General features: G+C 28.9%; 37 protein-coding genes and 2 other annotated features. Of the genes, 28 read left to right on the top strand and 9 right to left on the bottom strand.

Annotated elements, in window-relative coordinates; all coding sequences use genetic code 11:
- Nucleotides 1-105 precede the first annotated feature (105 nt).
- Entirely contained in the window at nucleotides 106-2751 is a 2646-nt protein-coding gene (locus Q0W06_RS11730; protein WP_297635590.1) for a valine--tRNA ligase, read from the top strand.
- A 75-nt stretch (nucleotides 2752-2826) separates the two neighbouring features.
- Nucleotides 2827-3501, top strand: a complete 675-nt coding sequence (locus tag Q0W06_RS11725) for a GTP pyrophosphokinase family protein (protein ID WP_297635588.1) — start codon at nucleotides 2827-2829, stop codon at nucleotides 3499-3501.
- Between the two features lie 17 nt (nucleotides 3502-3518).
- Here Q0W06_RS11725 and Q0W06_RS11720 read toward each other — a convergent pair whose 3' ends face one another.
- A complete protein-coding gene (locus tag Q0W06_RS11720) occupies nucleotides 3519-4880 on the bottom strand; it encodes an MATE family efflux transporter (protein WP_297635586.1) in 1362 nt (453 codons plus the stop codon).
- A 203-nt stretch (nucleotides 4881-5083) separates the two neighbouring features.
- Nucleotides 5084-6298: an FprA family A-type flavoprotein gene (locus Q0W06_RS11715; protein ID WP_297635584.1), complete on the bottom strand. Its 1215-nt coding sequence runs from the start codon at nucleotides 6296-6298 to the stop codon at nucleotides 5084-5086.
- Between the two features lie 253 nt (nucleotides 6299-6551).
- Between Q0W06_RS11715 and Q0W06_RS11710 the strand changes: the two genes are divergently transcribed.
- Nucleotides 6552-7853: a folylpolyglutamate synthase/dihydrofolate synthase family protein gene (locus Q0W06_RS11710; protein WP_297635582.1), complete on the top strand. Its 1302-nt coding sequence runs from the start codon at nucleotides 6552-6554 to the stop codon at nucleotides 7851-7853.
- Between the two features lie 22 nt (nucleotides 7854-7875).
- Here the strand turns inward: Q0W06_RS11710 and Q0W06_RS11705 are convergent, their stop codons facing one another.
- Nucleotides 7876-8121, bottom strand: coding sequence for a TIGR03905 family TSCPD domain-containing protein (locus Q0W06_RS11705; RefSeq protein ID WP_297635579.1), 246 nt, complete (start codon nucleotides 8119-8121; stop codon nucleotides 7876-7878).
- Between the two features lie 148 nt (nucleotides 8122-8269).
- On the opposite strand from Q0W06_RS11705, the gene Q0W06_RS11700 reads away from it, so the two are divergent.
- Nucleotides 8270-9157: a hypothetical protein gene (locus Q0W06_RS11700; protein ID WP_297635577.1), complete on the top strand. Its 888-nt coding sequence runs from the start codon at nucleotides 8270-8272 to the stop codon at nucleotides 9155-9157.
- Here the strand turns inward: Q0W06_RS11700 and Q0W06_RS11695 are convergent.
- Nucleotides 9141-9677, bottom strand: a complete 537-nt coding sequence (locus Q0W06_RS11695; RefSeq protein WP_297635574.1) for a DUF4364 family protein — start codon at nucleotides 9675-9677, stop codon at nucleotides 9141-9143. The two genes, Q0W06_RS11700 and Q0W06_RS11695, sit on opposite strands and share 17 nt — an antisense overlap.
- Before the next feature lie 127 nt (nucleotides 9678-9804).
- Between Q0W06_RS11695 and Q0W06_RS11690 the strand changes: the two genes are divergently transcribed.
- Together Q0W06_RS11690 and Q0W06_RS11685 are read left to right on the top strand one after the other, a co-directional pair.
- Nucleotides 9805-10506, top strand: a complete 702-nt coding sequence (locus tag Q0W06_RS11690) for a polysaccharide deacetylase family protein (protein WP_297635571.1) — start codon at nucleotides 9805-9807, stop codon at nucleotides 10504-10506.
- A gap of 142 nt (nucleotides 10507-10648) precedes the next feature.
- Nucleotides 10649-11320, top strand: coding sequence for a single-stranded DNA-binding protein (locus Q0W06_RS11685; protein WP_297635568.1), 672 nt, complete (start codon nucleotides 10649-10651; stop codon nucleotides 11318-11320).
- A gap of 46 nt (nucleotides 11321-11366) precedes the next feature.
- Here the strand turns inward: Q0W06_RS11685 and dapD are convergent, their stop codons facing one another.
- Nucleotides 11367-12077, bottom strand: a complete 711-nt coding sequence (dapD, locus tag Q0W06_RS11680; RefSeq protein ID WP_297635565.1) for a 2,3,4,5-tetrahydropyridine-2,6-dicarboxylate N-acetyltransferase — start codon at nucleotides 12075-12077, stop codon at nucleotides 11367-11369.
- A gap of 147 nt (nucleotides 12078-12224) precedes the next feature.
- Here dapD and Q0W06_RS11675 point away from each other — a divergent pair, with 147 nt between their 5' ends.
- The 7 genes from Q0W06_RS11675 to Q0W06_RS11645 all read left to right on the top strand — a co-directional run bounded on the left by Q0W06_RS11675 (nucleotide 12225) and on the right by Q0W06_RS11645 (nucleotide 20088).
- On the top strand, nucleotides 12225-12761 hold the full coding sequence (locus tag Q0W06_RS11675; RefSeq protein WP_297635564.1) for a cob(I)yrinic acid a,c-diamide adenosyltransferase: 537 nt from the start codon (nucleotides 12225-12227) through the stop codon (nucleotides 12759-12761).
- A complete protein-coding gene (locus Q0W06_RS11670; RefSeq protein WP_297635561.1) occupies nucleotides 12761-13903 on the top strand; it encodes an aminotransferase class I/II-fold pyridoxal phosphate-dependent enzyme in 1143 nt (380 codons plus the stop codon). Before Q0W06_RS11675 ends, Q0W06_RS11670 begins: the two co-directional genes overlap by 1 nt.
- Nucleotides 13904-14465: 562 nt before the next feature.
- The gene (locus tag Q0W06_RS11665; RefSeq protein ID WP_297635558.1) at nucleotides 14466-15395 is read left to right on the top strand and encodes an ABC transporter permease; all 930 of its coding nucleotides are present in this window, start codon (nucleotides 14466-14468) and stop codon (nucleotides 15393-15395) included.
- A gap of 12 nt (nucleotides 15396-15407) precedes the next feature.
- On the top strand, nucleotides 15408-16349 hold the full coding sequence (locus tag Q0W06_RS11660; protein ID WP_297635555.1) for an ABC transporter permease: 942 nt from the start codon (nucleotides 15408-15410) through the stop codon (nucleotides 16347-16349).
- Between the two features lie 16 nt (nucleotides 16350-16365).
- The gene (locus Q0W06_RS11655; protein ID WP_297635552.1) at nucleotides 16366-17388 is read left to right on the top strand and encodes an ABC transporter ATP-binding protein; all 1023 of its coding nucleotides are present in this window, start codon (nucleotides 16366-16368) and stop codon (nucleotides 17386-17388) included.
- Between the two features lies 1 nt (nucleotide 17389).
- Nucleotides 17390-18367 carry a dipeptide ABC transporter ATP-binding protein gene (locus Q0W06_RS11650; RefSeq protein ID WP_297635549.1) on the top strand — a complete coding sequence of 326 codons (978 nt, stop codon included), beginning with the start codon at nucleotides 17390-17392 and terminating at the stop codon, nucleotides 18365-18367.
- 62 nt (nucleotides 18368-18429) lie between these two features.
- Nucleotides 18430-20088, top strand: a complete 1659-nt coding sequence (locus tag Q0W06_RS11645) for a peptide ABC transporter substrate-binding protein (protein WP_297635546.1) — start codon at nucleotides 18430-18432, stop codon at nucleotides 20086-20088.
- A 40-nt stretch (nucleotides 20089-20128) separates the two neighbouring features.
- Here Q0W06_RS11645 and dapB read toward each other — a convergent pair whose 3' ends face one another.
- From dapB to Q0W06_RS11630, 3 genes are read right to left on the bottom strand one after another with little or no spacing between them, the layout of a single operon-like run.
- Nucleotides 20129-20884, bottom strand: coding sequence for a 4-hydroxy-tetrahydrodipicolinate reductase (dapB, locus tag Q0W06_RS11640; RefSeq protein ID WP_297635543.1), 756 nt, complete (start codon nucleotides 20882-20884; stop codon nucleotides 20129-20131).
- A gap of 10 nt (nucleotides 20885-20894) precedes the next feature.
- The gene (dapA, locus tag Q0W06_RS11635) at nucleotides 20895-21773 is read right to left on the bottom strand and encodes a 4-hydroxy-tetrahydrodipicolinate synthase (RefSeq protein WP_297635540.1); all 879 of its coding nucleotides are present in this window, start codon (nucleotides 21771-21773) and stop codon (nucleotides 20895-20897) included.
- A 16-nt stretch (nucleotides 21774-21789) separates the two neighbouring features.
- The gene (locus Q0W06_RS11630) at nucleotides 21790-22776 is read right to left on the bottom strand and encodes an aspartate-semialdehyde dehydrogenase (protein WP_297635537.1); all 987 of its coding nucleotides are present in this window, start codon (nucleotides 22774-22776) and stop codon (nucleotides 21790-21792) included.
- Nucleotides 22777-22955: 179 nt separating this feature from the next.
- On the opposite strand from Q0W06_RS11630, the gene Q0W06_RS11625 reads away from it, so the two are divergent.
- From Q0W06_RS11625 to hslO, 3 genes are all read left to right on the top strand, one after another.
- Entirely contained in the window at nucleotides 22956-23222 is a 267-nt protein-coding gene (locus tag Q0W06_RS11625; protein ID WP_297635534.1) for a small, acid-soluble spore protein, alpha/beta type, read from the top strand.
- Nucleotides 23223-23297: 75 nt separating this feature from the next.
- A complete protein-coding gene (locus tag Q0W06_RS11620; protein ID WP_297635531.1) occupies nucleotides 23298-24041 on the top strand; it encodes a class I SAM-dependent methyltransferase in 744 nt (247 codons plus the stop codon).
- Nucleotides 24042-24045: 4 nt separating this feature from the next.
- Nucleotides 24046-24927, top strand: coding sequence for an Hsp33 family molecular chaperone HslO (hslO, locus tag Q0W06_RS11615; RefSeq protein ID WP_297635528.1), 882 nt, complete (start codon nucleotides 24046-24048; stop codon nucleotides 24925-24927).
- A 180-nt stretch (nucleotides 24928-25107) separates the two neighbouring features.
- Here hslO and Q0W06_RS11610 read toward each other — a convergent pair whose 3' ends face one another.
- Complete coding sequence (locus tag Q0W06_RS11610) at nucleotides 25108-25809, bottom strand: DUF6873 family GME fold protein (RefSeq protein WP_297635526.1); 702 nt, start codon at nucleotides 25807-25809, stop codon at nucleotides 25108-25110.
- A 160-nt stretch (nucleotides 25810-25969) separates the two neighbouring features.
- Between Q0W06_RS11610 and ytxC the strand changes: the two genes are divergently transcribed.
- The 12 genes from ytxC (at nucleotide 25970) to Q0W06_RS11550 (ending at nucleotide 41697) form a co-directional block, all read left to right on the top strand.
- Entirely contained in the window at nucleotides 25970-26818 is an 849-nt protein-coding gene (ytxC, locus tag Q0W06_RS11605; RefSeq protein WP_297635523.1) for a putative sporulation protein YtxC, read from the top strand.
- Nucleotides 26819-26866: 48 nt separating this feature from the next.
- Nucleotides 26867-26982: a sequence feature (ribosomal protein L20 leader region), on the top strand.
- A 29-nt stretch (nucleotides 26983-27011) separates the two neighbouring features.
- Entirely contained in the window at nucleotides 27012-27533 is a 522-nt protein-coding gene (gene infC, locus Q0W06_RS11600) for a translation initiation factor IF-3 (protein ID WP_297635520.1), read from the top strand.
- 22 nt (nucleotides 27534-27555) lie between these two features.
- Nucleotides 27556-27753, top strand: coding sequence for a 50S ribosomal protein L35 (gene rpmI / locus Q0W06_RS11595; protein WP_297635517.1), 198 nt, complete (start codon nucleotides 27556-27558; stop codon nucleotides 27751-27753).
- A 27-nt stretch (nucleotides 27754-27780) separates the two neighbouring features.
- The gene (gene rplT, locus Q0W06_RS11590; RefSeq protein ID WP_297635514.1) at nucleotides 27781-28137 is read left to right on the top strand and encodes a 50S ribosomal protein L20; all 357 of its coding nucleotides are present in this window, start codon (nucleotides 27781-27783) and stop codon (nucleotides 28135-28137) included.
- Between the two features lie 100 nt (nucleotides 28138-28237).
- A complete protein-coding gene (locus Q0W06_RS11585) occupies nucleotides 28238-29584 on the top strand; it encodes a TrkH family potassium uptake protein (protein ID WP_297635511.1) in 1347 nt (448 codons plus the stop codon).
- Between the two features lie 14 nt (nucleotides 29585-29598).
- A complete protein-coding gene (locus tag Q0W06_RS11580) occupies nucleotides 29599-30267 on the top strand; it encodes a TrkA family potassium uptake protein (protein WP_297635508.1) in 669 nt (222 codons plus the stop codon).
- Nucleotides 30268-30281: 14 nt separating this feature from the next.
- Complete coding sequence (locus tag Q0W06_RS11575; protein WP_297635505.1) at nucleotides 30282-31064, top strand: RNA methyltransferase; 783 nt, start codon at nucleotides 30282-30284, stop codon at nucleotides 31062-31064.
- A gap of 58 nt (nucleotides 31065-31122) precedes the next feature.
- Nucleotides 31123-31343, top strand: a binding site (T-box leader).
- 58 nt (nucleotides 31344-31401) lie between these two features.
- Nucleotides 31402-32421, top strand: a complete 1020-nt coding sequence (gene pheS, locus Q0W06_RS11570; protein ID WP_297635502.1) for a phenylalanine--tRNA ligase subunit alpha — start codon at nucleotides 31402-31404, stop codon at nucleotides 32419-32421.
- A 25-nt stretch (nucleotides 32422-32446) separates the two neighbouring features.
- Nucleotides 32447-34828, top strand: a complete 2382-nt coding sequence (gene pheT, locus Q0W06_RS11565; protein WP_297635498.1) for a phenylalanine--tRNA ligase subunit beta — start codon at nucleotides 32447-32449, stop codon at nucleotides 34826-34828.
- Nucleotides 34829-34959: 131 nt separating this feature from the next.
- The gene (zapA, locus tag Q0W06_RS11560) at nucleotides 34960-36897 is read left to right on the top strand and encodes a cell division protein ZapA (protein ID WP_297635495.1); all 1938 of its coding nucleotides are present in this window, start codon (nucleotides 34960-34962) and stop codon (nucleotides 36895-36897) included.
- 96 nt (nucleotides 36898-36993) lie between these two features.
- Nucleotides 36994-39339 (top strand): U32 family peptidase, encoded by a 2346-nt coding sequence (locus Q0W06_RS11555; protein ID WP_297635492.1) that lies wholly within the window; start codon nucleotides 36994-36996, stop codon nucleotides 39337-39339.
- Between the two features lie 3 nt (nucleotides 39340-39342).
- Complete coding sequence (locus Q0W06_RS11550; protein WP_297635489.1) at nucleotides 39343-41697, top strand: endonuclease MutS2; 2355 nt, start codon at nucleotides 39343-39345, stop codon at nucleotides 41695-41697.
- The last annotated feature ends 33 nt before the right edge of the window (nucleotides 41698-41730 follow it).

Below are 41730 nucleotides of genomic sequence, written 5' to 3'. Positions count from 1 at the left end.
TTTTTTATATATAAATTTATTTAAGGAAAAATAGAAAGTAATTTTGTCTAAAGTTATTTTCTTTTTATAAAGTATAATACAACAAGAAAAATAGGAGGGATTTTTATGTCAGAAAACAACAATATTCAAACGACTTATAGTCCTAAAGAGTTTGAAGAAAGAATTTATAAAAATTGGGAAGAGAAAAAGTATTTTACTCCAAAGGTAGATAAGAGTAAAGAGTCATATACAATAGTTATGCCACCACCAAACATAACAGGTAAATTACACTTAGGGCATGCACTTGATAACACTTTACAAGATATGCTTATAAGATTTAAAAGAATGCAAGGATTTGAAGCTTTATGGGTTCCAGGAGAAGACCATGCTTCAATTGCAACTGAAGTAAAGGTTGAAAATGAACTTTTAAAACAAGGCTTAAAGAAAAAAGAAATGGGAAGAGAAGCATTCTTAGAAAAAGTTTGGGAATGGACAGATGAGTATAGAGATAGAATAAGAACTCAACTTAAAAAGATGGGATGTTCAGCAGATTTTACAAGAGAAGCTTTCACAATGGATGAAAACTTAGATAAAGCTGTTAAACACGTATTTGTTAAGCTTTATAACGAAGGACTTATTTACCAAGGAAACAGAATAACTAACTGGTGTCCAAAATGTCAAACTGCTCTTTCAGATACAGAAATAGAGTATGAAGAAAAAGAAGGACATTTCTGGCATATAAATTATCCATTAGCTGATGGATCAGGACATTTAGAAATTGCTACAACTAGACCAGAAACATTACTTGGAGATACAGCAGTTGCAGTAAATCCTAATGATGAAAGATTTAAACACTTAATAGGAAAAACTTTAATTTTACCACTTGTAAATAGAGAAATTCCTATAATTGGTGATGAATATGTAGACTTAGAATTTGGTACTGGAGCTGTTAAAATAACTCCTGCACATGACCCTAACGATTTCCAAGTTGGACAAAGACATAACTTAGAAATGATAAGAGTTATGGATGATAAGGGAATTATAAATGAAAAAGGTCTTAAGTACCAAGGATTAGATAGATATGAAGCTAGAAAAGTTATGGTTAAAGATTTAGAGGAACTTGGACTATTAGTTAAAGTAAAACCTCATAGCCATAATGTTGGAACACATGATAGATGTGGAACTGTAGTAGAACCAATCATATCAAAACAATGGTATGTAAAAATGGAATCTTTAGCAGGTCCAGCTATAGATGTAGTAAAGAATAAAGAAACTAGAATTATACCAGAAAGATTTGAAAAAACATACTTTAACTGGATGGAAAACATCCAAGATTGGTGTATTTCAAGACAATTATGGTGGGGACACAGAATTCCAGTTTGGTACTGTAAAGATTGTAATGAAATAATGGCATCTGAAACAGAAGTACACGAATGTTCAAAATGTGGAAGCACTAATTTAGAAAGAGAAACAGACGTATTAGATACATGGTTCTCATCAGCACTTTGGCCTTTCTCAACACTTGGTTGGCCAGAAAAAACAGAAGACTTAGAATACTTCTATCCAACAAATACACTTGTAACTGGATATGACATTATTTTCTTCTGGGTTGCTAGAATGATATTTAGTGGATTACACAACATGGGTGAAACACCATTTAAAACAGTATTAATGCATGGAATTATAAGAGACTCAGAAGGTAAGAAAATGAGTAAATCTCTTGGTAATGGAGTAGATCCATTAGATGTAATTGATGAATATGGAGCAGATGCATTAAGATTTATGCTTATAACAGGAAATGCACCAGGAAATGATATTAGATATTATCCAGAAAAAGTTGAATCAGCAAGAAACTTTGCAAATAAGATTTGGAATGCTTCAAGATTTGTTATGATGAACCTTGATAGAGAACTTATGGATGAGTTTAAAGATTCAAAAGAATATACTTTAGCTGATAAGTGGATATTATCAAAACTTAATACATTAATTAAAGATGTAACTGAAAATATGGATAAATATGAACTTGGAATAGCATTACAAAAAGTTTATGACTTTATGTGGACTGAATTCTGTGATTGGTATATAGAACTTGTTAAACCTGTACTATACGGAGATGACAGAAAAGCTAAAGGAATAACATTTAATGTTTTATACACTGTTTTAGAAACAGGGTTAAAATTATTACACCCAGTAATGCCATTTATAACAGAAGAAATATTTACTCACTTAAATGTAGAAGAAGAAACTATAACAATGTCTGCATGGCCAGAGTTTACAGAAGAATTAAATGATAAGCACGCTGAAGAAAATATGGCATATATTATAGAAGCTATAAAATCACTTAGAAATGTAAGAGCAGAAATGAATGTTCCACCTTCAAGAAAAGCAAATGTAATTTGTTATATTGGAGAAGAAGCTAAAGAAGCATTTACAAATGGTAAATCTTATATTGAGAAATTAGCTTCAGCAAGTGAAGTAAGCTTTATAGCTGATAAAAAGGAAGTTCCAGAAAATGCTGTATCATTAGTAGTTAAAGGTGGAGAATTATTTATGCCACTTCTTGACTTAGTTGATAAAGAAAAGGAACTTGAAAGATTAAGTAAAGAACTTAAAAAGCTAGAAGGAGAAATTGAAAGAATAGATAAAAAACTTTCAAATGCTGGATTCGTAGCAAAAGCTCCAGAAGTAGTAGTTTTAGGGGAAAAAGAAAAAAGAGAAAAATATGTTCAAATGTTAGATGCAGTAAAAGTTAGAATTGATGCATTAAATTAAGTATAAATATAGGGCAATAGCATATAAATGCTAATGTCCTATGTTTTTGAAAAATGTAATGTAGAGGTGGATTAATTGAAAAACTTAAAAGTAGATTCAGGTAATGAATTAGAGTCTATAATGGAAAATGAAGAAGTACAAGCGTGGAGAAGTAGTCTTATGATTTACGACTTTGCAGTAAATGAAATTAGCACAAAGCTTAATATTTTAAATAATGAGTTTAAAAACTTACATGAATATAATCCAATAGAGCATATAAAAACAAGGGTTAAAAAACCAAGAAGTATTGTAAGTAAGCTTATATCTAGAGGCATTGAACCAACAGTTAAAAATGCTGAAGAATGCTTAACTGATATTGCAGGGGTAAGAATAATTTGTGCTTTTGAGGAAGACATTTATAAGATATTTAATATTCTTGTAAGACAAGATGATATTAGAGTTACAGAAATAAAAGATTATATAGAAAATCCAAAAGAAAATGGATATAGAAGTTTACATGTTTTAATAGAAATTCCTGTATTCTTATCAACAGGTACAAAGTATGTGGCAGTAGAGATTCAAATAAGAACTATTGCTATGGATTTTTGGGCTAGCCTAGAGCATAAAATATATTATAAATATAGAGATAAATCTTTGGGTAATATATCAGGAGATTTAAAAGAATGTGCAGAGATGATAAAGATATTAGATAAAAAGATGACAGATATAAAATCAAATATCAATAATTTAAATAATGGTGAAGAAAAGTAAAAAAAAGTAGCATAATTTTATGCTACTTTTTTTAATTCCTCTATTTTATCTAATTTTTTTAAAGTTTTAAATAAGAAGAAACTTGCAAAAATTGCAGATAAAAAGTTTGATAGAGGTAGTGTAATCCATATTCCTATTATACCCATCTTAAATGCATAAGGAAGGATATATAAAAGTGGAATAAAGAAAATCACTCTTCTAAATAATGAAAGTATGATTGATTCTTTTGCATATCCAATAGCTCTGAAAAAGGATATTGAAAGAAAGTATACACCTAATAAAGGTGATGATAAAAGTGCGATTATTAAAATGTGACTACTATAAGCAATAAGTTTATGGTTAGTAGTAAACATTGATGTAAAAGCATTAGAAAAAATCATTAATAATATGGTTCCAATTGTTGCAATGATAAATGAAAATAAAAGACTAAATTTTACACAGGCTTTTATTCTAGATATATTTTTTGCACCAAAATTATAACCGATTAAAGGTTGGGTTCCACGTGAGAAACCTCCTACAGAACGTTGTATAAGTGATGTAAGCTTATAAACAATACCATAGACAGCTATTACATAATTACCACCTAAAGCGTAAAGATCACGGTTTAAAAGCATTATAGAGATACTTCCAACAAACTGATTTAAAAATGTGGAAAATCCGATAGGAAGACCTTTTTTAATTATTTTAAAATCATAACGTATGTACTTAACTTTAACTTTTAAATATGTTTTAAATTTAAATGCATAAATAAGATACATTAAATTTATAAACTTTGAAATTGTAGTAGCAAGTCCAGCACCAAATACACCCCATCTAAAAATAACAATAAAAAGAAAATCTAAAAATATATTAGAAACTATACTAATTATTGTTCCTACCATTGAATGTTTAGACGCTCCTTCAGCTCTCATAATGTTATTAGAAGCTATACATAGAGGATAAAATAATATTCCTATAAACATAGCCTTAGCATAAGATGAAGCGTAAGGAATAACAGCACCTTGAGCACCAAAGGCTTCTACAATTGGCTTTGCAAAAATAAGGCCAAAAGCACAAAGTAAAATTGAAAGGGTAAAAATAAAAGCGATTAAACTTCCAGTTGCTTTTTCTGCATTCTTTTTATTTTTTTTTCCAAGTTCTCGTGATATGTATGAACCAACACCAGATGTGAAAAGTTGAGTAATAGACATAATCATCATTTGAATAGGAAGATAGATAGAAACGGCAGCTATACCTAAAGTAAAAACATATCGTCCTATGAAAATTGTATCAATTATATTATAAATTACAGTTGAAACTGTAGAAATTGCAGTAGGGGAGCTAAGTTTTAACACGGCGGAGGAGGGCTTTTCTTCTCCTAAAATAAAGTCTCTATTCATAAAAACCTCCTTTTAATATTATAGATATACTTTATCATAGATAATTGACATATCAATTAAATTAAAAAGAATTATTTATTAACAAAAAAATAAATGAAAGTAAAGTTTGGTTATTAATTGAAGTAATTTACAGATATAAAATAATATATTTTATAAGAAAAAAGAGCAAATCTTTTAAGATTTGCTCAAATTTAAAATTTAGATTATGCTTCACCAAACATTTTCTTAGCGAAGTTTTCACCAAATTCATTAAGTTCTTTTAATTGATCTTCTGAAGCTCTGAATTTAATAGCCATACCTTCAGAAGTTAATTTCATTTTAAGTTCTTTTAATCTGTGATCCATTCTAGGAACGGCTTCACCACTCCATCCATATGAACCAAATGAAGCTGCAAATTTACCACCATGAATAATTGGGTTTAAGTTTGCAAGAAGGATTCTGATTGGAGGTAATAGTTCATTTACGATAGTAGGTGAACCGAATAATATACCATCAGATTCTTCAATGTCTTTTAAAACATTAGCAGTTTCACTGTAAGTTAAATCGTACATTTTAACTTCAACGTTATGGTTTTTTTGTATACCAGCTTTAATAGCTTCTGCCATTTCAGCAGTGTATCCATATGCAGTAACATAAGAGATAGTAACTTTTTTATCTCCATTTATAACTGGTTTAACTGGAGTACTCCATTCTTTATAAGTATTTACAATTTCCATTGGATTATCTCTTAAAACAGGACCGTGACCTGGGCAGATAACATCAATTTGTAAATCTTTAATCTTATCAATTGCTTTTAAAACAAATGGTTTAAAAGGTCCAAAGATACAGTCATAGTAGTATCTTAAAGCTTCTAAATAGTTGTCTTTATTTTCAACTAAATCATTAAATACATTTTCACTTGAGTAATGACTTCCGAAAGAATCGCATGTCATTATAACGTGATCTTCTTTTACGTAAGTGTACATTGAATCTGGCCAATGTAAGAATGGAGCAGAAATAAACTTTAATGTTTTATTTCCAAGAGAAATTTCATCTCCATCTTTAGCAATAATATATTCAAAATCTCTATTGATGATTTCTTTTAAGTAACTTATTGCTTGTGAAGAACCAACAACTTTTGCATTTGGAGACATATCTAGTATTTTTCCAACTGAACCAGAATGGTCAGGCTCTGTATGATCAACTACAACATAGTCTATTTCTTCACCTTTAATTCCTAAACTTTTTAAAGTTTCTAGATATTCATCAAAACATTTTTCTTTAACTGTTTCGAAAAGAGCAGTTTTTTCGCTCCCTTTAACAACGTATGAATTGTAAGTTGTTCCATATGTTGTGTACATTATAATATCAAATATTCTAAGGTTTGGATCTAATGCACCGACCCAATAAATACCTTCTTTGATTTCTTTAAATTTCATCCTAAACACCTCTAAAACGTAAATAATTTTTATTTTTTAATAATCGTTATTTTATAAAGTTATTGTAGCAAACTTTATGAAATAAGTAAACAAATCATTAAAATAAAAGTTTAACTAAGTTAAAAAACTAAAAATATTTTATAGTATTATTATAAACCTTTATTTATAAAAAAAATTGGTTTAGAATGTAAAAGAAGTTAAATTTATATTATACAAGTATTAAGAAAGTATGTATGAAACATGGAGGCAATATATGAATTATATAGAAGCGATGGAATATATCCATAAAATTGGGAATTTTGGTTCTAATTATGGACTAGAAAGAGTAGAAAAATTACTAGAACTTTTAGGAAATCCTCATAAAAGTTTAAAGATTATACATATAGCAGGAACTAACGGAAAGGGGTCTACTACATCTATGATTACTAGCCTTTTAATGGCAGAAGGATATAGTGTAGGAATGTATACATCACCTTTTTTAGAAGTTTTTGAAGAAAGAGTTCAAATAAATAGAAAAAATATCTCAAAAGAAGATTTAAGCAACTATGTAGAAAAAGTAAAAGAGAAAGTCCAAGAAGTTATAGAAGGGGGATTTGGAAGTCCTACAGAGTTTGAAATAATAACTTGTTTGATGTTTAAATATTTCTATGATAAAAAAGTAGATTATGTAGCATTAGAAGTTGGGTTAGGTGGTAGACTAGATGCAACGAATGTAGTAGTGCCACTAGTTTCTGTAATAGCATCTATAAGTTTAGATCATATGAATATCTTAGGAAACACAATAGAAGAAATAGCAGGAGAAAAATGTGGGATTATAAAAGAAGGAGTTCCTGTAGTTGTATATCCTCAAAAGGAAGAAGGGATGAGTGTTATTGAAAAAATTGCAAAAGAGAAGAAATCAGAGATAATCTATGTTAATGAAAATGATGGGGAACTATTAGATATCGAATATACAGAAGATAAAATATATCAAAGAGTTAAAATAAAAGGAATAGATAAGACTTATGAAGTTCTTATGGGGCTTTTAGGAGAACATCAAATATTAAACGGAGCATTAGCTTTAAAAGCTGTAGAGATAGGATTAAAGAGAGATGGAAAATCTTTAGGGAATCTAGAAGATGGATTTAAAAATACAGTATGGGCAGGAAGATTAGAAGTTTTAGATAGAAAGCCATTAGTAGTTATAGATGGTGCTCATAATATAGATGGTATAAAAATGCTTAAAAAGAATATAAGAAGATATTTTAAGTTTAAAAAATTATATTTGATTATTGGAATTTTAGCAGATAAGCAAGTAAAAGAAATGTTAGATGTGATTTTAGAAGATGTAGAAGAAGTAGTTGCATTAACTCCTAATAGTGGGAGAGCAGAACTTGCAGATGAATTAAAAGAAGAAATAAAAGAATATAATGTAAAAGTAGAAAGCTATGAAGATTATGAGGAAGGCTTTAAAGAGATTTATAAAAAAGCTGGCGAAGATGATTTGATTCTTGCAACAGGTTCTTTATATATGATAGGAGAAATGAGAGGAATAATTAAAAGAAATATAAAGTAAAAGAGACCTTAGGGTCTCTTTTTTATGCTTCTTGAAGAGTTTTTAAAGCTAAAGCTAATTGGTCAGGACAAGATGTATCCTTAGTTTTGCATTTTATACCAGATAACTTTTCTATAGCCTCATTAATTTTCATTCCTTTTACTAGAGTGGAAATACCAAATAGATTTCCAGGACAACCATTTATAAATTCTACTGATTCTATAACATCATCTTTAGTTTGAATATGTATTTCTGTTGAACACACACCTTTAGTTTTATATACGAACATAAAAAATCCCCCTTAAATAAGATAGTTTTATTATACATGGATAGGAATAAATAATAAAGGAGAAAAATGGAGTATTTTGTACCATTAAGAAATTTTAAACATACAATAATGTAAGTGAACTACTTCCAAGAATTTAAGGAGATGAAATATGGAGAATATTATTGTGTGTAATACTGCAAATGATAGCATAAGTAAAGTTGATTTAGAGAAGAATAGTATAAGTACGATGACCTTAAACCTTGGTGGAGAAAGAAATGGTCCAAGAAATCTAGATATACAAGGTGAAAGTGCCGTAATTACTAATTGTTACTCAGATAGTATAACTTTTATTGATTTAAAGGAATTTAAAGAAAAAGAAAATTATAAAGTGGATAGATATCCAAAAGATATAAAATGGAGAAAAAACTATATCTATATTGCTTGTGGTGATTCAAATTCAATATTATTTTTTAATGAGAGGAGGAGAGAAGTAGATTTTAGTGTAAAGGTTGGAGAGTATCCAAGTTCTATAGCTATAGATAAAAATGAAAAAAATATATATGTAGCTAATATGAATAGTAATAGTTTAAGCATAATTAATAATGAGAAAAAGATAAAAATAAAAGATATTAAACTAAAGGATATGCCAACTAAAATAATGTTATCAGAAGATGAAAAGTATATGTATACATGTCAAAATTCCTTTGAAGGAAGTAAAAAAGGCTATCTTAGAATATATGAAGTAAATACTTTCAAATTAATTAAAGAGTATAATTTAGGATATTTTCCTAGTGATATAGCTATTAAAGATGGAATAGCTTATATAACTAATCTAGGAGATGGAAGTGTTAGTATTTTAAACTTAAAAGATGGAAATAGCTTTAGGGTAATAGTTGGTGGAATGCCAAAAGGAGTTTTAAAGATAAAAGAAGAGATAGTAGTTGCTGATTATTATAGAGGTGAGTTAATATTTATCCATGAAACTTTAATGAAGAAAAAAAGCCTTGCAATAGGAGTAGAACCTAATGCAATGGCTATAGTTAGTCAGTTTCATTAATTAAAAGTGTTATTATCTGATTATAAATATCTGAAGGATTTTCTTGCCACTTATTGCAAATGTAGGTGGCTTGTTTTTTTGAAGGAACAGAAAGTTTAAGTTCTATCAATGGAACATCATCCTCAAGAGCTTTTATATGAACTAAAAAACTATTATTTTTAGCTAAAGTATAGTCACTATGTATAGTTAATTCTTTTTTTATAAGCTCAATACGAGATTTTATATACTCAGTAATAGAAAGGAGTTTAGATTCGGAAATTCTATCTTTAAATAAGGTAAGAACATTGTCACCTTTATCAGTTAAAGAGATTAAATTTTTATCTGAAACTTGGATATATTGAATAAATTTAGTATCCATTAACTCACTTATATACTGCTGCAGAGTAAAGTAGTTTATAAAGCTATTTTCTAAAATAATCTCTGTTAATTGCGTATTGGTTATAGGATGTTTTAAAAGTTTTAAAATATATAAAACTAGTAATTTATTTTCAGCTAATTCTAAAGAACTTTCTTCATGCATAATAAGGCCTCCATTTTATTTGAAAGTATGTATTTTAATTATAGCATAAAAATGTACATAGTGAAATTTAGGAATAGATAAACTTAAGAATAATATAATATATAGAACAGCACATAAAGGAGGTAAAATGAGAAAAATACAAGGGCTTTTAATGTTTTTAGTTATAATTATTTTTTTTGGAATAAAAACAGAACATAATATAAAATTTGTAAATGCTATAAACTTTAAAAATAAAGAGCCGATATATAAAATGACGGAAGAAAAAAAAGAATTATTTTTAACTTTTGATATAAATTGGGCAGAAGATGATAAAACATATGAAATATTAGAAATTCTAAAAGAAAATGATGTGAAGGGAACTTTTTTTATTATGGGAAAATGGGTTATATACCCTGATGGGAATAAAGAAAAGTTAGAAAAGATAAAAGAAGAGGGACACATTATTGGAAATCATAGTTATATTCATCCAGACTTTAAGGAAATATCAAAAGAGAGAATGGAAAAGGAAATACTAGAAACTGAAAAAATAATAATAGATACAATAGGGGTAAAAACTGAGATATTTAGATTTCCTAGTGGTTCTTTTTCAGAAAAAGCAGTAGAAACTGTATATGGCTTAGGGTATATTCCTATAGAATGGAATATAGATTCCAAAGATTGGAGGAATGAGGGATTAGAGAAAGAATATCTTAATGTAAAGAAAAAATTAAAGAATGGATCAATAATTTTATATCACAATAACGGAAGACACACTCCGGAAAATATTAGAAGATTGATAAAAGAATGTAAAAAAGACGGATATACTTTTGGAGTGTTAAAAAATTCGTAAACGTTATAAAAAATTCATAAAGTTTAAAAAATATTTTAAATTTTCTTGAAAAAGAGGGTTTGCTTGTATTATAATGGAAATATATTTGTGTTGGGGTTTTTAAAGGGCACAAAGTTTATTACAAAGGGAGAGAGGGGTTACAATGGATAATTTAATGTTAAACAATAAGATTTACTTAGAGGGAAAGATAGCTTCGGAAAGAAGATTTAGTCATGAAATGTATGGAGAGGGGTTTTATACTTTTGATTTAGAGGTTATGAGACTTAGCGATTCAGTAGATATATTAAATATTACTGTATCAGAAAGACTTTTAACAGGTGTTGATATAACTGTAGGAACAGATGTAATTGTTGATGGACAATTAAGATCGTATAATAAGTTTATGGATGGGTCAAATAAACTAATATTAACTGTTTTCGCAAGAAATATTGAGCCTTGCCTAGAAAGAAGTAAAAATCCAAATGAAATTTATTTAGATGGGTATATTTGTAAGGAGCCAGTTTATAGAACGACTCCATTTGGTAGAGAGATAGCAGATGTTTTATTAGCAGTAAATAGAGCTTATAATAAATCAGATTATATTCCAACAATTGCATGGGGAAGAAACTCAAGATTCTGCCGTATGTTAGAAGTGGGAGAAAATATAAGAATCTGGGGAAGACTTCAAAGTAGAGAATACCAAAAGAAGGTATCAGAAACTGAAGTTATAAAAAAGGTTGCATATGAAGTTTCTATTTCAAAAATGGAAAAAGTTAGAGAAAATGACGAAGTTGAAGAGCTAATTCTTGATAACGAACAAGAAGGAGCAGTATAAAATAAAAAAAAAGCAAGTACGTGATGTACTTGCTTTTATTTTACAATTATTTTCTTAAATCATCTAAAAGTTGAGTTTTATCTTTAGTTTGATCATCAACTGATTTTATGATTTTAGCAGGTGAACCAGCTACTACAACACCAGCAGGAACATCTTCAGTAACAACAGAACCAGCTGCAACAACAGCTCCTTCTCCAACTTTGATTCCTTCAAGTATAACAGCGTTAGCTCCAATTAAAACATTGTCTCCAATTTCACATGGTGACTTACTTGGTGGCTCTAAAACACCAGCAACAACTGCACCAGCACCTAAGTGAACATTTTTACCAAGTTTTCCACGAGCACCGATAACAGCATTCATGTCAACCATTGTTCCTTCACCTATTTCAGCACCGATATTAATAACAGCTCCCATCATGATAACTGCATTATTACCAATTGACACTCTATCTCTTATTATTGAACCTGGTTCTATTCTTGCATTGATTTCTTTTATATCAAGCATTGGAATAGCAGAATTTCTTCTATCATTTTCTATTCTAAAGTGTTTGATTTTATCTTTATTATCAAGAATTATTTTTGATAATATATCTGATTCTCCAATAAGTATGTAGAAGTTATCAGTTCCGTACCATTCAACCTCATCTAAGTTGACGTCTTTAAAGTCTCCATTTATAAATATTTTAAGTGGAGTTGATTTTTTTGTTTCTTTTATAAATCTTGCGATTTCATATGGATCAGTAAAATTATATTCCATAATATCATCCTTTCTAAACTAATGTCGAATTTTTGTGTGTGTACTTTATTATAATAAAAAATAGAAAGGTTTTAAAGAGGAAATTGAAAAAAACAGGTTTGCGACTAAAGATAGATTAATGTAAAATAAGCAAAAGGAGTGATAAAAGTGAAATTAGAAAAAGGATTAGTTCAAATATATACAGGTGATGGAAAAGGAAAAACTACAGCAGCAATAGGTCAAGGGATTAGAGCTTATGGAAATGGACTTAAAGTAGTAATGCTCCAATTTTTAAAGGGTGGATATACAGGCGAACTTAAGACTATAGAAGAACTTGGAGACAATTTTAATATATATAGATTTGAAAGCAAGAAGGATTTCTTTTGGAATTTAAATGATGAACAAAAGGAATTATTAAAAAAAGAAATAAGAGAAGGCTATAATTTTATTTTAGAGAGAATAGAAAAAAATGATGCAGATCTTTTAATAATAGATGAAGTGATGGGGGTTCTTAGAAATAAACTTTTAACAGAAGAAGAAGTTCTATATATTATAGAGAATAAACCAGAAAGCATGGAAATTATTATGACAGGACGTAATGTACCAGATAAAATAAAAGAAAAAGCAGATTTAGTTACAGAAATGAAAATGATAAAACATTATTTTGAAAAGGGAGTTCCTAGTAGAAAGGGGATAGAGTATTAATGAATAAGAATGTAGAAAAAGTTCAAATTTCAGGAATAAGAAAATTTTATAATGAAGTAGTTAAAGTAGATGGAGCTATATCTTTAACTCTTGGGCAACCAGATTTTAAAACTCCAGAAGCAATAAAGATAGGAATGAAGGAAGCTATAGATAAAGATTTAACTACATATACTTCAAATGCAGGAATAGAACCTTTAAGAGAAGAAATAGGAAAATATTTAAATGGTTTTGGGATAAATTATAGTAAAGAAGAGATTTGTTTAACTGTAGGTGGAAGTGAAGGAATATTTATAGTTCTTCAAAGTCTTATAAATCCAGGAGAAAAAGTATTAATTCCAAATCCAGCTTATCCAGCTTATGAAAGTATAGTTAATATAATTGGTGGGGAAGTTGCAAATTATAAATTAAATCCAGACTTTACTGTAAATGTTGAAAATATAAAAAAGGGCTTAGATGAAACAGGAGCAAAAGTATTAATTCTTTCATTTCCAACAAATCCAACAGGGGCTATATTAGATGAAAAAGGCCGTGATGAATTAGTAGAATTAATAAAAGAAAGAGACATATTAGTTATTACAGATGAAATATATGCATCAGTAATTTATGATAAATATGTTTCAGTTGCACAAAATGAAGAAATTTTAGAAAAAATAATTTATATAAGTGGATTTTCTAAAATGTTTTCAGCAACAGGACTTAGATTAGGATATGTATGTGCAAAGGCAGAAATAATGAAAGAAATAATGAAAGTTCATCAGTATGGAGTATCTTGTGCGCCTTCAATAGTTCAATATGGGGTATTAAAAGGATTAAGAGAATCTTTAGGTGAAGTAGAAAAAATGAAGGAAGAGTTTAAGAAGAGAAAAATCTATGTTATAGATAGATTAAAGAAGATGGGAATTGAAACAGTAGACCCAAAGGGAGCTTTTTATATTTTCCCTAATATAGAAAAGTTTAAAATGACTTCGGAAGAGTTTTGTCTTTCTTTACTGAAAGAAGAAAAAGTTGCATGTGTACCAGGAACAGCTTTTGGAACTTTAGGAGAAGGCTATATGAGAATATCTTATTGTTATTCAATTGATGAATTAAAAGAAGCACTAGATAGAATCGAAAAGTTCATAAAAAAGAAGAGCAATATATAATTATAGCTATAGTAGATTAGGTAAAAGTAGTTGAAAAGTATTATATATTATTTAGAAAAACTTTAATAGAGAGAAAATGAAATATGTAAAATGGTATCTTTCATTATTTAAAATAAAATAAAATATAGGATAGAAGAATATAAAAACAGAAGGCAGAAAAAATTTGTCTTCTGTTTTCTTTTTATAAACTTAAGGAGTTTTTAGCTCTATAAAGGGGAAAATGTTTGTAAATAAAAGACAAAAGGGTAGAAATGTACAAGTGAAACCAGTGAAAATCAAATGTAAAAATTAAATATAAATAAGGAAAATTTTAACACAATAATAGAAATAGCATTAAATTATAATAAAAGGTAAAACTTGTAAAATGGCTAGAATAAAAGATTTGCAAGGTCTAGAACTAAAAGTTGCAGAAAAATAGACATTTAAAAAAATGGGCATTTTTTTAACAAATTGATAAAAATACTAGAAAATATTTAATAGAATAATTTGACAATAAAGTTAAATATAATATAATTATTAATAAATTGGCTAGTAGGTAGCGGAAATAAAGGGGAGGGATAATATGGCAAAGTATATAGCACAAAGAATTTTAATTAGTATAGTTACAATATGGGTAGTAATTACATTAACATTCTTTTTAGTAAGATTAATGCCAGGGGGGCCGTTTGATGGAGAAAAGATGACGGCAGAAACAAAAGCAGTATTAAATGAGAAATATGGGTTAGATAAACCTTTAGGAGAACAATATAAAATGTATATGGGAAATCTTCTAAAAGGTGATTTAGGAGAGTCAATGGTATTTAGGGGAAGAAAAGTAATGGAAACTATAAAATATTCTTTTCCAAATTCAGCAAAACTAGGAATAGTAGCAGTAATATTTGCATTAACAGTAGGAGTTTTATTAGGAGTTTTATCAGCATTAAAGTCAGGAAAATGGCCAGATCGAGTATGTATGTTTATATCAACACTTGGAATAACCATACCAAGCTTTGTAATAAGTTCATTACTGATATATTTCCTAGTAGTAAAGTTTAAAATAATTCCATCAGCAATAGGACTTTCAAAACCAGTAAATTATATAATGCCTGTAATAGCACTAGGAGTTGCATCAATGGCATTTATAACAAGGCTTACAAGAAGTAAACTTATAGATGTTTTAAAATCAGATTATATAAGAACTGCAAAGGCTAAAGGATTAAATAGTAGAGTAGTAATATTTAAACATGCTTTAAGAAATTCATTAATTCCTATAGTAACTTATATGGGACCTTTGGTTGCAGGAGTTTTAACAGGATCATTTGTAGTAGAAAAAATATTTGCAATACCTGGTCTTGGAAATGAATTTGTATCAACAATATCAAGTAGAGACTATTCTATGTTATTAGGAGTTGTAGTTTTCTACAGTACATTAATCGTAGTTTGCAACTTAATTGTAGATATACTTTATGTAGTTATAGATCCAAGAATAAAATTATCAAATAGTGAAAGTTAGGAGGAGAGGAATATGGAAAATTTAAAAATAGATAAAGAGATGTTCTCTCCTGTTTCAAAGGAAGAGAAAAGCTTTGATAAAAATGTAAGACCAAGTGTTGGGTATTGGAAAGACGCATGGAGAAGATTAAAAAGTAATAAAGTCGCATTAGTTTCTTTAGTAGTTATAATACTTTTAATTTTAGCAGTTATCATAACACCTATGGTTTCTAAATATACTTATTATGGACAAGATATGGCAGTAACAAATCAAGGACCGAATGGAGAACATATTTTTGGAACTGATACTCTTGGAAGAGATCTTTTTGTAAGGGTAATGATGGGAGCTAAATATTCTCTTATAGTAGGGATTGGAGCAGCAGTAATAAATCTTGTTATTGGAGTTATATATGGAGCTATAGCAGGATTTTGTGGTGGAAAAGTAGATACTATAATGATGAGAATAGTTGATTGTCTTTATAGTATTCCAACAATGATATATGCAGTTTTAATTATGGCTGTTTTAAAGGGAAGTAAGTTTGATGAAACAGGAATAATCAGTATAATGCTTGCACTTTCTATATCTTATTGGGTTGGAATGGCAAGAATAGTTAGAGGGGATATCCTTCAGTTAAAACAACAGGAATTTGTTCTTGCAGCAAAAGCTTTAGGAGCATCAAAAACAAGAATTCTTTTTAAGCACTTAATTCCAAATTGTATTGGTTCAATAATAGTAACAATGACACTTTTAATACCACAAGCAATTTTTACAGAATCATTTTTAAGCTATATAGGTCTTGGAATAAATGCTCCGAGAGCATCACTTGGAACTTTATGTAGTGAAGCTCAAACATTAATAAGTGTTCATCCATATCAATTATTTTTCCCAGCAATAGCTATTTGTATCATAATATTAGCATTTAACTTGCTTGGAGATGGATTAACAGAAGCTTTAGATCCAAAGCATCAAAGATAGAAAGGAGATAGAAGTTATGGAAAAAATATTAGAAGTTAAAAATCTAAAAACTTCATTTAAGACTCATATTGGTGAAGTACAAGCAGTAAGAGGAATCTCCTTTCATGTAAATAGAGGTGAGGCTTTAGGAATCGTTGGAGAATCAGGGTGTGGAAAATCAGTTTCAATGATGTCTATAATGAAACTCTTAGCAGATAATGCAGTAATAGAAAGTGAAGAAGTAATTTTTAATGGAGAAAATATAGGAAAGTTTTCAGAAAAACAAATGGAAGCTATAAGAGGGGATAAACTTGGAATGATATTTCAAGACCCTATGACTTCATTAAATCCTTTATATACAATAGGTGAACAGCTTATAGAACATTATATAAAGCATAAAAAAGTATCTAAAAAAGAAGCTTGGAAACGTGGTGTTGAAATGCTTGGCTTAGTAGGAATACCGAGTCCAGAAAAAAGAATGAAGCAGTATCCTCACGAGTTTTCAGGTGGAATGAGACAAAGAGCAATGATTGCTATAAGTCTTATGTGTGAGCCAGAACTTATAATTGCTGATGAACCAACTACAGCATTAGATGTTACAATTCAAGCTCAAATTTTAGATTTAATGAAAGGGTTAAAAGAAAAGATAAATACATCAATTATTTTAATAACACATGATTTAGGTGTAGTTGCAGATATGTGTTCAAGAATAAATGTAATGTATGGTGGAATTATAGTTGAAACAGGAACAGCTGAAGATATTTTTTATAGAGGAAAGCATCCATATACATGGGGACTTTTAAACAGTATTCCTGACCCTATGAAAAAAGAAAAGGAAAAATTAATTCCTATAGATGGTCAACCACCAGATCTTTTAAAACCACCAACAGGATGTCCTTTTGCAGATAGATGTGATTATACAATGAAAATTTGTATGGAAAAAATACCACCATTATTTAAGGGTGAAATGGAACATCAAACTAGATGTTGGCTTTGCCATGAAAATGCGCCAAAGGTAAATAGAGAAGACAAAATCTTAGAAAGCGTAGGAGGAAAATAAAATGAGTGAAAAAGAAGTAATATTAGAGGTTAAAAATCTATGCAAATATTTTCCTGCTACTAAAGGTGTATTTGCAAAAAAAAGCTTTGTTAAAGCAGTTGATAATGTTTCATTCGTATTAAAAAAAGGAGAAACATTAGGATTAGTTGGAGAATCAGGATGTGGTAAAACTACTACTGGTAGAACTATTTTAAAGCTATATAATCCTACAGCAGGAGAAATAATTTTTAATGGACAAAACATAGAGAATTTATCAGAAAAAGAGTTACTTCCATTAAGAAGAAAGATGCAAATGATTTTTCAAGATCCATATGCATCACTAAATCCAAGAATGACAGTTGGAGATATTATTGGAGAAGCTATAGATATACATGGGCTTCATAAAGGAAAAGAAAGAGATGAGAGAATAAGATATCTTTTAGATAAAGTTGGGCTTAATGGAAGTCACATAAATAGATATGCTCATGAATTCTCAGGGGGACAAAGACAGAGAATAGGAATTGCTAGAGCATTAGCTGTTGAACCAGAACTTATTGTATGTGATGAACCTATTTCAGCATTAGATGTTTCTATTCAAGCACAGGTTATAAATATGTTGGAAGAACTTCAAAATGAACTTGGATTAACTTATTTGTTTATAGCTCATGATCTTTCTATGGTTAAGCACATTTCAACTCATATAGGAGTAATGTATTTAGGACAAATGGTTGAAAGAGGATTAAGTGATGAAGTATATCTAAATCCAAAACATCCATATACAAAAGCTCTTTTATCAGCGGTACCAGTACCAGATCCAAATTATTCAAAGAATAATAAAAGGATTGTACTTGAAGGTGATATTCCATCACCAATAGATCCACCACCAGGGTGTAGATTTAAAAGTAGATGTAAAGAAGCTATGGAAATTTGTAGCTGTGAAAATCCAGAGTTAAGAGAAATTGAAGAGGGACACTTCGTAGCATGTCATCTATTTAAGTAATTAGATATAAATTTTCAAAAGGAAATATATATAGATTTATAAATAAAAAGGGGGGAATTTTTATGAGAAGAAAAAAATTAAAAGGTCTTGTGACTTTAGCAGTAACAGTTGCTATTGCTTCAGGAATCTTTGTTGGATGTGGGGGCGCATCAGATGAAGCCGGAAAAGGAAGAAATCTAGTTTATAATGTTGGGGCAGTAGTAAAAACTATAGATCCTGCATTAAATACAGCAGTGGATGGATCAACAATAATTGGAAATGCTTTTGAAGGTCTTATGAGATTAGATGAAGATGATAAGCCAATTCCAGGTGTTGCAAAAGAGTATAAGGTTTCAGAGGATGGAAAAACTTATACATTTACATTAAGAGATGATGCTAAATGGTCAGATGGAAAACAAGTTACAGCAAAGGATTTCCAATATGCATGGCTTAGATGTTTAAATAAAGATACAGCAGCTGAATATGCATATCAAATGTTCTACATTGATAAAGCTAAAGAATATAATGAAGGAAAAGCTAAAGCAGAAGAGGTTGGAATTAAGGTTGTTAATGATACTACTTTAGAAGTAAAATTACATTCAACAACACCATATTTCCTAGGATTAACAGCTTTTGCATCATACATGCCTGTTAGAGAAGACGTTGTAGGAGATGGATGGTCGGATAGTCCAGAAAAGTATATTTCAAATGGACCATTCCAATTAAAAACTTTTAACATGAAAGATTCTTATGAGTTTGTTAAAAATGAAAACTACTGGAATAAAGATGAAATAAAGATTCCTGGTGTAACTTATAAAATGGTTGCAGATGAAAATACTGCATATGCAAGTTTACAAAATAAAGAGTTTGATGTTATGTCTCTTACAGAGCCAGCACTTGTAGAAAAAGGAAAAGCAGAAGGATTAACTAAAACATTCCCTAACTTAGGAACATACTTTATTTGCTTTAATGTTAATAATAATGCAGATAAATTAAATTCAGACGTTAGAAAGGTACTACAAAATAAAGATTTTAGAAATGCATTAGCATTAGCAATAGATAGAGAATCTATAGTTAAAAATGTAACTAAAACAGGACAAGTTCCATCAGCTAGTTTCACTCCAGCAGGAATAAAAGATCCAGCAGGAAAAGATTTTAAAAAGAATAAGTTTGATCCATTAGCACAAAAAGAAAATGTTGAAAAAGCTAAAGAATTATTGAAGAAAGCTGGATATCCAGAAGGAAAAGGACTTCCTAAGCTTGAACTTATGTATAATTCTGAAGGAGTTCATAAATTAGTTATGGAGGTTATTCAACAAAACTGGAAAGAAATTGGAGTTGAAGTTGAATTAACAAATCAAGAATGGGCAGTATTCTTAAACACAAGAAAGAAAGGAGATTTCCAAATTGCAAGACATGGTTGGTCAGCTGACTATGTAGACCCAATGACATTCTTAGATATGTGGGTTAGCGGAAGAGATGGAAATCAAGCTAGTTGGGGTAATAATGAATCACATTTCTCTAATAAGGAATATGATGCTCTTATAACAAAAGCTAAAGAAGAAGGGGATCAAACTAAGAGGTTTGAGTATATGAGACAAGCAGAGGATATCCTTTTAGATGAAATGCCTATAATTCCAATTTATGATTACACTAAAACTTATGGAATTAATGAAAATATAAAAGGAATTCATGCATCTACATTAGGACAAATTTACTTTGATAGAGTAACAATAGAATAAAATAAAAAAATAGCTTCACTAAAAAGTGAAGCTATTTTTTTTATAGACCTAAAACATCATTCATATCGTATAGGCCAGGATTCCATACAGTCCCCATGTATTCACAAGCTTTTAAAGCACCAATTGCAAATACGTCTCTAGAGATAGCATTATGAGAAAGTGTAATTACTTCACCAAGTCCAGCAAAGATTACATCATGATCTCCAACAATTCCACCGCCACGAACAGCATGAATTCCAATTTCAGTTTTTTCTCTTTTCTTTTGTCCATCTCTTCCATGTACATAATGAGTTTCTTCAGGAAGAGAGTCTTTAATAGTATCAGCAAGTAAGATTGCAGTTCCACTTGGAGCATCTACTTTTTGATTATGATGTTTTTCAACAATTTCAATATCGTAGTTTCCGTAAAGAATTGGAGAAACTTTCTTTAATAATGAATTTATTAAATTTATTCCAAGAGACATGTTAGCTGATTTAAATAAAGGTAAAGTTTTACTCTTTTCATCTATAAAAGCTAAATCTTCTGGAGTAAAGCCAGTTGAACAAATAACAAGTGGCTTTTTAGTTTTTTCAGTAAGTGATATTAAATTTCTTAAAGCATCAGCTCTTGAAAAATCTAATAAAACGTCATATTCAATATTAACATCTTCTGGAGTTTTAAAAACTGGGTAATCAAAACTACTTTCATGTCTATCAATTCCACCAACTATATTTAAGTTTGGGAAATCAGTTTCAGCAATTTTACTAATAGTAGTTCCCATTTTACCAGAACAACCGTTTAATAGAACTTTTATCATAATAATCTCCTTAAATTAAATTCATATTTTTTAATTCTTTTTTCATTTGTGCTTCTAAATCTTTATCCATTTCATATAAAGGAAGTCTTAATGGACCTACTTCTAATCCCATTAGGTTAAGAGCAGTCTTAACAGGGATAGGGTTAGTTTCTAAGAATAAAGAGTTAGCTAAATTTAGTGTATCTATTTGAAGTTTTAAGCTTTCGTTAACATTACCTTCTAGGTATGCTTTAGTCATGCGATGAACTTCATTTGGAATTACATTTGCTAAAACAGAAATAACTCCTTTTCCACCAAGAGACATTATAGAAACGATTTGGTCATCATTACCTGAATAAATATCTAAATCATCTCCACAAAGAGCTTTTATTTTAGCTACTTGACTAAGGTCTCCACTAGCTTCTTTTACAGCTACAACATTTTTTAATGATGAAAGCTCTTTTAAAACTTCAGGAGACATATTCATTCCTGTTCTTGAAGGAACGTTATATAAAATAATAGGGATATTTACTTCGCTATCAATAGCTTCAAAATGTTTAATAAGCCCTTTTTTATTTGTTTTATTGTAGTAAGGTGTAATTACAAGAAGACCATCAACACCAATACTTTCAGCCCATTTACTCATTGAGATAGAAGAAGCTGTACAGTTAGAACCAGTTCCAGCTATAACAGGAATTCTTTTATTAACTACATCTACAGTAAACTTTATAGTTTCTTTTCTTTCATCTAAAGTCATAGTACTTGCTTCACCAGTAGTTCCACAAATTACTATAGAATCAGTACCTTCTTTTATTTGCCACTCTAAAAGTTCTCTTAACTTTTCAAAATTAACGCCATTTTCTGTAAAAGGTGTAACTATAGCAACACCTGAACCTTCAAAAATTGTCATTTGAAATCCTCCAATTTTACTTATTTATAATTAATTCAGCAATTTGCACTGCATTTAAAGCAGCACCTTTTCTTATATTATCAGCTACTACCCAAAGATTTAAACCGTTGTCTATGCTGAAATCTCTTCTGATTCTTCCAACATAAACATCATCAGTACCACTCATTTCAAGTGGAGTTGGGTATTTAAGTTCATCTACGTTATCATAAACGGTAATACCTTTAGCATTTTCTAAAAGTTCTACTACCTGTGGAAGCTCGAAAGCTTTATTTACTTCTACATTAATGCTTTCACTGTGAGAATTTAATACAGGAACTCTTACAGTAGTAGCAGTAATTCTTAAATCAGGCTCATGAAGAATTTTTCTAGTTTCTAATATCATCTTCATTTCTTCTTTAGTATAGCCATTTTCTAAAAATACATCTATGTGAGGAAGACAGTTTCCTGCAATAGGGTAAGGGAATTTCTTTGGAGCAATTCCTTTAACACCATCTTCTAAATCTTTAATTCCTTGCATTCCAGCACCAGATACAGCTTGATAAGTTGAATAAACAACTCTCTTTATACCAAAAGCATCATTTAGAACTTTTAAAACAGGCATAGCTTGTATAGTAGAACAATTTGGATTAGCAATTATTCCGTTATGCCATGAAATATCCTCTGGGTTAACTTCTGGAACAACTAAAGGAACTTTAGGATCCATTCTCCAAGCACTGCTATTATCAATAACAACAGCCCCAGTTTTAGTGAAAATAGGAGCGAACTCTAGGCTTGTATCTCCACCAGCTGAAAATAGTGCAAAATCTAGTGTTAAATCTTTTATATTTTCCTCATTTGTTTCTATTATAGTATATTCTTCATTTTTAAACTTCATCTTTTTACCAGCTGATCTTTTTGAAGCAAAAAGATAAAGGTTTTTTATTGGGAAATTTCTTTCTGCTAATATTTCAAGGAATTTTCTTCCTACATTACCAGTAGCCCCAACTATTGCAACATTATACAATGTAATCCCTCCTAAAATTTAAGTAACTTTTAATTAAAAAGTTGTATACAATAACTATAAAATTTTATAGGGAAAATAGCAAGGCTTATGGTAAAAATAGTGAAAAAATATGGGCTTAGAATAAATTCTAGCTATAGGGGGAATAATATTTATAAAATATGTATACGAGGGAGAGGTAAATGAGTAAAACACCACTAAAAAAAATTATAAAATCAAAACTAAAATCTAATAGAGAGCTCACAGATGCAGAAAAACTTAGAGAAAAAATAAAATATGAAATAGCAGAAGAGTTAGGGTTGAAAGATAAGGTTGAAGAACTAGGGTGGGGTGCTTTAACAGCGGAAGAAACAGGAAGGATAGGAGGACTTATGACTAAAAGAAAGAAAAAGTTAAAAATACCAACAAACAATGAAATATTAGGAAGAAATAGAGAAGAAGGCTTCTAAGGGTTTGACTTAATCTAAGAATAATTATAATATTATTCTTAGATTTGGATAAATTGATCGGGGGTATATAAGAAAATGGCATATCGTGAATTTGCAAAAATATATGATGAACTTATAAATGAAGATATAGATTATAATAAAATAGGAAAAAAAGTATTAAATATAGTAGATAAGTATAATGTAGAAAAAAAATCATACTTAGATTTAGCTTGTGGAACAGGTAATGTATCTGTGGAGATAGCTAAAAACTTTAAAGAAGGATTTGCAGTTGACCTTTCAGAAGAAATGTTAAGAGAAGCCTTTGATAAGTTTAAAAAAGAAAAGATAAAAAGCAGGATTGTAAGACAAGATATGACTGAACTTAGTTTAAATCATAAATTTTCTCTTATAACATGTGTACTTGATTCTACTAATTACATAACTGAGAAAAAAGGAATAGAAAATTATTTTAAAAATGTATATAATCATTTAGAAGAGAATGGAATTTTTATATTTGATATAAATTCATACTATAAGCTTTCAGAAGTTTTAGGAAATAATATATATACATATAGTTCAGAAGATGTTTTTTATAGTTGGGAAAATACTTTTGAAGATAATATAACAAATATGTTTCTAACTTTCTTTATAAAAGAAGGTGAACTTTATGAAAGATTTGAAGAAGAACATTTTGAAAGAGCTTATAAGGAAGAAGAAATAGAAGAACTATTAGAAAAAGCTAACTTAAAAGTTCTAGAAAAGTGGGATGGATACTCAGAAGATGAAATTCATGAAGAGTCAGAAAGAATACTTTACGTAGTAAAAAAAATGGAGGTTTAGTATTATGAACGATAAAATTATTAGAGGAACAGCAAAAAATGGAATGGTTAGATTTATTGGCGGAATGACAACGAATCTTGTAAATGAAGGAGTTAAGATACACGGATGTACTCCAGTTGCATCAGCAGCTTTTGGAAGAATGCTTACAGCAGGAAGCCTTATGGGAGCACTTTTAAAGGGAGAAAAAGAAGCAATAACATTAAAAATCGATGGGAAAGGGGTAGCTCATGGAGTTACTGTAACTGCTCATTCAGATGCAAGTGTTAAAGGATTCATAGGAAATCCAATTATTGATTTACCTTTAAAGCCAAATGGAAAATTAGATGTTAGTGGAGCAGTAGGAAAAGATGGAATGCTTCTAGTTATAAAAGATATGGGCATGAAAGAACCATATGTAGGACAAGTGCCAATATATACAGGTGAAATAGCAGAAGATTTAGCATATTACTTTACAGTTTCAGAACAAACACCATCAGCAGTTTCATTAGGTGTTTTAGTTGATACAGATTTATCAGTAAAATGTTCAGGTGGATTTATAATTCAAATGATGCCAGATGCAGATGAATTACTAGCAGATGTTATAACTTATAGATTAGAAGAAATTCCACCAATAACTACATTACTAAATGAAGGAAAAGACATAAAAGAAATATTAGAAATGGTATTTGAAGATATGGATGTAAACTTCCTAGAAGAAATCGAGCCATCATATAAATGTGATTGTTCAGAAGAAAGAGTTGAAAAAGCACTTATAAGTATTGGGAAAGATACACTTAAAGAAATTTATGATGACGGGAAATCAGAAGAAATCAAATGTCATTTTTGTGGAAAAAGCTACAACTTTAGTAATGAAAAAATCGGTGAATTACTAGAAAAAGCAAAATAGTAAAAATAAAAAAGCGATTGACAAAGAAAATTGTCGGTCGCTTTTTTTCCTTTACTAGTATTTTTTTTATATCTATGGTTACACTATGAACATATTTGTATAAATAAGTAGCCATTTAGAATTTTTTACTTTGGGATTAGAAGAAACATTTCCTAAGAAGGAGAGTATTATATAGCAAGATTAAATTACAAAAATACTACCCCTATCTGTTAAATAATCATCTTTTAAATATATGTAGGAAACTTTATGCTTAGTTAAAAATTCTTTTACTAGATTTCCATACTTATATTTATCTAGTGAGCCAAAAAACACCATGGTATTCTCGTTTATAAGGCCACCAACTCCACCAATAAAGCCATAATCAAGTCCTTCTAAAACTATGTCCTTTGGAGGAAGAAGTAGAGCATGGAAGTTATGAGATACTAAAAGATTAAATGCTTTTTTATCAGAAGTTATAAAAGCATTATTAGATACTTTTAAAATTGAACAGTTGGTATAGCCTTGTTTAATGTTTAATTTAGTTAAATGAGGAAAAGCATTCAATAGATTTTCATCAGTATAGGATAAATTATGCATTAAAAAATTATCTGTTATTAAAGCATTTAAAAAAATATCATTTGGATATATAGAAGATAGAGAATTTTTAGATAAAGTATATGAAATTCCTAGAGTTTTAATATGCTCTAAAAAGGAAATATCCATATCTTTATGGAAAATTACGTTTTTTCTATCTTTATCTAATATAGCCATTTGTATATCAACATGCCCATCAATAGCTAGATATAATAATTTAGATTGTGGAATCTTTATAGGAGTTAACCCTAAGTTTATTAGATTAGATAATTCGGTATGGGATATTCGATAGTCAACAAAGCAAAACATTTAAATCCTCCTTAAACGATATTATAAGGATAAATTACTACTTTATAAAATAAAAATCAAGTTATAGAAAAAGTGAATAATTGTGGAATATAAACCAATTTAATATTTGTATATAGATAAATAGAGAAATACATACTATTACTAGAAGGGAGTGAATTCTATGCTTGTACTGAAATTAGCTTATATGGGAGATTTAGATTTTATAAAAGAGTTACAAGATTTAAAAACTCTACTTAAAAAGAAAGAAATAGTAATAGGATTAGTTGAGCAGATTGAAGGCGAAACTCATATTATAAAAGTTTTGTGCGAAGAAGAGAGTGAAGAGATACAGAAAAAAGTAAAGTTATATATAAGTGATCTCTTATACAGAATGGTTATAAAAGACTACAAAAGAAGAGAAATGTTTCAGTTAATAAAAGATACGTATTTTTTTCTGAAACAAGATGAAATTTTAGAGATAGAAGTTTTAGTTATGGAAACCCTTTATAGAGAGAATAAAATAGGAGATGATATAGGACTTTATTGTGAGGAAAAAATAAATGAAATAATCCTTAAAATAAATGAATGCTTAAATGAAAATAATGAATTGAATATAAATGGGTTCATTACATTTAGAATGAGAAGCTTAAGAGAAGATATAGAGGATGTAATAGATAAAGTAATCCAAAAGTATATGGTTGATAAAGAGTACAATGAGTTTATAAAGTTATTAAAGTATTTTGTTGAAATTCAAGATAGTAAAATAGAAAAAATAAATATTATTATAGATAAAGAAGGAAGCTATAGAATAGAAGATGAAGGTGGAAAAGATATCTTTGAGCAATTTACAAAAGAAATAGGAGATAGTAAAATAGGAATAGATGCTAATATTGAAGATGTAATAATAAGCGGTCTTATTACAAATGCTCCTAAAGAAGTTTTAATTATGGGCAGGAAGAATTGTATAAATAAAGAGTTTATAAAGACTGTAGAATGTGTTTTTAATGAAAAAGTTATTTACTGCGAATAAATTTAAAAAAAAGTGTTGACAGAGATAGAAAAATAATATAGAATAACATTTGTAAAGAAGAAACAGCCGTTTCTCACCAGCAACTCTGTAGAGATGTTCGCTAGGTCAAGTATCTTTTATTTAGATAGTTCAGGACGGCATATATGTCGTCCTTTTATTATATGTATATTTTTAATGTTAGTTAAATACGGAGGTGGAAGCCATTAGTAAAAATTACATTGCAAACGAAGAGATTAGAGGAAAAGAAGCTAGAGTACTTTCAAGTACTGGAGAACAGCTTGGAATAATGTTAATTAAGGATGCTTTAGAAAAAGCATATGAGGAAGAGTTAGATTTAGTGTTAATATCACCAAACGCTAACCCACCAGTTTGTAGAATTATGGACTTAGGGAAATTTATCTACGAACAATCAAAAAAAGAAAAAGAAGCAAAGAAGAAGCAAAAAATCATTAACATAAAAGAAGTAAGATGTAGTCTTACAATTGAAGAAAATGATATTGCAATAAAAGCTAAAAATGCAAGAAAGTTCCTATTAGATGGGGATAAAGTTAAAATCACTGTTAGATTCAGAGGAAGAGAAATGGAACTAACTCATATTGGAGACAGAATTCTAAAGAACTTCCTAGGTAAGCTTGAAGATGTTTGTATCGTTGAAAAGCCTGCTAAAAAAGAAGGAAGAAATATGACATTGGTTTTAGGCCCTAAAAAGGCATAACACTTGAGAGGAGGATTTTATCATGCCAAAAATGAAGACACATAGAGGTGCAGCTAAAAGATTTAGAAAGACAGGTACAGGAAAGCTTAAAAGAGCAAAAGCTTTCAAAAGCCACATACTAACTAAGAAAAGCCAAAAAACTAAGAGAAAACTTAGAAAAGGTGGATACGTAGATAGTACACAAGAAAAAGTAATGAAGAAATTATTACCATACCTATAAGATTAGGACGCAGGAGGTTTTTGAAGAATGGCAAGAGTAAAAAGAGCAATTAACGCTCGTAAAAATCATAAAAAAGTTTTAAAGCTTGCAAAAGGATACTACGGTGGAAAGAGTAAGTTATTTAAAACTGCAAATGAATCAGTTATAAGAGCATTAAGAAATGCATACGTTGGAAGAAGATTAAAGAAAAGAGACTACAGAAGACTTTGGATTGTTAGAATTAACGCAGCTTCAAGAATGAGTGGTCTTTCATACTCAAGATTCATGAACGGAATCAAATTAGCTGGTGTTGACATAAACAGAAAAATGTTATCAGAAATCGCTATAAACGATGCTGCAGCATTTGCTGAATTAGTAGAATTAGCTAAAAAACACTTAGCTTAATAACATAAAGAATGCGACTTAGGTCGCATTTTCTTTATATTTTTTTAAATTAAATATTTGTAAACAATTTATTAAGAAGGCTAAACCTTGAGGTGGATTAATGAAGAAAAAAGTTTTGAAGAAAATTAATTTAAGTGGAGTTCAGATACTTTCTTTAGGTTTTGCAATAGTAATACTTATAGGAGCTATACTTTTAAGTTTACCTATATCATCAAGAAGTGGAGAAGGGACAAACTTTTTAGATGCACTATTTACATCTACATCCGCTGTTTGTGTAACAGGATTAGTTACATTAGATACAGGAACTTATTTTAATACCTTTGGGCAAATAGTGATAATGTTATTAATAGAAATTGGTGGTCTTGGATTTATGTCCTTTGCTACATTTATAGCAGTTTTATTAGGTAAAAAGATAACATTAAAAAATAGATTATTAGTTCAAGAAGCTATGAATACATTTAGTATTCAAGGGCTAGTTAAAATGGTAAAGTATGTATTAGGATTTACATTTGCAGTACAATTTTTTGGAGCACTTTTACTTTCAACTCAATTTATTCCAAAGTTTGGAGTATTGAAAGGTATTTACTATAGTATTTTCCATTCAATTTCAGCATTTTGTAATGCAGGATTTGACCTTATGGGGAACTTTAGCAGTGTAACTGGATATGCAGATAATGCGGTTATGATATTAATATTAAGTGCTTTAATTATAATAGGGGGATTAGGCTTTACAGTTTGGCTGGAGGTCTATAATTATAGAGGAGCTAGAAGATTTTCAGTTCACTCTAAAATAGTAATAGTTACTACTATTATATTAATAGTAGGAGGAACTATTTTAATGTTTCTTTTTGAAATGCATAATTCTGAAACGATAGGAAATATGGGGATGGGTGGAAAGTGGTTAAATTCATTTTTTGCATCAGTATCGCCGAGAACAGCAGGATTTAACAGTGTTTCAACTGATGGAATGACCGGTTCAGGTAAGTTTTTAACAATTATTTTAATGTTTATAGGGGGTTCTCCAGGTTCTACAGCAGGAGGACTTAAAACAGCAACCTTTGGGATTGTAGTTTTAACAGTTATTTCAGTTATTAGAGGAAGAGAAGATACTCAAGCTTTTGGAAGAAGATTTTCAAAAGATTTAGTATATAAAGCTTTTGCTTTATTAATGATAGGAGCAACATTAGTAGTTGTAGTAACTATGCTTCTTGCAATAACACAACCTAAAGAAACATTTATAGATCTTTTATATGAAGCCACATCAGCATTTGGTACTGTTGGATTAACAACTGGGGTAACTCAAAGATTAAATGCTATAGGAAAGATTATAATAATGATAACGATGTACTTAGGAAGAGTAGGTCCTATGACGGTAGCATTAGCATTTGTTAGAAATAAAGTAAAACAAAATCATAAATATCCAGAAGGTAAGATATTAATTGGTTAAGGGATGGTGTTAATATGGCAAGAAAGCAATTTGTTGTAATAGGATTAGGTAGATTTGGTTCATCAGTTGCAGAAACTTTATGTAAAGTTGGTCATGAAGTAATGGTTATTGATAAGGATGAAGATTTAATTCAAGATATATCAGATAGGGTTACTCATGCAGTTCAATTAGATGCAACAGATGAAAATGCATTAAGAAGTTTAGGTCTTAGAAATTTTGATGTTGCTGTAGTTACTATTGGGTCTAATATTCAAGCATCGGTTATGGCAACGCTATTAGTTAAAGAACTAGGCGTTAAGTATATAATTGCTAAAGGAAATAGTGACTTACATGCAAAGGTTTTATATAAAATAGGAGCTGATAGAGTTATACTTCCTGAAAAAGATATGGGAGTAAGAGTAGCTCATAATTTAGTATCTGAAAGTATATTAGACTTTATTGAATTATCTCCAGACTATAGTATTATGGAAATTCAAGCTTTAAAAGAGTGGAGAAATAAAACTGTTCGAGAGTTAAAACTTAGAAGTACTTATGGAATAAATGTAATGGCAATAAAAAATGGAAGTGATGTTAATTTATCACCTTCTCCAGATGATGTTATACATGAAAAGGATATACTAGTAGCTATAGGATCTGCTGAAGATTTAAATAAATTAGAAGGCATGATAATAAAGTTAAATTAGACTGAGGTGGGACTTTGATTTATATAGAAAGCAAAGAAAATAGCTTTTTCAAAGAAACTAAAAAGCTTAAAGAAAGAAAAAATAGAACAAAATTAAGTAAGTATTTTATAGAAGGTTTTAGATTAGTAGAAGAAGCTTTAAAAGCTAATGCAAATTTAGAAGCTATATTATATGTAAAAGATGTAGAAGAAAAAGTAAAAGAAATTTTAGAAAAATATAATTATAAAGGTAAAGTTTTTGAAATATCAAAGCCTTTATTTTTAGAAGTTTGTGATACAGAAACACCACAAGGAATTGGAGGAGTAGTAAAAATAGAAGAAAATGACTCTGATTTAAGTGGTGGATTTTATCTTCTTTGTGATAAAGTTCAAGACCCAGGAAACTTAGGAACAATTATAAGAACAGCACATGCTGTAGGAGTATCAGGTATTATATTAACTAAAGGAACTGTTGATATATACAATGAGAAAGTAATACGTTCTACAATGGGGTCGATATTTTATGTAAATATTTATTTAGATGATAAAGATTTTACATTAATAAAAGAATTGAAGAAAAAAGATTATAAAATAATAACTACATCTTTAGAAGAAAGCCATGATTTCTTTAAAGCTGATTTAAGTGGAAATATAGTTCTTACTGTAGGAAATGAAGGTAATGGAGTGTCAGAGGAAATTTTTAGTTTATCAACAGAAAAAGTGAAAATTCCAATGCCAGGAGGAGCAGAATCTTTAAATGTAGGAATTGCAACTTCTATTATACTTTATGAAAAGTTAAGACAAAACTTAAGTAAATAAAACATTTCCTTGAAATTATAAGAAAAGGAATGTATAATTTATTTAGTAAATTTAATAAAGAAAAGCAATGATAGAGAGAGTAGGTATTGTTTAGCTTTTAGGGAGAAAAAACCTTAGACTGGAAGTTTTTTTAAGTAAAGCAATAGTGAAGTTCACTCCGGAGCTCTAGCTGTGAAATAAGTAGTAGCTAGCGGGAAACCGTTAATTTGTATCGAGTTGGGTTTAGTTTTTTTAAAATTAAACCAATTAGGGTGGTAACGCGGATATTCCGTCCCTTTTATTAGGGGCGGTTTTTTTATTGCAAAAATTTATGCGTATTAAAGAAAGGAGATTTAAAATGCAAGAACAACTTAAAGAAATTAAAGAATTAGCATTAAGTCAAATAGCATCTTCAGTTTCTTCAACAGAACTTGAAGAAATAAGAGTAAAATATCTTGGTAAAAAGGGAGAACTTACTACTATCCTTAGAGGAATGAAAGATGTTTCTAAAGAAGAAAGACCTTTAGTAGGTAAAATAGTAAATGAAGTAAAGGCTGAAATTGAAGAAGGTCTTGAAAAGAAAATAAGAGAAGTTAAAAATAAGGAGAAAAACGAAAAATTAGCTAACGAAGTTATAGATATATCACTTCCAGGAAAAAAAGCTAAATTAGGAAAAAGACATCCTTTAGATTTAACTTTAGCAAATATGAAAAATATATTTGTATCAATGGGATTCACTATTGAAGAAGGACCAGAAATAGAGCTTGATAAATATAACTTTGAAGCATTAAATATACCAAAGGATCATCCAGCTAGAAGTGAACAAGATACTTTCTACATAAATGACAATTTAGTATTAAGAACTCAAACTTCACCAGTTCAAGTTAGAACTATGGAAAAACAAAGCTTACCTATAAAAATGATATCACCAGGTAAAGTTTATAGATCAGATGATGTAGATGCTACACATTCACCAATATTCTACCAAATGGAAGGGCTTGTAATAGATAAAGGAGTTACTTTTGCAGATTTAAAAGGAACACTAGAACTATTCGCTAAAAAAATGTTTGGTGATAATGTAAAAACTAAATTTAGACCACATCATTTCCCATTTACTGAACCATCAGCTGAAATGGATGCAACTTGCTTCGTTTGTGGTGGAGAAGGATGTAAAGTATGTAAAGGAAGTGGATGGATTGAAATATTAGGTTGTGGAATGGTTCACCCTGATGTTTTAAGAAACTGTGGAATAGATCCAGAAGTATATTCAGGATTTGCATTTGGATTTGGTGTAGATAGAATGGTTATGCTTAAATACGGAATAGATGATATAAGATTATTATACGAAAATGATATGAGATTCTTAGATCAATTTTAATTATTAAAGTATTGGAGGGAAAAAAATGAAAGTACCATATAGTTGGTTAAAAGATTATGCAGATATAAATGTAGAGGCAAAAGAACTTGGAGACTTATTAACTTTAACTGGTTCAGCACTAGAAGGAGTAATAGTTCAAGGAGATAAAATAAATAGAGTTATTGTTTGTCAATTTAAAGAAATTGAAAAACATCCAGAAGCAGAAAGATTAAATGTATGTCAAGTTGATATTGGAGAAGAGGAATTACTTCAAATAGTAACAGCAGCAACTAACATGAAAGTTTCAGATAAAGTGCCAGTGGCTCTTCATAAATCAACTTTAGCTGATGGAACAGAAATTAAAAAGGGAAAACTTCGTGGAATAGTTTCAAATGGAATGTTCTGTTCAGAAGCTGAACTTGGATTAAAAGGTGAAGATGAAGTTGATGGATTAATGATACTTCCAGAAGATGCACCAATTGGAAAAGAAATAAAAGAATATTTAGGTCTTAAAAAAGAAACTTTAGACTTTGATATAACATCAAATAGACCAGATTGTTTAAGTATGATTGGTATGGCAAGAGAAACAGCTGCAACATTAAGAACTAGCTACAAAATGCCAAACTTAGAATATAAAGTTACAAACAGTGATGATATAAATAATGAATTAAAAGTTACTGTTAATGATAAACTTTGTAGAAGATATATGACTAGAATGGTTAAGAACGTAAAAATAGCACCATCACCAAAATGGATGCAAGATAGATTATTAGAAGCAGGAGTAAGACCTATAAATAACATAGTTGATATAACAAACTTTGTTATGCTTGAAACTGGTGAACCAATGCATGCTTTTGATAAGAGATGGATAAAATCAGGTGAAATAGTTATAGAAAAAGGAATAGCTGGTGAAAAGTTTACTACATTAGATGAAACTGAAAGAGAATTAAATTCAGAAACTCTATGTATTAAAGATGGAAAAGAAATAATTGCTTTAGCTGGTATTATGGGCGGATTAAACTCAGAAGTTAAAGATGATACTAAAGAAATTATTCTTGAATGTGCAAACTTTGGAGGAACTAACATAAGAGTTAACTCTAAAAAGTTAGGTGTAAGAACAGAAAGTTCATCAAGATTTGAAAAAGATATAGATCCAAACTTAGCTCAAATTGCATTAGATAGAGCATGTGCTTTAATTTGCGAATTAGAAGCTGGAGAAGTATGTGAAGGAACTATAGACATCTATAATGAAGTTAAAGAAGAAAAAACTATTACAGTTGATTCAAAATGGATAAATAAATTCTTAGGAACAAACATTTCAAAAGAAGAAATGAAAGAATGTTTAGACCTTTTAGACCAAAATACAGTTATCGATGGAGATAACTTAATAGTAACTATTCCAACTTTCAGAGTAGACTTAAATATAAAAGAAGATATAGCTGAAGAAGTAGTAAGAATTTTTGGTTATAACAATGTAGAAGGAACTATATTTAAAGTACAAACTGAAAGAGAACCAAAATATAGAAATGAAATATTAAACGAAGAAACTATAGAAATTATGACTGGAAGTGGATTAAATCAAAGTATTAGTTACTCATTTATATCACCTAAAGCTTTTGATAAAATATGTCTTGCTGAAGATGATGAGAAGAGAACAGTTGTAAAAATAAAGAATCCATTAGGTGAAGATTATAGTGTAATGAGAACTACAACTATTGCATCTATGATGGAATCTTTAGCTAGAAACTATACTAGAAATAATGAAGAAGCATTCCTTTTTGAAATAGGAAAAATATATATTAAAGGTGAAACTGAAGAAGATTTACCTATAGAAAAAAATGTATTAACTATTGGAATGTATGGTAATGTAGATTACTTAAACTTAAAAGGTGTAGTAGAAAACTTAATAGATGGGCTTTCTGTAAAAGGAGTTAAATTCTTAAGAGAAAGTGAAAATAATAGTTTCCACCCTGGAAAAACTGCAAAACTTATAGTTGGAAGAAAAATAGAAGCTGGAGTATTTGGTGAAGTTCATCCTGACGTAACTGAAAACTTTGGAATTGATAAAGAATGTTATATAGCAGAAATCCTTTTAGATGCAGTATATGATAATTCAGTTTTAGATAAGAAATATAAAGCACTTCCAAAATTCCCAGCAGTTACAAGAGATATTGCATTATTAGTAGAAGATGAAATACTTGTTCAAGATATTGAAGATGTAATAGTTAAAGCTGGTGGAAATTTAGTTGAAAGAGTTCAATTATTCGATATTTATAGAGGAGAACAAATACCAGAAGGTAAGAAGAGTATTGCTTATGCAATTTGGTATAGAGATCCTAAGAAAACATTACAAGATAAAGATGTAAATAAAGTTCATGAAAAAATATTAAGAACTCTTGAGCATAAATTAGGGGCTACTTTAAGATAAGATATAAACCATCCAAAGTATATTTGGATGGTTTATTATTTTTTCTCATTAATTTTGCTTTACATAATTGTTAAATAGGCAAATATACAATATAATTAATAGAGAAGAATAGAATTTGAGGAGTATCAGGAATGAAAAGAATAACTGTTAATATAAATGGCGTAGAATATAATTTAAAAGGACAAGAAGATGAAAAATATTTAAGAAATATTGCAGCATATGTTGATGAAAAGATAAAAGAAGTAATTGGCAAAAACTCAGTATTAAGTACATCACAAGCATCTGTATTAGCATGTGTAAATATGGCAGATGAGCTTCATAAATTAGATGGTAAATTAGTGGAGTTTTCAAAGGAAAATAAGGGATTAAGTAATGAAAAAACTACTCTATTTAAATCAATAGATGATTTAAAAGAGGATATAGATAAATTAAAAGAAGAAAATGATAATTTGAAATTAACAAAAGAAAACCAATTAGCAGGGTTTAAAAAAGATAGAGAAGATTTATTAAATAAAACAACTGCATTAGAATCTAAAGTAGGAATCTTAGAAAAAGAAAAGGAAACTTTAAAAGGAATCATAAAAAATAAAGATGCAGAAATAGAAGCCTTAAAAAATAATAAAAAGATTTTAGAAGGTGAAAAAGAAAGTTTTAAAAAGGAATTATCAGAAACAAAGATAAGAGAAAAGAATTATAAAACAGAAAATGAAGATAGAAAAAATAAAATAGTAAAATTAAATGGAGAGTTAGATATTAAAAATAAATCTCTAAAAGAAAAAGATGAAGAGATAAAGAAAAAAGATTTAGCTATTAATGAAGGTAAAATCAGAGAAGAAAGATTAAAGAAAGAAGCCTTAGGATTTAAAAATAAAAAAGAATTAGAATTCAATAATATGAAATCTTTAAAAGAGAGAGAATATAAAGAATTACAAAATAAAAAAGAACTAGAGCTTAATAATATGAAGGCTTTAAAAGAGAAAGAATATAAAGAGCTACAAAATAAAAAAGAATTAGAATTTAATAACATGAAATCTTTAAAAGAAAAAGAATATAGAGAGCTACAAAATGAAAAGATTAGTGAAATAACTAAGCTTAAAGAGTTAAAAGATGGGGAAATAAAAGAGTTAAGAAATTTAAAAGATAATGAATTAAGAACAATAAAAATTTCTAGTGAAAATGAAATGAAAAATATTATTTCAGAGAATGAAAAGTCTTTAGAAAGTTTTAAAAATGAAAATAATAAAAAAGTTGAGTTATTAGCTAGAGAATATAATGAGAAAATAACTATAAAAGAAAAAGAAATTCAAACAAAAGATTCAAAAGAAAAAGAATTAAAAGAGAAAATAACTAATATGGAAAATTCATTTAAGAAAGAAATAGGGGAGTTAAATAATAAAAACACAAACTTAGTAAAAAATGTTGATGAAAGAGATTATAAGTTAAATGTTTTAAATAAAGAACTTGAAGAAAATAAAAAGGAAATTCAAAGATTAGAAAGTGAAATAGAGATTTTAAATACTTCAAAGGCTTCTTTAAAAGATGAATTAGACATACTTGTTGAAAATAGAGATGAATTAAAAGAAGAAGTGAAAATTTCTAATGAATATATTAATGAATGTGAAGAACAAATTGAGAGATTAAAAACAGAACTTAAGAGTTTAAATTATGAAATACAAGAAACAAATAAAAAATATGAAAAAGCAGTAAGCAAAATAAATGAAGAAAAGAAATTAAATTTAAGCTTAACAGATAAAATAAACTCTTTAGAAGTTAGTATAGAGAATGAGCAAGATGAAAAAGAAGAAAAAATAAAATCTTTAGAAAAAGAAGTAGTAGATGCAAAAGAAGAAATAAATAAAAATTTAGAAATGATAGATGAACTAGAAAAGTCTATTGATAAAGTAAAGAAAGATAGAAGCAATCTTTTTGATGCAGGAAAAGCAACAAGATTAAAACTTCAAAACTATAAGTACAAAACTATTGACTTAGAAAATAAATTGCAAGAAAAGAATATAGAACTTGCTGTTGAAAAAAGTAAAAATCAACCAGCTGTATTAAAGAAACGTTAATAGTACTGGGCTTTAAAAGGAGCCCAGTATTTTGTTTTTTTCTAATATTATGATACAATTTAAAGCATTAATAGACTACAAACAGGAGAAGAAGAAATGAATAGAATAGAAATTTTAGCACCGGCTGGAAGCATGGAAAGCCTTTATGCTGCAATAAATAATGGAGCAGATGCAATATACTTAGGTGGAGATAAATTCTCTGCAAGAGCTTATGCATCTAACTTTGATAATGAAAAAATGAAATTAGCTGTAGATTATGCACATAGTTATGGAGTATCTGTATATGTGACTATGAATACACTTTTAAAAGAAGATGAACTTAATAAAGCTATTAAATATGTAGGATATCTATATGAAATAGGAGTAGATGCATTAATAATTCAAGATTTAGGTCTTTATGAACTTATTCGTGAAAGATATAGTGATTTTGAAATACATGCATCAACACAAATGAGCATACATAATGGAGAAGGAGCTTTATACTTTAAAGATAAAGGATTCCACAGAATAGTATTATCAAGAGAACTTTCTTTAGATGAAATCAAACATATATCAACAGACTTAAAAATAGAAACAGAAATGTTTGTTCATGGAGCATTATGTGTTTCATATTCAGGACAATGTTTAATGAGTTCTATGATAGGTGGAAGAAGTGGAAATAGAGGAAGATGTGCGCAACCTTGTAGAATGGAATATATATTAAAAGGAGATAAGAGCCCTGAAGAGAAGAAGGGATATCTTTTATCACCAAAGGATATGTGTACACTAGAAGATGTTAAAGGAATAATCAATAGTGGAACATATTCTTTAAAAATAGAAGGAAGAATGAAAAGACCAGAATATGTAGCAGGAGTAGTTAGAAACTATAGAAAAGCTGTAGATAAAGAATTAAAAAAAGGAAGCTTTAATGTTCAAGAAGGAAAAAGAGAATTATTACAATTATTTAATAGAGGTGGATTCTCAAAAGCTTACTTAAATAAAAATGTTGGTAGTGATATGATGAGCTACTCATTCCCAAGAAATACAGGTATGCAGATTGGTAGAATAGATAAGGGACTAGAAATAGTTTTAGAAGAGGATATCAATATAGGCGATGGAATGAGAATAAATGATGGTGGTTTTACTTTAAGTAAAATAACTATTAATGGTGAAGAAGTAAAAACTGCTAAGAGAGGGGAAAAAGTTAAGTTATTCCCAGTTCAATATAAAAAAGGTGATTTAGTTTATAGAATGTCTAATAAAGTTTTAACTGATGATTTATCAGAAACTGTTAAGCCATACTATAAAAAACTTCCTTTAGAAGTAGAGGTTTATTTTAAAGCATCAGAAACTGTAAAATTAAAAACAACTTTTAATGGAACAGAATATGAAGTTCAAGGACCTATTGTAGAAGTAGCATCAAAAAGTCCATTAGATAAAGAAAGAATAGAAAAAGCTTTATTTAAATCAGGAGAGCATCCTTATAAAATAGAAAAGATAATTTTTGTAGATTTCAATGATGGATTTATGAGAATTGGAGAATTAAACGAACTTAGACGTGAATTATTCGGAAAAATAATGAAATCTGAATGTTCTAAATATAGAAGAAGAAGAGACAATAAAGAAGAAATTAGAGAAAAAACATTAAAAGATAGAACAGATTTAGATCTTTTAGTTAGAATAGCTAAGATAGAGCAATTAGATGCAGTTAAAGATAGAGTAGAAAATATAGCTGTAGATGTATTTAATAGAAATAGAGATAGCTTAAGATTAAGCCATATTAAAGAATTAAGTAAGACTAATAATGTGTATTTAGCTCTTCCTAGTATAGTAAAAGCAGAGTTTAACTTAGTTGTAGAGAAGATAGAAGAATATAAACCTTATATTAAAGGGATTCTTACAGCTAACTTAGGAATAATAAAATTATATAAAGAAGAACTAGAGATTATAGGGGATTATAAATTAAATATTTATAACTCAAAGGCATTTAAATTCTATACAGAGGATATGGATGTTATAACTATAAGTGAAGAATTAAACAGAAAAGAAATAAAAGAAACTCTAAAAGGTAAGAAGGGAAAAGCTGCTTATGTTATATATGGTAAACCAGAAGTAATGATAAGTGAGTACTGCCCTATAGGAAGTACCTTTGGAGGAAAAAATTCAGTAAAAGAATGCACAAGACCTTGTGAAAAAGAAAATTACAGACTAATAGATAGAATGAATGAAGAGTTTAATATAAAGACAGATATATTCTGTAGAAGTCATATATTAAATAATTTACCTATAAACTTAATTCATGAAAAAGAAGATATAGAATCTTTAGGAGTAGATGTCTTTAGATTAGATTTTACAGATGAAAGCTTTGAAGAAACAATGAAAGTATTAGATGGGTTAGAAGGTAAAATTGAATTTGCAAAAGACAGCTATACTAAAGGTCATTATAGAAGAGGTGTAGAATAAAGAATGAATAGTAAAGCTAAGAGAGCATTAGAATTTGATAAAATTTTAGAAATTTTAAGAGGATACGTTAAAACAAATGGTGGTAAAAGGTTTATTGAAAAACTAAAACCTTATAATACAAAATATGAAGTTTTAGATGTATTAACGGAAACTAATGAAGCACTAGATATTTTAACTTTAAAAGGTGGTGCACCTTTTGAAGGATTAAGAGACTGCTATGAAGCTATAATAAGAGGAAGTAAAGGTGGAGTTTTAAGCATAGAAGAACTTTTACACATTGGTGGAATGCTTAGATGTTCAAGTAACTTTAAAGAATATGTAGATTTTAAAGATGAAGGAGTATCTCATAAAAAGATAGAAGATTTAACTTATATTTTAAAGCCTATAAAATCTTTAGAACTAGAAATAGAAAAAGTTATAATAAGTGAAGATGAAATAAGTGATTCTGCAAGTACTGCTCTTTTTAAGATAAGAAAAGAATTAAAGGGAAGAAATTACTCTGTAAGAGACAAAATAAACAGTTATGTAAAAAGCATGTCAGATTATCTACAAGAACAGCTTTATACAATGAGAGGGGACAGATATGTTCTTCCTGTTCGTGCAGAGTTTAAAAATAAAGTTAATGGAATAATTCATGATCAAAGTTCTACAGGTGCAACAGTATTTATTGAACCTATGGAAATTGTAAACTTAAATAATGAAATAAAAGAATTAACTTTAAAAGAAAAAGCAGAGATAAATAGAATATTAAAAGAATTATCTGAGAAGGTTTCTGATAATAAGGAAGTTTTAAAAGCTAATAATAAAATTTTAGGAATGTTAGATTTTATTTTTGCTAAAGGAGCATATGCAAGAGATATAAATGCTGTTATGCCAACTATAAATGAAGAGAGAGAATTTAACCTTTTAGATGCAAGACATCCATTAATAGATAAAGACATAGTTGTAGAGTCAGATATTTATTTAAGCAAAGGAATAAATGCATTTATGATTACAGGACCTAATACAGGAGGTAAGACTGTAACATTAAAAACTATAGGATTACTTCACTTAATGGCTTTAAGTGGAATACTTATACCAGTTTCAGAAGGTTCATCAATTGGATTATTTAATGAGATTTTTGCAGATATTGGAGATGAGCAAAGTATTGAGCAAAGCTTATCAACATTCTCATCTCATATGACTAATATAGTAAAAATATTAGATAAAGCAGCTATTGGAGATTTAGTTCTTTTTGATGAAATTGGTTCAGGAACAGACCCTGTAGAAGGTTCAGCTTTAGCTATAGGAATTGTAGAAGAATTAAAGAAAAGAGGAGTTAAAATAGCTTTAACTACTCACTATAGTGAATTAAAAGCTTATGCATTAGAAACAGAAGATGTAATTAATGCTTCTGTTGAATTTGATGTGAGAACTCTAAAACCAACTTATAAATTAATAGTTGGAATACCAGGAAAGTCTAATGCCTTTGAAATATCAAGAAGATTAGGATTAGGTGAAAATATAATAGAAAATGCAAAAACTTTTGTTTCAGAGGATAGAAGAAAGTTTGAAGAACTTATAAGTGAACTGCAAGATAAGAGCATAAAAGCAAATAAAGATGCAAAAGAAGCTGCTTATATGAAGAACGAAGCTAAGGCATTAAAAGTTAAGTATGAGGAAAAACTTAAAAGAATAGAAGTTGTTAGAGACAATACTTATGAAGATGCAAAAATTAAAGCAAAAGAAGTTATAAGAGAAGCAAAAGAAGAGGCAGATGAAATATTAAAAGCTATGAGAGAGCTTGAAAAGCTTGGAATCTCAGGTGGCGGAAGAAATAAATTAGAAGAAGAAAGAAGAAAATTAAAAGAAAGCCTAGAAAAGAAAGAAGAAAAGATAAAGAAAGAAGAAGCTAAAGGAGAAGAAATAAAAAAATTCTCTTTAGGAATGGAAGTTTATCTACCTTCATTAAATCAAAATGTAATTTTACTATCTCTTCCTGATAATAGAGGTGAAGTACAAGTAGAAGCTGGAATTATGAAAATTTCAGTTAAAGCAAGAGATTTAAGAGAAACAGCAGAGAAAAAAGCAGAAAAGAAAAAAAGAAAAAGAGAAGTTAAGCTTAATCTAAGCTCAGTAGAATCAAGACTTGATTTAAGAGGATTAGATGCAGAAGAGGCATGCTTTAGAACAGATAAATACTTAGACGATGCATATAGAGCAAATCTAGGCGAAGTAACTATAGTTCATGGAAAAGGAACTGGGGTTTTAAGAAAAGCCATAAATGATATGCTAAAAAGACATCCACACGTTAAAGAATACAGATTAGGTGTATATGGTGAAGGTGGAGATGGAGTTACAATAGCAATTCTAAAATAAAAAAATAAAGACAGAATCACTAAATTCAAAGTG

Origin of the sequence: uncultured Clostridium sp. (assembly GCF_947072515.1) — a bacterium.
Lineage (GTDB): Bacteria > Bacillota > Clostridia > Clostridiales > Clostridiaceae > Clostridium.
This window is presented reverse-complemented; position numbering and strand designations above follow the sequence as displayed.

What these genes read in the sequence shown, in the direction of transcription:
- Q0W06_RS11730 (WP_297635590.1), top strand. Translation starts at nt 106, where the DNA reads ATGTCAGAAAACAACAATATTCAAACGACTTATAGTCCTAAAGAGTTT.
- Q0W06_RS11720 (WP_297635586.1), bottom strand. Translation starts at nt 4,880, where the DNA reads ATGAATAGAGACTTTATTTTAGGAGAAGAAAAGCCCTCCTCCGCCGTG.
- Q0W06_RS11715 (WP_297635584.1), bottom strand. Translation starts at nt 6,298, where the DNA reads ATGAAATTTAAAGAAATCAAAGAAGGTATTTATTGGGTCGGTGCATTA.
- Q0W06_RS11710 (WP_297635582.1), top strand. Translation starts at nt 6,552, where the DNA reads ATGAATTATATAGAAGCGATGGAATATATCCATAAAATTGGGAATTTT.
- Q0W06_RS11705 (WP_297635579.1), bottom strand. Translation starts at nt 8,121, where the DNA reads ATGTTCGTATATAAAACTAAAGGTGTGTGTTCAACAGAAATACATATT.
- Q0W06_RS11700 (WP_297635577.1), top strand. Translation starts at nt 8,270, where the DNA reads ATGGAGAATATTATTGTGTGTAATACTGCAAATGATAGCATAAGTAAA.
- Q0W06_RS11695 (WP_297635574.1), bottom strand. Translation starts at nt 9,677, where the DNA reads ATGCATGAAGAAAGTTCTTTAGAATTAGCTGAAAATAAATTACTAGTT.
- Q0W06_RS11690 (WP_297635571.1), top strand. Translation starts at nt 9,805, where the DNA reads ATGAGAAAAATACAAGGGCTTTTAATGTTTTTAGTTATAATTATTTTT.
- Q0W06_RS11685 (WP_297635568.1), top strand. Translation starts at nt 10,649, where the DNA reads ATGGATAATTTAATGTTAAACAATAAGATTTACTTAGAGGGAAAGATA.
- dapD (WP_297635565.1), bottom strand. Translation starts at nt 12,077, where the DNA reads ATGGAATATAATTTTACTGATCCATATGAAATCGCAAGATTTATAAAA.
- Q0W06_RS11670 (WP_297635561.1), top strand. Translation starts at nt 12,761, where the DNA reads ATGAATAAGAATGTAGAAAAAGTTCAAATTTCAGGAATAAGAAAATTT.
- Q0W06_RS11665 (WP_297635558.1), top strand. Translation starts at nt 14,466, where the DNA reads ATGGCAAAGTATATAGCACAAAGAATTTTAATTAGTATAGTTACAATA.
- Q0W06_RS11660 (WP_297635555.1), top strand. Translation starts at nt 15,408, where the DNA reads ATGGAAAATTTAAAAATAGATAAAGAGATGTTCTCTCCTGTTTCAAAG.
- Q0W06_RS11655 (WP_297635552.1), top strand. Translation starts at nt 16,366, where the DNA reads ATGGAAAAAATATTAGAAGTTAAAAATCTAAAAACTTCATTTAAGACT.
- Q0W06_RS11650 (WP_297635549.1), top strand. Translation starts at nt 17,390, where the DNA reads ATGAGTGAAAAAGAAGTAATATTAGAGGTTAAAAATCTATGCAAATAT.
- Q0W06_RS11645 (WP_297635546.1), top strand. Translation starts at nt 18,430, where the DNA reads ATGAGAAGAAAAAAATTAAAAGGTCTTGTGACTTTAGCAGTAACAGTT.
- dapB (WP_297635543.1), bottom strand. Translation starts at nt 20,884, where the DNA reads ATGATAAAAGTTCTATTAAACGGTTGTTCTGGTAAAATGGGAACTACT.
- dapA (WP_297635540.1), bottom strand. Translation starts at nt 21,773, where the DNA reads ATGACAATTTTTGAAGGTTCAGGTGTTGCTATAGTTACACCTTTTACA.
- Q0W06_RS11625 (WP_297635534.1), top strand. Translation starts at nt 22,956, where the DNA reads ATGAGTAAAACACCACTAAAAAAAATTATAAAATCAAAACTAAAATCT.
- Q0W06_RS11620 (WP_297635531.1), top strand. Translation starts at nt 23,298, where the DNA reads ATGGCATATCGTGAATTTGCAAAAATATATGATGAACTTATAAATGAA.
- hslO (WP_297635528.1), top strand. Translation starts at nt 24,046, where the DNA reads ATGAACGATAAAATTATTAGAGGAACAGCAAAAAATGGAATGGTTAGA.
- Q0W06_RS11610 (WP_297635526.1), bottom strand. Translation starts at nt 25,809, where the DNA reads ATGTTTTGCTTTGTTGACTATCGAATATCCCATACCGAATTATCTAAT.
- ytxC (WP_297635523.1), top strand. Translation starts at nt 25,970, where the DNA reads ATGCTTGTACTGAAATTAGCTTATATGGGAGATTTAGATTTTATAAAA.
- rpmI (WP_297635517.1), top strand. Translation starts at nt 27,556, where the DNA reads ATGCCAAAAATGAAGACACATAGAGGTGCAGCTAAAAGATTTAGAAAG.
- rplT (WP_297635514.1), top strand. Translation starts at nt 27,781, where the DNA reads ATGGCAAGAGTAAAAAGAGCAATTAACGCTCGTAAAAATCATAAAAAA.
- Q0W06_RS11585 (WP_297635511.1), top strand. Translation starts at nt 28,238, where the DNA reads ATGAAGAAAAAAGTTTTGAAGAAAATTAATTTAAGTGGAGTTCAGATA.
- Q0W06_RS11580 (WP_297635508.1), top strand. Translation starts at nt 29,599, where the DNA reads ATGGCAAGAAAGCAATTTGTTGTAATAGGATTAGGTAGATTTGGTTCA.
- pheS (WP_297635502.1), top strand. Translation starts at nt 31,402, where the DNA reads ATGCAAGAACAACTTAAAGAAATTAAAGAATTAGCATTAAGTCAAATA.
- pheT (WP_297635498.1), top strand. Translation starts at nt 32,447, where the DNA reads ATGAAAGTACCATATAGTTGGTTAAAAGATTATGCAGATATAAATGTA.
- zapA (WP_297635495.1), top strand. Translation starts at nt 34,960, where the DNA reads ATGAAAAGAATAACTGTTAATATAAATGGCGTAGAATATAATTTAAAA.
- Q0W06_RS11555 (WP_297635492.1), top strand. Translation starts at nt 36,994, where the DNA reads ATGAATAGAATAGAAATTTTAGCACCGGCTGGAAGCATGGAAAGCCTT.
- Q0W06_RS11550 (WP_297635489.1), top strand. Translation starts at nt 39,343, where the DNA reads ATGAATAGTAAAGCTAAGAGAGCATTAGAATTTGATAAAATTTTAGAA.